This window comes from Herbaspirillum sp. AP02 (assembly GCF_015767275.1).
In the GTDB taxonomy this organism is placed as follows: Bacteria; Pseudomonadota; Gammaproteobacteria; order Burkholderiales; family Burkholderiaceae_D; genus Herbaspirillum.
This window is the reverse complement of sequence record NZ_JADWMY010000009.1, coordinates 229,624-277,638: the sequence shown is the minus strand read 5'-3', so window position 1 is coordinate 277,638 and position 48,015 is coordinate 229,624. Positions and strand designations below refer to the sequence as shown.

At 64.6% G+C, this 48,015-nt stretch carries 42 protein-coding genes (1 of these 42 only partly in view); 11 read left to right on the top strand and 31 right to left on the bottom strand.

The genetic code is table 11. The features are described from left to right. Nucleotides 1-175: 175 nt before the first annotated feature. Together I5R65_RS18645 and I5R65_RS18640 are read right to left on the bottom strand one after the other, a co-directional pair. Nucleotides 176-418: a hypothetical protein gene (locus tag I5R65_RS18645; RefSeq protein WP_180666728.1), complete on the bottom strand. Its 243-nt coding sequence runs from the start codon at nt 416-418 to the stop codon at nt 176-178. A 378-nt stretch (nt 419-796) separates the two neighbouring features. After that, the gene (locus I5R65_RS18640) at nt 797-1,390 is read right to left on the bottom strand and encodes a TetR/AcrR family transcriptional regulator (RefSeq protein WP_077235543.1); all 594 of its coding nucleotides are present in this window, start codon (nt 1,388-1,390) and stop codon (nt 797-799) included. A 173-nt stretch (nt 1,391-1,563) separates the two neighbouring features. Between I5R65_RS18640 and I5R65_RS18635 the strand changes: the two genes are divergently transcribed. After that, complete coding sequence (locus I5R65_RS18635; protein WP_180666726.1) at nt 1,564-2,832, top strand: YbfB/YjiJ family MFS transporter; 1,269 nt, start codon at nt 1,564-1,566, stop codon at nt 2,830-2,832. 21 nt (nt 2,833-2,853) lie between these two features. On the opposite strand, the gene I5R65_RS18630 is transcribed toward I5R65_RS18635, so the two are convergent. The 3 genes from I5R65_RS18630 to I5R65_RS18620 form a co-directional block, all read right to left on the bottom strand. Beyond that, nucleotides 2,854-3,360 (bottom strand): helix-turn-helix domain-containing protein, encoded by a 507-nt coding sequence (locus I5R65_RS18630; RefSeq protein ID WP_077235542.1) that lies wholly within the window; start codon nt 3,358-3,360, stop codon nt 2,854-2,856. A gap of 113 nt (nt 3,361-3,473) precedes the next feature. Further along, nucleotides 3,474-5,066, bottom strand: a complete 1,593-nt coding sequence (locus I5R65_RS18625) for a DHA2 family efflux MFS transporter permease subunit (RefSeq protein WP_180666724.1) — start codon at nt 5,064-5,066, stop codon at nt 3,474-3,476. Further along, entirely contained in the window at nt 5,063-6,151 is a 1,089-nt protein-coding gene (locus I5R65_RS18620) for an HlyD family secretion protein (protein WP_180666722.1), read from the bottom strand. The genes I5R65_RS18625 and I5R65_RS18620 overlap by 4 nt, the downstream gene beginning before the upstream one ends. 189 nt (nt 6,152-6,340) lie before the next feature. On the opposite strand from I5R65_RS18620, the gene I5R65_RS18615 reads away from it, so the two are divergent. Next, nucleotides 6,341-7,810, top strand: a complete 1,470-nt coding sequence (locus I5R65_RS18615) for an efflux transporter outer membrane subunit (RefSeq protein WP_180666720.1) — start codon at nt 6,341-6,343, stop codon at nt 7,808-7,810. Nucleotides 7,811-7,855: 45 nt separating this feature from the next. On the opposite strand, the gene I5R65_RS18610 is transcribed toward I5R65_RS18615, so the two are convergent. The 9 genes from I5R65_RS18610 to andAc all read right to left on the bottom strand — a co-directional run bounded on the left by I5R65_RS18610 (nt 7,856) and on the right by andAc (nt 16,295). Beyond that, on the bottom strand, nt 7,856-8,719 hold the full coding sequence (locus I5R65_RS18610) for an alpha/beta hydrolase (RefSeq protein WP_180666718.1): 864 nt from the start codon (nt 8,717-8,719) through the stop codon (nt 7,856-7,858). Between the two features lie 41 nt (nt 8,720-8,760). Next, complete coding sequence (locus tag I5R65_RS18605) at nt 8,761-9,471, bottom strand: ABC transporter ATP-binding protein (protein ID WP_077235538.1); 711 nt, start codon at nt 9,469-9,471, stop codon at nt 8,761-8,763. Then, entirely contained in the window at nt 9,468-10,247 is a 780-nt protein-coding gene (locus I5R65_RS18600; RefSeq protein WP_180666716.1) for an ABC transporter ATP-binding protein, read from the bottom strand. Before I5R65_RS18600 ends, I5R65_RS18605 begins: the two co-directional genes overlap by 4 nt. After that, complete coding sequence (locus I5R65_RS18595; protein WP_180666713.1) at nt 10,237-11,190, bottom strand: branched-chain amino acid ABC transporter permease; 954 nt, start codon at nt 11,188-11,190, stop codon at nt 10,237-10,239. The genes I5R65_RS18600 and I5R65_RS18595 overlap by 11 nt, the downstream gene beginning before the upstream one ends. An 8-nt stretch (nt 11,191-11,198) precedes the next feature. Beyond that, nucleotides 11,199-12,113, bottom strand: coding sequence for a branched-chain amino acid ABC transporter permease (locus I5R65_RS18590; RefSeq protein WP_180666711.1), 915 nt, complete (start codon nt 12,111-12,113; stop codon nt 11,199-11,201). A 12-nt stretch (nt 12,114-12,125) separates the two neighbouring features. After that, on the bottom strand, nt 12,126-13,304 hold the full coding sequence (locus I5R65_RS18585) for an ABC transporter substrate-binding protein (protein ID WP_180666709.1): 1,179 nt from the start codon (nt 13,302-13,304) through the stop codon (nt 12,126-12,128). Between the two features lie 120 nt (nt 13,305-13,424). Further along, nucleotides 13,425-14,510, bottom strand: coding sequence for an anthranilate 1,2-dioxygenase ferredoxin subunit AndAb (gene andAb, locus I5R65_RS18580; protein ID WP_180666707.1), 1,086 nt, complete (start codon nt 14,508-14,510; stop codon nt 13,425-13,427). Nucleotides 14,511-14,517: 7 nt separating this feature from the next. Beyond that, complete coding sequence (andAd, locus tag I5R65_RS18575; protein ID WP_102662280.1) at nt 14,518-15,018, bottom strand: anthranilate 1,2-dioxygenase small subunit AndAd; 501 nt, start codon at nt 15,016-15,018, stop codon at nt 14,518-14,520. Beyond that, nucleotides 15,015-16,295 (bottom strand): anthranilate 1,2-dioxygenase large subunit AndAc, encoded by a 1,281-nt coding sequence (gene andAc, locus I5R65_RS18570; RefSeq protein ID WP_180666705.1) that lies wholly within the window; start codon nt 16,293-16,295, stop codon nt 15,015-15,017. Before andAc ends, andAd begins: the two co-directional genes overlap by 4 nt. Nucleotides 16,296-16,548: 253 nt before the next feature. On the opposite strand from andAc, the gene I5R65_RS18565 reads away from it, so the two are divergent. Beyond that, nucleotides 16,549-17,709: a muconate/chloromuconate family cycloisomerase gene (locus I5R65_RS18565; protein ID WP_305037727.1), complete on the top strand. Its 1,161-nt coding sequence runs from the start codon at nt 16,549-16,551 to the stop codon at nt 17,707-17,709. A 63-nt stretch (nt 17,710-17,772) separates the two neighbouring features. Continuing rightward, the gene (catA, locus tag I5R65_RS18560; RefSeq protein WP_180666703.1) at nt 17,773-18,684 is read left to right on the top strand and encodes a catechol 1,2-dioxygenase; all 912 of its coding nucleotides are present in this window, start codon (nt 17,773-17,775) and stop codon (nt 18,682-18,684) included. 66 nt (nt 18,685-18,750) lie between these two features. Here the strand turns inward: catA and I5R65_RS18555 are convergent, their stop codons facing one another. Next, nucleotides 18,751-19,653, bottom strand: coding sequence for a LysR family transcriptional regulator (locus I5R65_RS18555; RefSeq protein ID WP_180666701.1), 903 nt, complete (start codon nt 19,651-19,653; stop codon nt 18,751-18,753). Between the two features lie 443 nt (nt 19,654-20,096). Here I5R65_RS18555 and I5R65_RS18550 point away from each other — a divergent pair, with 443 nt between their 5' ends. Together I5R65_RS18550 and I5R65_RS18545 are read left to right on the top strand one after the other, a co-directional pair. Beyond that, complete coding sequence (locus tag I5R65_RS18550) at nt 20,097-21,116, top strand: AraC family transcriptional regulator (RefSeq protein WP_180666699.1); 1,020 nt, start codon at nt 20,097-20,099, stop codon at nt 21,114-21,116. A 321-nt stretch (nt 21,117-21,437) separates the two neighbouring features. After that, the gene (locus I5R65_RS18545) at nt 21,438-22,529 is read left to right on the top strand and encodes a porin (protein WP_180666697.1); all 1,092 of its coding nucleotides are present in this window, start codon (nt 21,438-21,440) and stop codon (nt 22,527-22,529) included. A gap of 9 nt (nt 22,530-22,538) precedes the next feature. Here the strand turns inward: I5R65_RS18545 and I5R65_RS18540 are convergent, their stop codons facing one another. The 7 genes from I5R65_RS18540 to I5R65_RS18510 form a co-directional block, all read right to left on the bottom strand. After that, entirely contained in the window at nt 22,539-25,805 is a 3,267-nt protein-coding gene (locus I5R65_RS18540; RefSeq protein WP_180666694.1) for an ATP-binding protein, read from the bottom strand. Nucleotides 25,806-25,834: 29 nt separating this feature from the next. Then, a complete protein-coding gene (locus tag I5R65_RS18535; protein WP_231395235.1) occupies nt 25,835-26,494 on the bottom strand; it encodes a response regulator transcription factor in 660 nt (219 codons plus the stop codon). Further along, nucleotides 26,482-27,366 (bottom strand): EAL domain-containing protein, encoded by an 885-nt coding sequence (locus I5R65_RS18530; RefSeq protein WP_180666692.1) that lies wholly within the window; start codon nt 27,364-27,366, stop codon nt 26,482-26,484. Before I5R65_RS18530 ends, I5R65_RS18535 begins: the two co-directional genes overlap by 13 nt. A gap of 11 nt (nt 27,367-27,377) precedes the next feature. Beyond that, nucleotides 27,378-28,145, bottom strand: a complete 768-nt coding sequence (locus tag I5R65_RS18525) for a molecular chaperone (RefSeq protein ID WP_180666690.1) — start codon at nt 28,143-28,145, stop codon at nt 27,378-27,380. After that, nucleotides 28,142-30,757 carry a fimbria/pilus outer membrane usher protein gene (locus I5R65_RS18520; RefSeq protein WP_180666688.1) on the bottom strand — a complete coding sequence of 872 codons (2,616 nt, stop codon included), beginning with the start codon at nt 30,755-30,757 and terminating at the stop codon, nt 28,142-28,144. The genes I5R65_RS18525 and I5R65_RS18520 overlap by 4 nt, the downstream gene beginning before the upstream one ends. Before the next feature lie 11 nt (nt 30,758-30,768). Beyond that, nucleotides 30,769-31,497, bottom strand: coding sequence for a molecular chaperone (locus tag I5R65_RS18515; protein ID WP_231395234.1), 729 nt, complete (start codon nt 31,495-31,497; stop codon nt 30,769-30,771). Between the two features lie 196 nt (nt 31,498-31,693). Beyond that, complete coding sequence (locus I5R65_RS18510) at nt 31,694-32,221, bottom strand: fimbrial protein (protein ID WP_231395233.1); 528 nt, start codon at nt 32,219-32,221, stop codon at nt 31,694-31,696. Between the two features lie 280 nt (nt 32,222-32,501). Between I5R65_RS18510 and I5R65_RS18505 the strand changes: the two genes are divergently transcribed. Together I5R65_RS18505 and I5R65_RS18500 are read left to right on the top strand one after the other, a co-directional pair. Further along, nucleotides 32,502-33,965: a fimbrial protein gene (locus tag I5R65_RS18505; RefSeq protein WP_231395232.1), complete on the top strand. Its 1,464-nt coding sequence runs from the start codon at nt 32,502-32,504 to the stop codon at nt 33,963-33,965. Between the two features lie 145 nt (nt 33,966-34,110). Continuing rightward, nucleotides 34,111-35,400 carry an O-acetylhomoserine aminocarboxypropyltransferase/cysteine synthase family protein gene (locus I5R65_RS18500; protein ID WP_180666684.1) on the top strand — a complete coding sequence of 430 codons (1,290 nt, stop codon included), beginning with the start codon at nt 34,111-34,113 and terminating at the stop codon, nt 35,398-35,400. Between the two features lie 75 nt (nt 35,401-35,475). On the opposite strand, the gene I5R65_RS18495 is transcribed toward I5R65_RS18500, so the two are convergent. From I5R65_RS18495 to I5R65_RS18475, 5 genes are all read right to left on the bottom strand, one after another. Then, entirely contained in the window at nt 35,476-36,588 is a 1,113-nt protein-coding gene (locus I5R65_RS18495; RefSeq protein ID WP_180666682.1) for an LLM class flavin-dependent oxidoreductase, read from the bottom strand. A gap of 20 nt (nt 36,589-36,608) precedes the next feature. Further along, entirely contained in the window at nt 36,609-37,616 is a 1,008-nt protein-coding gene (locus I5R65_RS18490; RefSeq protein ID WP_180666680.1) for an NrtA/SsuA/CpmA family ABC transporter substrate-binding protein, read from the bottom strand. 48 nt (nt 37,617-37,664) lie between these two features. Next, nucleotides 37,665-38,414, bottom strand: coding sequence for an ABC transporter ATP-binding protein (locus tag I5R65_RS18485; RefSeq protein ID WP_180666678.1), 750 nt, complete (start codon nt 38,412-38,414; stop codon nt 37,665-37,667). Further along, nucleotides 38,414-39,295, bottom strand: a complete 882-nt coding sequence (locus I5R65_RS18480; RefSeq protein WP_180666676.1) for an ABC transporter permease subunit — start codon at nt 39,293-39,295, stop codon at nt 38,414-38,416. Before I5R65_RS18480 ends, I5R65_RS18485 begins: the two co-directional genes overlap by 1 nt. A gap of 150 nt (nt 39,296-39,445) precedes the next feature. Further along, nucleotides 39,446-40,465, bottom strand: coding sequence for a DUF4105 domain-containing protein (locus I5R65_RS18475; protein WP_180666673.1), 1,020 nt, complete (start codon nt 40,463-40,465; stop codon nt 39,446-39,448). 246 nt (nt 40,466-40,711) lie between these two features. Here I5R65_RS18475 and I5R65_RS18470 point away from each other — a divergent pair, with 246 nt between their 5' ends. After that, nucleotides 40,712-42,052 carry an LLM class flavin-dependent oxidoreductase gene (locus I5R65_RS18470; protein ID WP_180666671.1) on the top strand — a complete coding sequence of 447 codons (1,341 nt, stop codon included), beginning with the start codon at nt 40,712-40,714 and terminating at the stop codon, nt 42,050-42,052. A gap of 93 nt (nt 42,053-42,145) precedes the next feature. On the opposite strand, the gene I5R65_RS18465 is transcribed toward I5R65_RS18470, so the two are convergent. Then, nucleotides 42,146-43,000 carry a MetQ/NlpA family ABC transporter substrate-binding protein gene (locus I5R65_RS18465; protein ID WP_180666669.1) on the bottom strand — a complete coding sequence of 285 codons (855 nt, stop codon included), beginning with the start codon at nt 42,998-43,000 and terminating at the stop codon, nt 42,146-42,148. Nucleotides 43,001-43,188: 188 nt separating this feature from the next. After that, a complete protein-coding gene (locus I5R65_RS18460; RefSeq protein WP_180666667.1) occupies nt 43,189-44,091 on the bottom strand; it encodes a LysR substrate-binding domain-containing protein in 903 nt (300 codons plus the stop codon). A gap of 159 nt (nt 44,092-44,250) precedes the next feature. Between I5R65_RS18460 and I5R65_RS18455 the strand changes: the two genes are divergently transcribed. Both I5R65_RS18455 and I5R65_RS18450 read left to right on the top strand, forming a co-directional pair. Beyond that, on the top strand, nt 44,251-44,730 hold the full coding sequence (locus I5R65_RS18455) for a heme-binding protein (protein ID WP_180666665.1): 480 nt from the start codon (nt 44,251-44,253) through the stop codon (nt 44,728-44,730). A 29-nt stretch (nt 44,731-44,759) separates the two neighbouring features. Beyond that, nucleotides 44,760-46,334, top strand: coding sequence for an MFS transporter (locus I5R65_RS18450; RefSeq protein WP_180666663.1), 1,575 nt, complete (start codon nt 44,760-44,762; stop codon nt 46,332-46,334). On the opposite strand, the gene I5R65_RS18445 is transcribed toward I5R65_RS18450, so the two are convergent. Beyond that, the gene (locus tag I5R65_RS18445) at nt 46,261-47,193 is read right to left on the bottom strand and encodes an NAD-dependent protein deacetylase (protein ID WP_231395231.1); all 933 of its coding nucleotides are present in this window, start codon (nt 47,191-47,193) and stop codon (nt 46,261-46,263) included. The genes I5R65_RS18450 and I5R65_RS18445 overlap by 74 nt on opposite strands. A 77-nt stretch (nt 47,194-47,270) precedes the next feature. Next, nucleotides 47,271-48,015, bottom strand: partial view of a bifunctional diguanylate cyclase/phosphodiesterase gene (locus tag I5R65_RS18440; protein ID WP_180666661.1) — the final stretch only. It continues 968 nt past the right edge of the window; only the last 745 of its 1,713 coding nucleotides appear in the window; the start codon falls outside the window, past its right edge; the stop codon is at nt 47,271-47,273.

The window sequence follows — 48,015 nt, the reverse complement described above, 5'->3', positions numbered from 1 at the left end:
AAGTAGGGCCACGTTTATCACTCCGTTCTCCCGCTCGCTGTCTTGAGCAGGATTGTGGTCTAAACATGGGTCAACTTAGGATGCAAATTTCTGGCTTAAGTGGGTCAGTTTTCGATGCAATTCAACACACTTATGTTTTTGTACTGTTTCACACTTAGAAAGTACTCTTTGATCATTACAAAGCACCGTAGAAAATACCCGCACTAAGCGGGCATTTTGGGAAAAATAGTGGCGGATGCTTCCGAAGTGAATCCCAAAGTACCAACGCGGCGGAAATTGTCTTGAGCGGTCCAAACTCGCTGCCGATCAGATTTTCAGAAAAATCACTGACTGCTGGATCCGAGAGTTCTTCATTTGCGCCATGGTTTGGCTTGGCTACCCATCCAGAGATAGTCTGGTCTCCACGTTTATAAATCATTGCCAGTCCTTTCTTTGGGCAGGCGAACGCGCTCCTCCAGAGGACTGGATAAGGCGACGAACGCCACGTTGATGACGAGGGAATTTGATGCAAAGACGGTGCTGCTACAGGCCGCTCTAGAATATGATCGGCGCGATCCATTCCAAACAATTACACAATGAGATGGCGGTGCCGAAAGAGCGGCGATTTCTTAGCCGATCTCAAGTCATCTCATAAAAGCTCATCGTTTTGACGGTATTTTCGACGGTAAAAATATGTCGAAAAAATTAAAAATCATTAAAACCAATTACTTACAAAGATCAACACATACTTGCTCGGTATGTGGCGCGGATGCTCTCCAGCGGCAAGGCCTGAGTTTCCGGCTTCTGTCCGAAGCCTTTATTTCCTGCTGCCCTCCCCGGGCAGCAGCGTCCCAATCAATATCTCCGCCATTTCCTTGAGCCGTTTCTCGTCCTGATAGACGCGCTCCAGCACCACCAGTCCCCGTGTCATGCAGACCACCATGCGGGCCGCTTCACGCGGGGTCATGCTCAACTGGCTGCGGGTGTCCGGCCGGTCGAAGCGCTCCAGCAGGACCGCTTCCATGTCATCCAGCAAACCCCGGATCACGGCGCGGATCTGTTCTTCCTTGCCTTCCTCGCTCAGGGCCGTCTTGGTGCTCAGGCAGCCCCGCGAAGGCTTGCCGGTGCGCATGGAGCGGAAGATGTAATGCAGGAACTGGCGCAGGGCCAGGCGTGGGTCTTCCTGCGCCAGCGCCTGGCGCAACTGCGCCAGGTAACTGTCGCGGTAACGTCCGAAGACGTGCAGGAACAAGGTTTCCTTGTCGCCATAGGCGTTATATAAGGAACCGCGCTGCACGCCGGTAGCCGCCGCCAGGTCCTGCATGGTGGTGGCGGCATAGCCCTTCTGCCAGAACACGGCCAGCGCTTCCTCGAATACCTCGTCCTCGTCAAACTGCCTTACGCCCGCCATCCCGATCTCCTGTTGTTGTCGATACGATGCACACATTAAACCCATTCTTGACGCTCATGTCAATTTTGACTAGAGTGTCAATATTGACGTTAATGTCAAACATAGCACCCGACCACGGTGCCCATCGATCAACTTGCAATCCACGTTGAATCTACTTGAACAGGCAGGCCATCATGCGTTCGCAAAACCCTGTGGGTGACCTTACCCACACCACTGAGACCACCCACGCCCCTCACGCGCCCTCCGCTACCCGCGCCGAGGTCTGGCGCTATATCTTCGCCGGGCTGTCCGCCAGCCTGGTCAGCATCGGGCTGGCCAGGTTCGGCTTTACGCCGCTCATTCCCGAGCTGATCCATCAGCACTGGTTTTCCACCTCCAGCGTGATCTACCTGGGTGCTGCCAATCTGGCCGGCTATCTGATCGGCGCGCTCATCGCCCGTCCCATCGGCGGGCGGATCGGCAACCAGCGCGCGCTGCGGATGATGATGCTGCTCATCACGCTGACCTTCCTGGCCTGTGCCTTTCCCTTGTCGCTGGCCTGGTATTTCGTCTGGCGCCTGCTCTCGGGGGTGGCCGGCGGGGTGGTGATGGTGCTGGTGGCCGGGACCATCCTGCCGCACGTGCCGCCGGCCAGCCGGGGTCGCGCCAGCGGTGCGATCTTCCTCGGGCTGGGGCTGGGCATCGCCGCGACCGGTACGCTCATTCCGCTGCTGCTGGGCATGGGGCTGCGCGTCACCTGGATCGGGCTGGCAGTGCTGTCGACCGTGCTGAGCGCGGCGAGCTGGTTTGCCTGGCCGCCGGTACAGTCTCACAAGAATGCCGCTGGCACGGCCCACCCTGCGCCACGACACGTGACCACGGCCAACTGGCGCATCAAGCTGCTGTTCGGGCAATACGCGTTGATGGCGGCCTCGGCGGTAGCACCGATGGTGTTCCTGGTGGATTACATCTCACGCGGGCTGGGCATGGGGACTGAATACGGCGCGCTGTTCTGGGTCCTGTACGGTGTCGGCGCCATCGTCGGTCCGCCGCTGTATGGCTGGGTGGCGGACAAGGCCGGTGCGCAGAACGGCATGGCCCTGTTCAGCGTGGTGCAGGTGGCGATGCTGGTGGGCGTGTACCAGAGCGACAATCACTTGCTGCTGGGCCTGTACACGCTGGTGATCGGGATGTTTGCGCCGGGTATGGTGCCGCTGGCAGTGGCCCGGGTGCATGAGCTGCTGCCGCACCATCCGGTGCAGCAGAATCTGGTGTGGAGCCGCGCCACGGTGTTTTCGGCGGCCCTGATGGCGCTGGCGGCCTATGGTTTCTCGGCGCTCTTCAACCTGGTGCATGGCCAGCATCGCCTGATGTTCCTGGGCGCGGCGGTCATGGTGGTCATCGCGCTGTTGGCCGAGTTGGGCCGGCTGGCCGATCCTGCCGGCACCCGCCAGGCGGCCTAGCCGGCACCAACATCGCGCCGCTCAGGAAGCAGCGGCGGCGCGTCGTTCCAGCAGCTCGGCAATGCTGCGCTTGACCTTGTCGCTGGCCGCCGGGCCTTCGGCGATGATGTGGGTCTTGGGGGTGATGGGCTTGCCGGTGTTGGCATCCACCATCATGGGAATGGCCTGTTTGCCGGTCTCGATATCAGTCAGGATCACGGCCGCACCTTCCGGGGCGAAATGGGTATTACCCCATTGCAGCAGGGCCAGCAGCACCGGGCGGAAATCGCGTCCACGCGGGGTCAGGTGGTATTCGTAGCGCGGTGGGCGTTCGGAATACTGCACCTTCTCCAGCAGACCCTGCTCCACCAGCCCGGCCAGGCGGCGGGTCAGGATGTTGGGGGCGATCTCCAGGTGCTTCTGGAATTCATCGAAGCGCGACAGACCATAGAAGGCATCGCGCAGGATCAGGATGCTCCACCACTCACCCACGCGGTCCAGCGAACGGGCGATCGGGCATTGCATGTCATCAAAGCGCTTGCGCTGCATGTGGGGTTCTCCAGCTGTACTCAGGTTTTCAAGTTCTCAGGGTGGCCGCAGCAGGGCATTACTGCGTGCGACCCGCATTGTGCCGCATTGTGACACGCCGGGCCGCCCTGCCCTCAATGCGCATCTGCCGACGGCGCCTTGGGCGGTATCACCTTGCGCATCAGCGGCACCATCAGGGTGGCGATGATGAAGCACACCATCACGGCCAGGAAGGCGTCCGAGAAGGTCATCGTCTGCGCCTCGCGATAGGTCAGTTGCCACAGCTGGCGCAAGGCGGCGGCCTGCCCTGCCAGCGCGTCGCCCAGTTGCGTGCTCAGGGCATCACTCACTGCCCCCTGCCACTGCAGCATGGATTCGCTGGCGCCGTTGAGGTGCTCGGCCAGGCGCATGAAGTGCAGGTTGGTGCGGTCGTTGAGGATGGTGGCGCATAGCGCAATGCCGATGGCGCCGCCCAGGTTTCGCATCAGGTTGAACAAGCCCGAGGCGAACTTCAGTCGTGCCGGTGCCAGGCCGCCGAGAGTCAGCGTCACCGTCGGCGGCACCGCCAGTTGCTGGGCCACGCCGCGCAGTGCCTGCGGCAACAGCAGTTGCGCCCAGCCCCAGTCATGCGTGATCGGCACGAACTGCCACATCGACAGCGCAAACAGACCCAGCCCGAGCATCATGATCCAGCGCAGGTCCATGCGTTTGGTCAGCCAGGCATACAGCGGGATGGACATGATCTGGAACACCCCGGTGGAAAATACCGCCAGCCCGATCTGCAAGGCGCTGAAACCGCGCACCCGGCCCAGGAACAGCGGGGTCAGGTAGATCGTGGCGAAGATGCCGATGCCGGTGACGAAGGAAAAGAAACAGCCCAGCGCGAAATTGCGATCCTTCAGCGCCCGCAGGTCCACCACCGGTTCGGCGGCCGTCAGGCTGCGCCAGACGAAGAGCACGCCGGCAATGCCCGCCACCCAGGCGGTGGTGGCGATGACCGGGTCGCCCATCCAGTCCCAGCGCGGGCCTTCTTCCAGAGTGTATTCGAGACAGCCGAGGAACAGCGACATCAGGATGATCCCCGGATAGTCGGCCCGCCGCAGCAGTGACCAGTCCGGCAGGTCGATGCGCACCAGGCGCGGCACGGTCAGGGTGATGAAGATACCCGGCAAGAGGTTGATGAAGAACAGCCAGTGCCAGCTGTAGTGATCGGTGATCCAGCCACCCACCGTGGGGCCCAGCGTGGGCGCCAGCGAGGCAATGGCGCCGATGGTGGAGGCGGCGATGACGCGCTGCTTGTTGTCGAAGAAGGCGAAGGCGGTGGTGAAGACGGTGGGGATCATCGACCCGCCCAGGAAACCCTGCATGGCGCGGAACACGATCATGCTCTGGATGTTCCAGGCCAGCCCGCACAGCAGGCTGGTCAGGGTGAAGCCGGCGGCCGAGAAGGCGAACAGCCAGCGCGTGGACATGGTGCGCGTGAGCCAGCCCGAGAGCGGAATGACGATGATCTCGGCGATCAGGTAGCTGGTCTGTACCCAGGTGGTTTCATCATTGCCGGCCGACAGGCCGCCGCCGATGTCGCGCAGCGAGGCCGAGACGATCTGGATATCCAGCAAGGCCACGAACATGCCGACGCACATCACGCCAAAGGCGAAGACCTTGGCGGAAGTCGTCATCTGCGACGGCTGGATCAGTTGCCCCGCCGCAGCCGCGCTGGCACTCATGATCCCTGGCTCCGGTGGTCGACCCGGGCCACCACCGACAGACCGGGGCGCAGCGCATCCAGCGTCGCATCGGCCTGGTCGAGGACGATGCGCACCGGTACCCGCTGCACGATCTTGGTGAAGTTGCCGGTGGCGTTCTCCGCCGGCAGCACGCTGAACTGGGCGCCGGTAGCCGGCGCCACACTGGCCACCCGGCCATGGAAGACCCGCCCCGGCACCGCATCGGCCTCGATGGTCGCGGGGTCACCGGGCTGGATGCCGGCCAGTTGGCTTTCCTTGAAATTGGCGTCGACCCACAGGCCGTGGGCCGGCACGATCACCATCAGCTGGCTGGCCGTGGCGGCGTAGGCGCCGGCGCGGGCGCGGCGGTTGCCGACCACGCCGTCGATGGGAGCACGCAATTCGGTATAGCCCAGGTTGAGACTGGCTGCTTCGCGCTCGGCCATGGCCTGGGCCAGACCGGCTGCCGCCTGCTGCTGCTGGGTATCGATCACGGCCAGTTGGCGCGTGGCCACGGCCAGCCCGGCCTGGGCCTTCTGGCCATTGGCGGCGGCTTGGCGGTAATCGGCCGCGGCCTTCTGGGCCGCCTGCACCGACACCGCCGCCTTGTCCACCAGCCGCTCGAAGCGGCGGTCATCGTCCTGGCTGCGCACGATCTCGGCCTGGCTGGCGTCCACTGTGGCCTTGGCCTGGGCGATCAGCGCCGCCTGTACCGCACGGGTGGCCTCCAGGTTGGCGAGTTCAGCCTTGCGGGCTGCCACGGCGCCATCGGCGCGGGCCAGCGCGGCGCGGTAGTCGCGGTCATCCAGCCTGGCCAGCAGGTCGCCGGCATGCACCACCTGGTTGTCGCCCACCGCCACGGTAGCGATGTAGCCCGGCACCTTGGCACTGATGACGGTGATGTCGCCACCGACGTAGGCATCGTCCGTGTCCTGCTGGTAACGCCCGTGCTGCCACCAGTGCCAGCCATAGAAGGCCAGCGCCAGCGCGGCCACGCCAGCCACCGCCAGTCCCAGGTGGGCCTTGCCCGTCATCCGTTTGCGTACAGCCGGTGGATTGCCGTCGGGTGAGAGGGGATGGGCCATGGAACAACTCCTTGCAAGGATCGGTGAATGGAAAAAGGAAAAGAGGAAACGAAACTTGTGCAACCGATGAAAGACAGGCCCGGCATCGCCACATCGGAAATAAATCGGTTGCTTTCACAATGAAAGTGACTTTACACTAGCAACTATCAATTTGCAAGTAACCAATCGAACCCCACGAAAGGCCAGCGCATGCAACACCGCCCCCGCTCCCTCCCCCTGAGCCTGCTCGCTCTCCTGGTCGCCACTACCTTGAGCGCCTGCGCCGTCGGCCCCGATTACGCCAGCGGCGATGCCCCGGGTGCGGTGCTGCCGGCCCGCTATGCCCATGCCGGCGCGGCGGCGCAGGCCGATCCGCAGGCCTCCACCAATCAGCAGGCCTCCAGCGAGGCGCTGCGCCAGTGGTGGTCCGGTTTCCACGACCCGGTGCTGGATCGCATCATCGACCGCGTGCTGGCCCAGAATCTGGATCTGCAGGCGGCGCTGTCCCGCGTCGAGCAGGCCCGTGCGGTGGCACAACTGGCCGATGCCGCCCTGCTGCCCAGCGCCAGCGCCAACCTGCAGGTGCAGCAGCAGCGGCAGTCGCTGCGCAGTCCACTGGGCCAGATTGCCAGCAACTTCCCGGGTTACGAGCGCAACCACACACAATACGACCTGGGCCTCGGCGCCAGCTGGGAAATCGATCTCTTCGGTGGCCTGCATCGCCAGCGCGAAGCCGATCTCGCCAGCGCCGAGGCGGCCGCCGCCGATGGCCTGGGCGTGCGGATATCGCTGGCCGCCGAAGCGGCCGATGCCTATTTCCGGCTGCGTGGGGCGCAAGCGCGGCGCCAGGTGCTGGAACAGCAGATCGCCGCCGAGCGCCAGTTGAGTGAACTGGTGGCGCTGCGGCTGCAGGATGGGTTTTCCAATCGTCGCGAACTGGCCCAGGCGCAGGCCCGCCTGGCCGGCGCGCGCGCCGCGGTCACGCCGGTGCGCGCCGAAATCGAAATCCAGCGCAATCGGCTCGATGTCCTGATGGGAGCGGCACCCGGCAGCCTGGCGACCCAGTGGACCAGCGATGCGCCGACCATGGCCGCCGCACCCTCCCTGGACGCCCTGCCGGCACCGGCGCAACTGCTGCGCCGCCGTCCCGACGTGATGGCTGCCGAGCGCCGACTGGCGGCATCGAACGCCCGCATCGGCGTGGCCATGTCGGAGTACTACCCCAAGCTATCCTTATCGGGCTTGCTGGGTTTCGAGAGCCTGTCGCGCTTCGAACTCTCCGAGCGCACCCTGCAACCCACGGCGGTAGCGGGCCTGCGCTGGCGCCTGTTCGATTTCGGTCGGGTGGATGCGGAAGTGGCGGCGGCCAAAGGCGCCCATGCGGAAGACCTGTCGCGCTTCCGCCAGGCCATGCTGAAGGCCACCGAGGATGTGGAAAATGCGCTGGTCAACGAAAGCGAACTGGAGCAGCGGCGCCTGGCCCTGCAACAGCAGAAGGCGGCCAGCGAGGAAGCCTTGAGAGCGGTCACCGAGGCCTTCGACCATGGTGCCGAGAGTCGCGTGGAAGTGTTGGAGCAGACGCGCCAGCTGCTGGCCGCACAGGACCAACTGATCGTGGCCGAGGCAGACTCGGCACGCGCCAGCGTGGGCCTGTATCGGGCCCTGGGCGGTGGTTGGTAGCGTGACGAGCGTTGGGTCGCAGTCAGTGACGGGGAGCCGTCGGCCTCAGCCGAGCATCTCCCTGATCACCGCCTGGCACACCGGACTGGCCGCATCGGCCAGCGGGAACAGCACCGTGTAGTGATGGGTCTGCGGTACCACGTGATGGGCCACCACCTGCGGCCAGCAATTGGCCATCACCGCCGCCTGCAGATGGAATTGCACCGTCTCCTGCTCACCGATGATGGTGTGCACGCGGGTACTGACCGGGCCACCCTGCAGCACCGGGCTCAATGCGTCGGCACGGGCGACATCCAGCATCAGGGCGCGGTTCAGCGAAGTGGGGATCAGCGGTACCAGATCGAACACGCCACTGATCGCAAACACCGCCTGCACCGCTTGTGCGCCAGACTGTTCCGCCAGTTGCGCCGCCACGAAGGCCGCCAGATGCCCGCCGGCCGAATGACCCATCAGCGAGATGCGCGCCGGATCAATCTGCAGCTTGTGCCCCATGCCCCTGATCGACGCCAGGCAGGCATGCACCTCGTCCACCATGTCCTCGATGCGCGCCTGCGGGGCCAGCGAATAGTTGATCACCGCCACGCTGATGCCGGCCTGCACATAGGGCGCGGCGATGAAGCCGATGTCCTGCTTGTCGCCACCCTGCCAGTAGCCACCGTGGATGAACACCAGCAAGGGACGCTCGCCACCATCGGCGCGGTAGAAATCGAAACGCTGCAGCGGCCCGCTGCCATAGGCGATATCGGCCTCGCTCAGCAACGTGCCGGCAATGGCGGCGGTGGCTTGCTGCCATTGCTGCAGGACCTGCGGAAAGTCCGGGAAGGCCGCCTTGAGGTTGTAACCTGCTTCGCAGTCGGCTTCAGGGCAGAGGACGCGGCGGGTGGTGGTCAACGATTGGGGCGCGGGCATTATCTTTTCCTTAAGGCAGTTCAGAAGACCATTCAATGCGCTTAAACGCTCAGATACTGGTCCCACAGTTCGGTCTGCACCGACAGTTGCGCAGAATCGCCCTGCCAGACCACCTTGCCCTTTTCCAGGATGGTGTGCTGGTCGGCAAAGCCGATCAGGCGCTTGATGTACTTGTCGATGACGATGATGGTCAGGCCGTATTCGCGCAGGGCTTTCAGGCAGGACCAGATTTCCTCGCGCACCAGCGGCGCCAGGCCTTCGGTGGCTTCATCCAGGATCAGCAGATGCGGATTGGTCATCAGCGCGCGGCCGATGGCCAGCATCTGCTGTTCGCCGCCCGAGAGCTGGCCGCCACCGTTGCCGCGACGCTCCTTCAGCCGCGGGAACTGCTGGTAGATCTTCTCCAGCGTCCACGGGTTGTCGCGTCCGTTGCGACGGGCGGCGAAGGCGGACAGGTTTTCTTCCACGCTCAGGTTCTTGAAGATCTGCCGCCCCTCGGGAACGATGGCGATCCCGCGTCGCGCAATGGCGTCGGCGCTGGCGGCATGGATGGCTTCGCCACGGAAACGCACCTGGCCGCCGGTGGGCCGGTTCAGGCCCAGGATGGTGCGCAGCGTGGTGGTCTTGCCCATGCCATTGCGGCCCAGCAGGGTGACCACTTCGCCTTCGTTGACGCGCAGGTCGATCCCGAACAGCACCTGGCTGGCCCCGTAACCGCCGGTGAGGCCTTCCACCTCCAGCAATGCACTCATTGTGTTTCCTCCTCGCCGAGATAAGCCAGCTTGACCTCGGCATTGGCGCGAATCTCGTCCACGCTGCCGGTGGCCAGCACCGCGCCCTGTACCAGCACGGTGATGCGGTCGGCCAGGGCGAAGACGGCGTCCATGTCATGCTCGACCAGCACCACGGTGAGTTCCTGCTTGAGCGACTGGATCAGGGCGATCATGTCACCCGATTCCTCATGGCCCATGCCGGCCATGGGTTCATCCATCAACAGCACGCGCGGCCGGCAGGCAATGGCCAGGCCGACGTCCAGACGCCGTCGCGCCGCGTGCGACAACTGCGACGACAACTGGTGCGCCACCTTCTCCAGCCCAACCCGGCGCGCCACCTCCAGCGCGGCTTCCCGTGCCAGGCGGTCGCTGGCGCTGGCGTGGAAGAAGCCATAGCTGCGATGCTGGCCGCGCTGTACGGCCACCTGCAGATTTTCCAGCACGCTCAGTTCATCGAAGACGCTGGTGATCTGGAAGGAGCGCACCAGCCCGGCCGCCACCCTGGCTTGCTCGGCATGGCCGTGCATGGCCTGGCCGAACAGGTAGATCTCGCCGGCATCGGCCGCCAGCGCGCCCGAGAGCAGCGACAGCAGCGTGGTCTTGCCGGCACCGTTGGGGCCGATGATGGCGTGCACCTGGCCGGCCGCGATCTCCAGATGGACATCCCGCGTGGCCGCCAGTCCGCCATAGTTCTTCTTCAGGCCCCGGACCGACAGCGCCTGCGCGCCCGATGCGGCGGCGTGCTCATGCGCCATGTTGCTCTCCCTGCTTCAAGGTCTTGCCGAGGGTGGCCAGCGAACTCACGCCGCGTGGCGCCACCATCACCACCAGCAACAGGATCAGGCCGACATAGATCTGCCAGTATTCGAAATGGGTCGACAGCACTTCTTCCAGCAGCAGGAAGGCCGCCGCCCCCAGCAGGCCGCCGTAGAAATATCCCACCCCGCCCAGGGCCACCATCACCAGCAGGATGCCGGACTGCGACCAGTGCAGGAGCTTGGGGCTGGCGAACAGATTGCTCATCCCGATCAGGCTGCCGGCGATGCCAGCGATGACGGCCGCAATCACGAAGGCGGCCAGCTTGTAGCGCATGGCCGGGTAGCCGATGGCCTGGGCGCGCCGCTCGTTCTGGCGGATTGCATTGAGGGCCAGGCCGAAACGCGAAGCCAGCAGGCGCCCCAGCAGCAGGTAGGATAGCGCCAGCCAGGCCAGCACCACCCAGTAGAAACCATTGTCGCCACTGATATCCAGACCCAGGCCCAGCACCGGACGGGCATTGACCTGCAGGCCGTCATCGCCGCCGTAGAAGCGCAGACCGACGAAGAAGTAGTAGAACAGCTGCGCCAGCGCCATGGTGATCATGATGAAATAGACCGCCCGCGTACGCAGCGCGATGGCACCGATGCCCAGGCCGACCAGCGCCGTCACCAAAGCCGCCAGCAACCAGATCAGCCAGGCGCTGGTGACGCCATGGAAACTGGCGATGGCGGTCACGTAGGCGCCCAGGCCGAAGAACACCGCATGGCCGAAGCTGACCATGCCGCCATAGCCGAGGATGAAGTTCAGGCTGGCCGCCACCATCGAAAAGATCAGGATGCGCGTGACCACGCCGATGTAGTACTCCATCCCGGTGGCCTGCGCCAGTATCGGCAGCAGCACTGCCAGGACCAGCAGCAGGAGAACGAACAGACGTTGCATGAGACTCCTCAGGTACGTGCCGGGAACAGACCGCTGGGGCGCCAGAACAGCACCGCGATCATCACCAGGTAGATCATCATCGAGCCCAGCGCCGGACCCACCGAAGCGGCGGCGTCGGCGCTCAGGAACAGCGCGAACAGGGACGGCAGCAGGCCGCGCCCCAGGGTATCGACCACACCCACGATGAGCGCGCCGACGGCCGCGCCCGGCACCGAGCCGATGCCGCCGATGACCACCACCACGAAGGCCAGGATCAGCACATCGTCCCCCATGCCGGCCTGCACCGCCACCAGCGGTCCCAGCATGATGCCGGCCAGTGCCGCCAGCAACAGGCCGAAGCTGAACACCAGCCGGAACAGCAGGCGGATGTTGATGCCCATGGCCGTGACCATCTCCAGGTTGTTGGCCCCGGCGCGCACCCACATGCCGATGCGGGTACGGTTGATCAGGAAGTACAGGCCGATGGCCACCGCCACGCCCACCGCCATCACCAGCAGGCGATAGCTGGAGTAAGGCAGGCCCAGCAGATTGACCGGTCCGGCGAAGGCGGCCGGCATGTTCAGCGGCAGCGGTTGCGGCCCCCAGATCATGCGCACGCCATCGTTGAAGATCAGGATGAAGGCGAAGGTGGCCAGCACGTGCACCATGTGGTCCTTCTTGTAGAGCCGGCGAAACACCAGCCACTCCAGCAGGAAGCCCAGCGCAGCGGTGACCGGCAGGGCCACCAGCAGGCCCAGCCAGAACGATCCGCTGGCGCCGGCCACCACCGCCGCCACATAGGCGCCGATCATGAAGAAGCTGCCGTGCGCCAGGTTCACGAAGTTCATCACACCGAAGATCAGCGTCAATCCCGAAGCGATCAGGAACAGCATGACGCCGAACTGCAGGCTGTTGAGCACCTGCTCGAAGATCAGATTACCCAAGATGATCCGTCCTTATTGCATCTTGCATTCGCCGACGTAGGCGTCGACGTGATCGGTCAACAGCGTCTGCGTCATGTTGTTGACGTACTTGCCGTCGGCACCCTTGGTCACCACCCGCGCATACTGGTTCTGGATCGGGAAGTGGTTGGCCGCGAACTTGAAGCCACCGCGCACCGACTTGAAATTGGCAGCCTTCATGGCGGCGATCAGGGCCTCACGGTTGTCCACCTTGCCGCCGACGGCCTTGACGGCGCTGTCGATGAGCATGGCCGCGTCATAGGCCTGGGAGGCATACATCGAGGGCTGGCGACCGTATTCCTTGACGTAGGCGGCGACGAAGGCGCGGTTCTGCTCATTGGGCAGGTCGGCCGACCACTGGCCGGTATTGGCCACGCCGGCGATCAGGTCGCCATTGGACAGCATCTGCTGGTCAGCGTCATAGGCCGGCATCACGCGCACGATCTTGGGGTCCATGCCGGCGGCGGCATATTGCTTGACGAAGTTCACGCCCATGCCGCCCGGCAGGAAGAAGTACACCGCGTCGATATTGGCGGCGCGCAGCTGGGCGATCTCGGTGGCGAAATCAAGCTGGCCCAGCTTGGGGAACAGCTCCACCGCCGGTTCCTTCTTCAGGAAGCGCTTGAAGCCGGCCGAGGCATCCTTGCCGGCCGGGTAGTTGGGGGCGATGATGGCCACGCGCTGATAGCCCTTGTCGGCCATCAGCTTGCCGGCGGCTTCGTGGGTCGCATCGTTCTGGTAGCTGGCGCTGAAGAAATAGGGATTACAGCCGGCACCGGCCAACTGGGCCGGACCGGCATTGGCGCTGACCACCACGGTCTTGCTGGCGAAGGCGGCCGGCGCCACCGCCAGCAGGATGTTGGAATAGACGAAGCCGCTCAGGATGTCGACCTTCTCGCGCTTGATCAGGCGGTCCGCGCCCTGCTTGGCGGCATCCGGGCTGAACTGGTCATCCACCACGATGACTTCGGCGCGCACGCCGCCGAGCTTGTTGCCCAGGGTCTTCAGGGCCAGCATGAAGCCTTCGCGCTCGTCCACGCCGGGTGCGCTGGCCGGACCACTCAGGGTGGTCAGGAAGCCGATCTTCACCACGTCGGCCGCCTGGGCCGACAGGCTCGCGCCTGCTGCCATTGCCATCATTACTGCACCTGCCACTTTAGTCAGTCGGTTCATGCCTGGATTCCCCTCTAGGTTCTTGATGGTTTGAAATCGTCGTGATGCTGCAATGCTCTGGAGACGGCAGGCCCGGCGCCGGTGAAAGCCAGGTTCAACACATGCGCTGGCCTGCCATCCCTAGGTCCGCAGGTCGGCCTTCGAAAGGAAGGAGTCCGCGAAAAAGGCTGTCTCGGGCAGGCCGCAGGCGGCCGTGAAATCGCGCCGCGCTGACTCTACCACGACCGGTGCGCCGCAGGCATAGACCTGGTATTGCTGCATCGCAGGAACATCCTGCATCACGGCCTGGTGGACGAAGCCGGTGCGTCCCTGCCAGACGGAACCACCATCGACTTCCACCTCCGACAGTACCGGCACATACTCGAACCACGGCAGCGTCGCCGCCCAGTCGCGGCACAGCGCATCCAGGTAGAGATCGGCGGTGCGACGGCCACCCCAGTACAGGCGCATGGGCCGGGTATTGCCGACGGCGATCGCCTCTTCCACCAGTGCCTTGACCGGAGCAAATCCTGTGCCACTGGCCAGCAGGATCACCGGCTGCGCGCCGTCACGCAGATAGAAGCTGCCGGTCGGCCCTTCCAGCGTGAGCGCCTGGCCCGGCTGCATGCCGCCGAAGACGCGGTCGGTGAACACGCCACCGGGCAGGTGACGCACATGCAGCTCCAGCAGATCGCTGCCGGCACCGGCATGGGTGGCCATGGAATAGCTGCGGCGCTGGCCGTCTTCCAGCAGCAGGTCGATGTATTGTCCGGCACGCCAGGACAGGGGCGCGCCGCAACGCAGACGCAGGATCGCTACGTCCGGTGCTGCGCGCTCCATGCTTTCCAAGCTGGCCTGTACCAGCTGCGGTGCGGCGTCCTGAGCGGCTGCCGCGTCGTCTCCGGTCTGCGCGGCATCGCCGACGCCGACCTCGACCCGCCCCGCCACCACCCGTACCGGGAAGCTGCGTACGGCCTCGGTCACCGGCGCACAACGCGGTGCACCGCTACGGATATCGAACAGGCCCTGGTGCAGCGGACATTCGACGCAGCCATCCTCGACATAGCCATCGGAGAGCTTGGCATTGCCGTGGGTACACAGGTCCTTGAGCGCAAAAATCTCTTCGCCCAGGCGGAACATCGCCACTGCCTGGCTACCCGCCCTGGCCGCAGCGACCTCACCTTCGGCGAAATCATCGGCATGGCCGACATCGAACCACTCGCTCATACCGACCTCAGATGGGAGTGGCCAACAACGTCGCCACGCGCAGCGTGTCGTAGATCACACGGCGACGGGCATAGCGCCAGCCGGCGTCGGTCTTGACCACGCGGTCTTCGTAACGACCGGCCTGGTAGACGAAGGACTCGCCGTTCTGCAGAGTCTGTACCACCACATAGCTGGACTGCGCATCGACCGAGCCATCGGCGTTCTGGGTGAATACCAGACCGGACGTCATGTGCCGATAGGTGTGCGCCTCGTAGATGTTGGCATGGCGCAGCGAGAGCACGCGGTCATGCAGCATCTTCTTGCTGTCGCAGTAGATGATGCCGATGGGCAGGCCGGCATCGGCGTTTTCACGCGGGATGATCTCGTAGAGGCAGTCATCGGTGAAGAATTCGGGCCACTCTTCCAGGCGGTCGTTGTCGAGGGCGTGGACGTAACGCTCCTGCAATTGGTGCAGGGCGAACCACAATGTCATCTGTTCCATGTTTTCCATCTGCTGTGCCTCGCTCATGCCTTTTCGATGGACGGGAAGCCCATCAGTTTCTGGTAGCCCATCCAGAACTTGCGGATCAGGCTTTCGGTGATCAGGGTGTCTTCCTGGTCCGGGTTGTCGCGCGCCATGTCGATCACCGAGCAGTGATCCGGGTCACGCGCGGTGCCACGCTGCACCAGTTCGGTAGCCTCGGTGTCTTCCATCGAGATGTAGCCGGCCGGCCCCACCAGGTTGGCCTGCTTGATGCGCAGGGCGCGCAGTTCCGGGGTGTCGTCCTCGTAACCGAAGAAATGGAAGATCAGCTCGAAGTTGTTGGGCCCCTTGGGCAGCAACTGCCGCGCCACCAGGGTGTTGTGGATCTGTTGCACCACCAGCTGCGGGAAGATGGGCTGGATGTGGTTGGTGGTCAGTTCCTCGTATTCCTTGATCTGGCCCAGCACCGACGGGTCCTGCAGCGAGAACCCCTCGTCGAAGGAACGGATCTCCTGTTGCTTGTAGGCATCAGCGGTCTCGACCTCGTTCTTGGTGGCGGTGATGATGCTGTGCAGGCCATGATGCTTGTCGGCCAGCGAACGCGCCTTCATGCCCACGCGGAAGATGTTGAAGGTGGTGTGGAACAAATGCAGCAGGCTGGCGTGGTACGGGTCCTTGACGTTTTCCAGGTAGAGCTTCCAGTTCGACTTGGAGTACTGGCGGGTACAGCCCAGGTAGACGATGGGCTTGTGGAAGATGCGGTCGATCCAGGGGCGCATCTCGGCACCGATATAGTCCGGCAGCGATTCCACGGTCTGGCTGAAGGTGGCGAAGACCAGGCCCTTGTAGCTGTCCACGCGCAACTGGCGCAGGCCATGGCACTTGGGATCGAAGTCCTTGGCCATGCCGGCCGCGCCCTTCTGGCCGCGACGGAACGGCACGCCCAGCAGGTTGCCACGCGCATCGAAGCTCCACTGATGGTAAGCACAGCTGTGGGAACTGGCATTGCCACGCGGGGTGCGGCAGACCACGGCGCCACGGTGCGAACACTTGTTGACCCAGGCGGCCAGGCTGCCATCTTCGGTGCGGGTCACCACCACCGGGGTATCGCCGACGAACGTGCTCTTGAAGTCGCCATTGTTGGGAATCTCCGCTTCCAGGGCCAGGAAACTCCAGGTCTCGCCGCGATAGATGCGTTCCTGCTCCAGGTCGTAGACCTCCTTGGAGCTGAATACCTTGTAGGGGGTACGGGCGCCATCGGCGCGGGGAAACTGCACCAGCGGTGCATAGCCTTGCTGGTCCGGCTGGGTGGATGTGTTCATGCGGCGTGTCCTCATCGTTAGACACCAGGTCTGGCCCGGTATAGAGCGCATCTTAGGCAGTGCCTGCCGCCCCGGATATCCACCATTTGCAATCTTGCCGGCCTGGCTTATCCGTTTTTTGCACGGCAAGGACGTTATACCCAAAAGGTATGCAGCCTGCCCGAAACGGTCTTGGACACCCGGCGCGCTTTTTTCCTATGATGCGGCAAGTCATCGCTTGACAGCACCTATCACCACTTACCCGGATTTCATCTTGAGCTCATCCTTGCCTGCCACCTCCATCGAGACCGTCGAGGTCCTGCTGCTGGACGTTCCCACCATCCGCCCGCATCGCCTGTCGATGACCACCATGCATCGCCAGACCCTGGTCCTGGTACGCATCACCGGCAACGACGGCGTCGCCGGCTGGGGCGAAGCCACCACCATCGGCGGACTGGCCTATGGCGAAGAAAGCCCGGAAAGCATCAAGGTCAACATCGAGACCTACATGACGCCACTGCTGCTCGGCGCCGACGCCAACCAGGTCGCCGCACGCATGCACCTGCTGGACGAGCACGTGCAGGGCAACCGCTTCGCCAAGTGCGCCATCGAGACTGCGCTGTGCGATGCACTGGCGCGCCGCCTGGGCGTGCCCTTGTCCACCCTCTTCGGCGGCCGCGTACGTGACAGCCTCCCTATCGCCTGGACCCTGGCCAGCGGCGACACCGCCCGCGACATCGAGGAAGCCGAGAAGATGCTGGCCCAGCGCCGACACAACATCTTCAAGCTCAAGATCGGCGCCCGTACCGTGCAGCAGGATTGCGCCCACGTGGCGGCGATCAAGCGCGCCATCGGCGAGCGCGGCAGCGTGCGAGTGGACGTCAACCAGGCCTGGACCGAGACCGATGCCATGCTGGGCATGCAGTTGCTGGCCGATGCCGGGGTCGATCTGGTGGAGCAGCCCATTGCCGCCAGCAACCACGATGGACTGTGCCGCCTGCGCCAGAAGAACCGCATCGCCATCATGGCCGATGAAAGCCTGCACGGACCGCAGGACGCCTACCAGCTGGCACGGGTGGGCGCGGCCGACGTGTTTGCCGTAAAGATCAACCAGTCCGGCGGCCTGGCCGGCGCCCAGCAGGTCGCTGCCATCGCCGGTGCGGCACAGGTCGATCTGTACGGCGGCACCATGCTGGAAGGTGCCATCGGCACCATGGCCTCGGCCCAGTTGTTTGCCACCTTCGGTGCCCTGGCCTGGGGCACCGAACTGTTCGGCCCGCTGCTGCTGACCGAAGAAATCCTCGCCACGCCGCTGCGCTATCGCGACTTCGCCCTCGAACTGCCCACCGGCCCCGGCCTGGGCATCGAACTCGACGAAGATCGCGTCAACGCACTGCGCCGCGACCGCAAGACCCCGCTGGTGTCGCTGGCCTGACATTCACCGACCAGCGACACCAGAGCAAGCCAACCACATCCAACCAGAGACAGGAGAGACAACGTGGACAAGAAAGCCATCGACGCGGTATTGCAGAAAATCGAGAGCACCGAGCTCGCGGAAGGGAACCAGCGTGTCAAGACCATCGTCAACCGCATCGTGCGCGACATGTTTTATACGATTGAAGACCTGGATGTGCAGCCGGAAGAATTTTGGGCTGCCGTGGATTATCTGACCTCGGCCGGCAAGTCCGGCGAATATGGCCTGATCGCCGCCGGCCTGGGCCTCGAGCACTTCCTCGACTTGCGCATGGACGAAGCCGAAGCGCGTCGTGGCGTGCAGGGCGGCACCCCGCGCACCATCGAAGGTCCGCTGTACGTCTCGGGCGCGCCCGAACAGAAGGGCTTTGCGCGCATGGACAAGGACGAGCAGCCGGGCGATACCCTCTTCATGCAAGGCCAGGTCTGCGACGAGCACGGCAAGCCGCTGGCCAATGCGCTGGTGGAAGTCTGGCACGCCAACCACCTGGGACGTTATTCCTTCTTCGATCCGGACCAGACCCCGTTCAACCTGCGCTGCTCCATCCGCACCGACGAGCAGGGCCGTTATCACTTCCGCAGCCGCGTGCCGGTCGGCTACAGCGTGCCCCCGGGCGGCGCCACCGACCGCCTGCTCAACAAGCTGGGCCGCCATGGCAGCCGTCCTGCGCACATCCACTTCTTCGTCACCGTGCCGGGCTACCGCAAGCTGACCACGCAGATCAACATCGCCGGCGATCCGTACCTGTGGGATGACTTCGCCTTCGCCACCCGCGAGGGCCTGGTGCCGGAGATGAAGCATGTGACCGACCCGGCCGAACTGCGCAAGCACGAAGTCGATGCGCCCTTCTATGCCATCGAGTTCAACTTCAGCCTGCTGCCGGAACAGGGCAACCTGCCCAAGGCCGACATCAACCGTCCGCGCCTGGCCGCCTGAGCAGGCAGCGCGTCATGATGGGACGGGCCATGCCTTGCGCATGGCCCGTTGTCTTTCCGGGCGGACTCAGGGGTATTCCTGCGCATGCGTCCGTACGATTTCGGCAGCGGTGCCGCGCAATTTCTCCAGCAGGACGGAACGGTCATTGGCCCGGAAATTCATGATCACCGGCGAATGCACGCCCTTGTTGGACAAAGCCCGATAGACCACGTCCGACCGGTGCAGACCCTGCACCGAACGCGGCACCAGGGTCACGCCGACCCCGGCCGCGACCAGGCCGATGGCGGTCTGCATTTCGTTGGCTTCCTTGACGATGGTGGGCCGCAGACCGCGACTGGAAAAGATTTCCAGCACCTGGTCCGCATAGCTGGGACGCGGACGCGCCGGATAGAGGATGAAGCGCTCCTCGGCCAGTTGCGCCAGCGTCACCTTGTTGCGCGCCAGCAGCGCATGACCCAGCGGGAACACCGCCACCAGCGACTCTTCCACGATGGTCTCGCAGACGATGTCCGGATCGCTGATGGGCAGCCGGCCGAAGCCGACGTCGATGCGGCCGGACTTGAGTGCCTCGATCTGTTCCATGGTGACGATCTCGGAAAAGCCGATCTCGATGTCCGGCAGTTCGGTCCGGAAACGCTTGATCATTTCCGGCAGCAGACCATACAGCGCCGACGGCACGAAGCCGATGTTGAACCAGTGCTGCTGTCCCTTGGCGATGAGACGGGTGCCCTCCTCGATCTGCTCCAGCCGGGCCAATACCTGCAGGGTCTGCTCGTAGAAGAACTTGCCGGCCATGGTCAGCGCGATGGGGCGCGAGGCACGGTCGATCAGCTCGGCCCCCAGCAGATCTTCCAGCTGGCGGATCTGCCGGCTCAGGGGTGGCTGGGCGATGTGCAGCAATTCGGCCGCACGGCTGAAGCTGAGGGTGCTGGCGACAGCGTTGAAATACTTGAGATGGCGAAGTTCCACTATACCTCCAGGGCATACCATGATGCTGATTTGATATTGTACGTTCTCCCGCCCTGGGCATAGAATCCAAGGCCAGCGGCCGCAGAGCCGAGCGCACGACGCGTTCCACGCGTGCCATGCGCACCACCACAGCGAGGCCAGCGCCCACGCCAGCGCAGGCCCGACCAGAAGACCGTAGAGGAGACCGACATGAACCGCAGCACCCTGCCCCATCTTTGCCCCTGCCCGCCCTCCTGGCGGGCATGAAACTTGCAACCTCATTGCATTGACCACGAGGCTCGCTGACTGAAGGGAAAGCAGACAGCGCGCCTCCCGGTCCTGCAATCCATGAAGGTGCGGCGCACTTCCGGCCATCGGCCGGTGCGCCCGTGCTGCATCACCACCCGGTACCAACGTCTCCCCCGCAACCGGCACTGCGCGGGCGGGACCGTTAAGAGGTTAACATGCTCAACACTGTCCATGCGCTCAGTCTGGAGCCGCTGTATCGTCGTCGCGTGTTCCAGTCCACCCGCAAGGTCGACTGCCACGCCCAGGTCGCCAACGAACTGTCGGAACACGATCTGTTCTGGAAGGGTGACGACGTCGATACCGTGCTCTTCAAGGCCGCCATCCAGCAGTTGCAGATCTTCATGCTGAAGTACGGCGCCGAAGTCATCGTGCGGCCACGCCTGTTCAATGGCTTCGCCCTGGTCCACATGACGCTCTCCGGCACGGCCGAGATCGAATCGGACGGCCAGAAAGTGTGCATCCCGCAGGGCAAGACCGCGCTGATCGCACCAAAACGGAATCTGCGCCTGTGGTGGCAGGCCGGCTCCGAGCAACTGATCCTGAAGGTACCGCTGGCGCTGTTCGAGGAATTGAGCGCACTGGGCCAGCCCGGACCGGCCAAGATGCCCTCGCTGTTCCTGCTGCCGCAACAGGCCGCGCCGCACTGGGACCTGCTGATCCAGTCGCTGCTGCGCGTGCTGGCCCTGCCAGGGCAGAGCGAGGGGCATGGCGAGTGGATCCGCCATTTCGAACGCAGTGCCGCGCAATTCCTGCTGTCGCAACTGACCAGCACGGTGCAGCCAGTGCTGGGCGTTTCCGGCAGCGCGCAGCTCGCGGCCAGTGAATCCGGCGACAGCCTGGTGGGCGCCGGCAAGCTGCAACGGCTGGACATGCTGGAGCGCTACATCCGCACCCGCCTGTGCGCCCCGTTGGCGCTGGCCGACCTGGCCAGTGCCGCCGGCGTGAGCGTACGCGCGCTCAATGCGCTGTGCCACCAGCAATATGGCGTGGCGCCGATGGACCTGCTGCGCAACATCCGCCTGGACGCGGTACGCGAACGCCTGTTGACCCATCCCGGTGCCAACATCACCGACACCGCCTTCGAATTCGGCTTCGGCCATCTGGGACGTTTCTCTGCTTACTATCGCGAGCGGTTTGGGGAACTGCCCAAGCAGACGCGGGGCGGGATGCGTTAGTCTGCGCTCACGCCACTGTCGGCAAGGCAGGAAAAAAATGGCATCGTCACGGTGCCATTTTTTTCGTCCATGCACCACGAAACATCATGTCCTTCCGCATCTCGCACCCTGATGCAGCGCGCCGCCAACCCGCGTAAAAAGTGGATAGTCGCGCGCCCGCAAGATGCAAGCGCCGGATATTTTTCATCGTTCCGATTCCCTATGATCGCCGCAGCAAGCGATGAGGTCGCGCGTCCACGCGCACGGCGTCACGGTAGGTCGGCCTGCGCGCTTGCCACCTCCACATCCGGTCCACTCAATTCAATCAACATGGGGAAGAGCATGAAAAAACTGGTCGCAGGCGCCATGGCGCTCACGGCAATGACTTGTGCACAGCAGGTGCTGGCGCAGAGCCAGGTCAGCATCTACGGCATCATCGATACCGGCGTGGTCTATACCACCCACGCCAACGCCGCCGGCAACTCGGCCCTGAAGATGCCATCTCTGACAGCCTCGTTCCCGTCACGCCTGGGCTTCAAGGGCAGCGAAGATCTCGGTGGCGGGCTGCAGGCCATGTTCGTGCTGGAGTCCGGCTTTGCCGTCGATACCGGTGCCATGGGCCAGGGCAATCGCCTGTTCGGTCGCCAGTCCTATGTCGGCCTGAAGAATGGCTGGGGCAGCCTGATGCTGGGCCGCCAGGTCAACATGACCTACCTGGTCACGGCCAAGTCGGACGTGATGGGTCCCAACATCTTTTCCATCAGCAGCATCGATTCATACATCCCCAACGCCCGCAGCGACAATGCCATCGGCTACCTGGGCAGCTTCAACGGCCTGACCGTCGGCGCCACCTACAGCTTCGGCCGCGATACCTCCAGCGCAGGCGGGGCCAGCGCCACCAACTGTGCGGGCGAAGTGGCCGGCAATGCCAAGGCCTGTCGCCAGATCACCGGCATGCTGGCCTATGACGGCAGCAGCTACGGCATCTCCAGTTCCTACGACATCCTGTACGGCAATACGGGCGCAGCCAATGGCCTCACCAGCAGCAACAATCACGATCAGCGCGTGACCCTGAATGGCTACGTGATGCTGGGCCAGAGCAAGATCGGCGGCGGCGTGATTGATCGCAAGACCCGCGCGGCCACCGCCAATACCGATTCGGACCTGTACTACCTCGGCTTCTCCACACCGCTATCGGTCGCGCTGGTGCTGGATGCGCAGGTGGCACGACTCAAGATCAAGGGCACGTCCAACAACTCCACCCTGTCGGTGGCGCGCCTGACCTACAACCTCTCCAAGCGCACCGCACTGTATAGCTCGGTGGGATACATGAAGAACGGTGGCAGCGCCGCGATCCCGCTGGACGTGGGTGGGACGGTCGGTGTGGGCATGAACCAGTTCGGCGTGATGACGGGCGTACGTCATACTTTCTGAGCTGATCCCTCAGGTCTCGGCCTTGACCGCGGCGATCCATTGCAGGATGGCCTGCCGAGCATCCGGTTCACCGTCGGCCAAGGCCGTCTGTAGCATCTGGCTACGCGCAGCCAGACGCTCGCATCCCATGGCCTGCAAGCCGCCCTGCAGGCGATGCAGGATGCGCGCGGCGCGCTCTCCATCGCCTGACTGCAGAGCCTGCTCCAGCTTGGATCGCTCCTGCGGCCAACTGCTCCGGAAGGCCTCCAGCAATACGCGCTGCAGCGGATCACTCTGGTCTTGCGCTGGCGCTACGGGACGACCGAAGCGGGAGAGTAATTCCTGCATCTGCTGTAGTGATCCGGGCTTGTGGAGCACAGCATCGAACAGTCCGCTCGGCAAGTGCGTCAGACTGTCCGGGCCGGCCGCAGTAGTGGCGATGATGCATGCCTGCGCATGTTGCTGACGGACCCGTCGGGCCAGCGTGACGCCATCCAGGCCCGGCATGCCCAGGTCGGTGATGAGCAGGTCGGCGCGCTGCGCCTGCCATTGCGCCAGGCCGTCCTGGCCGTCGCGTGCCAGCCGCAGGCGCTGACAGCCTAGCGCCTGCAGCTGCTGCTGGATCAGGGTCAGGTTCACGTAGTCGTCCTCGACCACCAGTACGTCCAGCATATCCAGCGCGGTGGCCACATCCGAAGCATGCAGCGGGCCGCGCAATGGCGGTACGGCAGTTCCTTCCTGTTCGCTCAGGGCCATCCGCCAGGCATGACGGTCGAAGGCACTGACCTGGCGCCAGCGCGTCATACTGCTGCTGTGGCGAACCACGTCCGGGCGGATCAGCACGGCTGCCATCGATGCACTCATGGGTCCAGCCACGAAGGCCTCCAGGCTATCCGGCGCCACCAGATGAATCGCCGTCAGGCCTGCCAACTCCGGCTCGACCGGCTCGGCGCCCCAGTACTTCAAGTATTCGCGCAGCATGGCTGCCGTGCTCGCCTCGCGGGCATGCAGCGCCACCTGCCGTCCCTGCAGCGGGGTGGCATGCTGCAAATCCACCTGCGGCAGTGTTTCCAGCACAATCTCGGCGCCAAACACGCTACCTTTCCCGACTTCACTGGCGAGAGTGATGTCGCCCCCCATCAACTCGGCAAGGCGCCGGCACAGCGACAGCCCCAGTCCGGTACCGCCGAAGCGCTGGCTGATGCTGTCGTCGGCCTGTTGCAGGGACTTGAAGATGCGCTGGCGCGCCCCGGAAGAAACGCCGATTCCAGTATCGGCCACCTCGAAACGCACCACGCTCACGTCCTCGGCGCTGCGCAGCAGTCGCGTGGACAGCGTGATGCCGCCGCTGCTGGTGAACTTGACGGCATTGCCCACCAGGTTCTGGAGGATCTGCATCACACGGCGTGGATCGCCACGTAACGGCCGCTCCAGCGCCACATCCGGCAGACAGCGGAACTGCAATCCCTTGTCCAGCGCCAGCGGCGCGAAAAGCTGGGCACATTCTTCGAGCAGCTCATTGACCTGCAGCGGCTCGGAAGCCAGCGTAATGCTCTGCGACTCGATCTTGGTGATATCAAGAATGTCATTGACCAGACTCATGAGCATGTCGAAGGCATGCCGGATCAGTTCGATGCGCTGGCGCTGCGGCGCCGACAGGTCTTCACCCGCCAGCAATTCCAGATGGCCGATGGCTCCATGCAAGGGCGTGCGAATCTCGTGGCTGACCTGGGCCAGGAACATGGACTTGGCCTGGTTGGCGCGGTCGGCCATGCTCTTGGCTTCGCGCATCAGGGTCTCGTGCGCCTTCTGCATGTTGAGATCGATCATGCCCAGCAGCAGCACATCCTGTCCGGAAAAGCGGGTGCGCGACCACACCGCGCCCAGATGGCTCACACCACCATCACGCAGGGGCAGCTCGGCTTCGATCATGGCCTGGCGCAGATCGTCGCCCACACGTACTGCCGTAAGTATCTGGGCATAGAAGCCGGCGCTGGGCAGGGCCGACTGCTCCAGCATCTGCGCCGCCACCGCGTTGCGCAGCACCACCTCCCCGGAGCCGGGGGCGTAGACGGCGATGCCCACCGGCAGCGTGTCGATGATGGTCTGGCTGAACTGGCGGCTTTCCACCATGGCCAGCGCTTTTTTCTGCAGCGGTCCGATCACGCAACGGTCGAAGTACAGCGTGGCGGCCCAGACGAAGAGCAAGGAGAACAGGCCCCAGAAGGCGCCGGTGGTGAAGTTTCCCTGCAGGCCGGCCAGCACGTCGCGCCAGGTGAAGGTATAGACCACCACCCACTCCGGACCCTCGATGGTCTGGGAGATGAAGAAGCTGCCGTCGTCATGGAAATGGCCGGCATGATCATGCGGGTCCATCTCGCGCCGCACGTGCTCCTGGATATGCTGCATCATGGCCGGATCGATCGTGCTGTCGGGCCGGCTCAACAGCTGCGCACTGCCCTGGCCCTCGAAGACGAACAGGCCGGGCGTATCCTCGTTCTTCATGAAGAACTGGCGGAACTGGCTGGCCGGGACCGAGAAGACGGCGGTGGCCTCATCGCCCTTGTCGAGGTAGATGCGCACTGCCAGCCGGGTCACGGCGGCCCGCACCAGTGGCGCGCTCAGGGCCGGGCTCATCCACAACACGCGCTGCCCGCTGCTGCCCTGGGCGCGCGCAGCGCGTTCGCGCTCGGCGGCAAAGGCGGCATTGACCGGCGCCCCCATGGCGCTGATGAAGCGCGATACCCCTTGTTGCCGCACCAACGCGACTTCCTCGCCCTCCAGGGGCGGCGAGACCGCCAGGAAACCGGCATCGCCGGTGTAGATGAACCCATCCAGCGTCACCCCCGGCTCGGCCGGATTGAACATCGGCAGCGCCGAAGCCTGGCGCAGCAGGAGCAGCAGGCTGGCCAGGCGCATCCGGTCGGCGGCGGTGTCCCTGCGAACCAGCAGCGAAAACGGCACCACGGTCAGGTTCTCCGGGCTGCGGGTGATCTGCGCGGCGCCGACGCTGGCGGTATAGGCGTCCAGGGCCAGCAATTCCTTCTTGTAGAGATGCTGCAGGCGACCATACATTTCGGCGAACTGGATCACCCGCGCGGTGAGCCGGTCGACCTCGGATTTGATCTGCTCGCGCTTGCTGGTGAAGGTACCGATCTGGCGTTCGCGGAACTGGGAAAAGGCGCTGTAGCCCAGGAACAGAATAGCGCAGACGATGGCCACCGACAGCAGGCCGGCGCAGCTGTAGAGCAGGCGCCGGTAGTAGCGCTCGGAGAGGGCGAGGATCTGGCGTGGCATAGGGTCCGCTGGCTCGGTGGCCCGACGTTTCAGTCGCCCAGACTCTGGAAGACGCGACTCAGTTCGACGTCGTTGCTGACGCCCAGCTTCTTCATCGCCGCCACCTTCTGGTTGCTGATGGTCTTGGGACTGCGGTGCAGTCGTTCGGCGATGGCGGCGATGGACATTCCCTGGCAGATCATGCGCGCCACCACCAGCTCGCGCTCGGACAACTGGCCCAGTCCGCTCTGGCGCGGGTTGACGCTGAACAGACTGCCCAGCAGGGCCGATGACAAGGACTGCGGCAGATAGACCTGTCCGTCCCGCACACAGTAGATGGCCTGCGGCAGGTTGACGAAGTCGCTGCGGTTCTTGCCGATGAACCCGGCCGCGCCCAGTTCCAGGGCACTGGAAATGATCTGCGGCTGGGCATGGGCGCTGAGGAAGATGACCTTCATCGCCGGATGATGGCGGCGCAGGCGTTTGAGCAGGTCCAGGCCATCGGCCTGCGGATCGTCGTCGAAGGCATAGTCGCACAGCAGCACATCGACCGGCGTCTGCGCCAGCGCCGCCATGAGCTGGGCAATGCTCTCGGCGGAAAAGTGCAGCGTGATGTCGGGACAAGGCGCCAGGATGGCCTCGATCCCCCGCAGGACGACCGGAAAGTCATCGGCGATGCCGACCCGTATCATGGTCCCTATCGTCGCCATGGCGATACCCTCCTTTCTGATTCTGGGTCCAGCCCTGATGCTGGCATCTCGTGATTGCCGGCGTGACAGCGGGCGCGCTTCATGTGTGAGAAGAAGTCCGGCACCGCCAGCGGCCTGGCGAAATAATATCCCTGGAAGCGTCGCACCCCGATGCGGCGCAGGCCCTGCCACTGCGCCAGGGTCTCGACGCCTTCGGCAGTGACGGTGGCATCGAATACCTGGGCCAGGGCCACGATCTTTTCGATCAGCCGACTGTACAGGGAATTGCCGTGCATGGCAGCAACAAATGAGCGGTCGAGCTTGAGACAACTGATGCGGCCACAGGCGAGCTGGTGCAGGCGGGCGTCGCCGATACCGAAATCATCGAGGGCGATGGCGATGTCGGCGCGCTCGCACTGCGCGAACAGCTGGCGGCAATGCGCCGGTCCGAGATCACCGCCGCGTTCGGGCATCTCGATCATCAGGCGCAGTTGCGTCTCTTGCAAGTCTTGCAGCAGGGACTGGCATTGTGCCACCAGGGCATCGCCCCGCAACTGCTGTCCACAGGCGTTGAAGGAGAGAAAGAAGGGCTGGCGCAGCCGCACCTGCGCCCGCTTCCACGCCACCGGTATCTGCCGTAGCATCTGCCGCGTGGCGGCCGCCAGCAATCCCTCTTCTTCCAGCCGGGAGAGAAAACTGCCCGGCGCCAGCACGCCGGCTTGCGGATGTTGCCAGCGCATCAGTATCTCGGCACCCTGCCAATGCCCCTCCGCACCGACGATGGGTTGCAGGAACGGCAAGAACTGGCGTCGGCGCAGGGCCTCCAGCAACTGCGCGCGCGTCATCGCGGGCAGCCTGTCCCGCTGGTCGGCGTGGTGAGTGAAGTCGAACATGGGAACTCCGATCAGGGTAAGGGGGGCGACTTCAGCGCAATGTCATGGTCGCTGACGCGACCGTCGTCGTCGATCATCTGGTAGCGCAGGCGCGGTGCATGCCAGACGCTTGGCATACCGGCCCCGGCCGTCTCCGCTTGCAACAGATAGCGCTGCTCGCCGAAGGGCGGGACCATCTGGTCGGGGGCCAGGCGCGGGGAAAATTCTTGCGTACCGTCGCTGAGCTGCAGGCTGGCAAAGGAGACGAAATAGGGGCTGTCGTTATGACACACCAACACCCATTGCCGCTCGTCCCATCGCAGCTGGAAGTGCAGTGCGTCCTGCCACTGCGGCCCCGGGTCGGGCAGGCCCGGCGGACGATAGAACACCTTCATCTGCGTATTGAGCCCCAGCAGCAGCCGTGAGGCGTCTTGCTGCGGGGCCGTGGCCGGCAGCAACGCAATTTCGTAGAGGTTGAGCCAGAACACCGATTCCCGTCCGCCGGGCAGGGGATCGCCCGTGTAAAGCACCCGGACCTGGCTGATGGCGCGCGGCTGCAGCCGCAGCACCGCCGGCATCACGAACATCGAGGACAGCACCGTATCCGGTGCCTGGCTGCCTTCGCCCTGGTCGACCCAGCTCTGCACCATCACCGGATAGTCATTGGTATTGGCCAGGCGCAGGCTGATCTCACCGACACCCTGGCTGAAGACCAGGCGGGTGCGCTCCGGCATGACGCCGGCCTCGACCCGGGCACACACCGCCAGGGCCAGCCACAGGAAAACGGAAAAGCGCCTCATTGCGGACCTCCGCCGGCTGCAGCGCGTCCGGCATCGGCCGGCAGGAATTCTTCACGTCGGGGCGCAGCGGTGCAGGCGGCCTCCAGGCGTAACAGGGGAGCGTTCAGGTCCTGGCCCTGCAGGTCATAGCGGACCGCACAGCGCTCCTGCTGGCCATCGCCCCAGCGCACCAGCAGGCTGCCGCGTAACTGCTCGCTGCGCAGGTAGGCCTGGCTGCCCTGCCCCACCATGCCCACGACATCACCCTGCTGGTCCAGCACGTCCGCCCCCATCGGCAGGGGCTGGCCGTCGTCGCGCTGCAGGCGGATCAGCAGGGCATGGCCGGTGCGCGTCCTGAAACTGAGCTTGAGGGTGGCGCCGGCATAGGGGATCACGGTGCGCTGATTCTCCAGGATCTCCCCCTTGCTGCTCATGCCTGCGGCCGCCAGTTCCACCACATTGCGGTGGTAGGGCGACAAGGATGGCAGCAACGCAAATCCGTTGCCGTCGATCACCGCGCCCTGGCCATTGAAAAGCCGTGCCCCCTCTGCGCCCTTGGCCTCGACCAGGGCAAAGGTATCGCCCAGGTAGGGGCCGAAGGTGATGCCGCCGCCATGCAGCGCCAGCGCGCCACGGGCATTGGCGGCGGCCTGCCAGTAGTCGCGACCGCGCGTCAGGCTGAGGTTGAGATTGGCCTTGGGCAGGCGCGCCCCCAGGTTGCCATTGATGCTGTCCTGCTGTCCGCCCGGTGCGTGGCTGGCGCCCACGCTGTAGCTGAAGTGGCGCTCGCCGGGCAGGATGGCGGAGAGTTGCGACTGGTAGAGATCCTGCCCGGCCGCCTTGACCACCGAGGTACTCAATATCGGCCGGTCGCCCCCCGGTCGGCCCAATGGAATGGACAGCGACAGCATGACCGAGGACCCCGGCCGGGTGCTCTGCGGCAGCTGACCGTCCAGGGCCTGCTGCGTGGCGGATGCGGCGCTGACCTGCTGCCGCTGGAAAGCCAGGTTGATGCTCATGCCATTGCTCCACATGGTTGAATAACCGAACTGCAACTGGGTGATGCGGCTGCGGTCGTGATAGAAGGTCTGCGTCAACCCCGAGAGGTAGAGCGAACCGGCACTGCCCAGTTGCTGACTGAGCGCAACGTCGAAACGCGAATGCTGCTGGTAGCTGCTGGAATTGCCCGGCGACCACTGAGCGCCGCGCCAGGCACGCCGTTCACTGAGCACATCGGCCAGTTCACGGTAGCCGGCCGTCGAATAGCGATAGCTGGCGATGGAAAAATTGGTGCCGGTGGTTTCGAAGGCGCGCGAGTACGACAGGCCCAGCATCCAGCCGCCGCGTGCGCCATGCCCGGTATCGGCGTGCGAGTAGTTCAGAGTTAGCCCGACCGATCCTGCCTGGCCGGCCAACGTACTTCCGATCACCACCGAACGGTAAGCCGGGGCCAGGCGCAGTCCCAGGTTGCCGGTCAGGGCATTGCTCAGGCCGCGTTGAACCAGCGCGTCCACGAACAGCGTCCGGGTATCAGTGTCCCGGGTCCGGCCCACGGTCAGGCTGTAGCGCGAGCGTCCGGGCCGCATCGATTCCGGCAGGGCGGAGAACGGCACGCTGAAGCTGGAGCGCGTCCCGTCGGCCTCGATCACGGTGACGTCGAGGTCGCCGTTGTAGCTGGTCGGATACAGGTCGTCGATGACAAAGCTGCCCGGTGCCACCGTGGTGCGATAGATCTCGCGTCCCTTCTGGCTGACGATGACCTGGGCATTGCTGCGGGTGCTACCGCGGATGACCGGCGCATAGCCGCGCAGGGAGTCGGGTAGCATGCGCTCATCCGAACTGAGTTCCAGCCCCTGGTAGGCCAGGCCGGAGAGCAGCTTGCCGGAGGTGAAGCTTTCTCCCACCGTCATTTCACTGGCCCAGACCGGCAAGGCGCGCTTGGCATAGGTGCGTACCGGGTTCCAGGCCAGTCCGCTGCGGCTGTCATAGCCCAGGCTGCCCTGCTGACGCAAGCGCCACAGGCCGAGATTGACACCGCTGTCGGTAAAACCATAGGTCGCACTGTTGCTGAGCTGGGCCGTGCGGGCGTAGTACTGGCTGATGCTGTAGTTGATGAAGCCGATGCTTTCTCCGGCGTCATAGTGTTCGGGGTCGACGTAGCCACGCGCCACATGCTTGAGCTGCGACTGCGGCAGAGTGACGTTCAGACGCAGGTTGGCAAGATCGAACACGGCCTGTGCACCCGGTGCCAGCACCTCGATACGGGCACATTCACGCTGGCCCAGCTGCGCCAGCAAGTCCGGGCGCAGGTTCAGCAGGGCCGCATCCTGGGCCTTGAAGCAGGCCGCCACGCCCTGCCCTTCGAACAGGTCGAAGCGCAGCGAACGCCGATGGCTGAAGCTGCCGTTGACAAAGACGTCCACGCTGTAGGTGCCGGGCTCGACATTCCCGATCCGATTGAAGCGCGACAGGCTGCCCTTGTTGACAGGCGAAGCCATCTCCAGCGCTTCCAGGAAACGATAGGACTGCTCCGGCTGGCCAGCCGCCACCGTCGGCGCCAGCAACAGCAGGCCGGCGCCGAGCGACAACGCGCTCCAGGCCGGCCCGGGCAGGGTCGATGTGGCTTGTCTCACCGCAGGCCTCGTCAGCGCAGCGGATAGTCATGCAAGACTTCCACCCCGACATCGTTGACCACGCGCAGCTGCACGCGCAGGCTGGACACGTCCGCCGGTACCCGTGCCAGCGGCCAGCGCAGTTGCTGGAACGGGCTGATCACCGTGGCCCGGGTCAACACCTGCTCTTGTCCGGCCACCAGCAGTGCTGCCTGCTGCACCACCACGTGGTATGGACTGGCGTTATGCACGACCACGCTGGCAGCCGTGTCCGTACTCTCTATGAAAAAAGCCAGCGCATCCGGCGCGCGCGCGGCATCGGCCTCGCTGGCCAGCGAGGCCGGGCGATAGAACAGCTTCATGCGGCTGCGTACGGTAAGCACCAACTGGTTGTCGCCCACGGAATCCGCCTTCAAGGCCGGCACCTGCAGGAAATTCAGGAAGAACAGGGACTCGCGGTCCTGCGGCAACGCCGTCCCCACATAGGACAATCGCACCACCTGACCGCCACGAGGCTCTACCCGAAACACCGGCGGCACGACCAGGAAAGGCGAAGGCAAGGCATCGGTATCGGCGGCACCGGCACGGCCATCATCGATCCACACCTGGACCAGGTTGGGATGGTCGTCCGGATTGCTGAAGCGCAGCGCCTGTTCACCGGCATCGGCCGGATAGATGACACGCGTGCCCAGCATCGTCACGCTGGCATGGGCGCCTGCGCTTGCAATGAATACCAACACCATGATGAGCCCTGCGAGCAAGCTTGTTCTTTTCATGTCGAAAACGGGAGCAGCACCGCCGGGGCGACCCGGCAGCGAAGAAGGGGATGCGAAAGGGAATTGACGGCCGCGACCCGCCACGACAAGACACCGCCAGGGTGATGCCATGCGGGTTGAAGGCCCTGGCGGGCGAAGACAGCGTGCCAGGACTGTTCTGAAGAGCAGTCCGGCTAGCGCATCAGAGGTAATCCAGCGCGTACTGCACAGAGCCGATCACCGACCCGGGTTCTGCCGAGCCGGCCTCGGAGACATAGCGCACGGCAAAGGTATGCGAAGCGCTGGTGGCGCCGGCGGCGATCTGCAGGCCATCCACCGAGACGGCGCTACCGCCGACCAGCTTGATGGCATCACCACCGACGCCGGTGCGCAATTGCAGCGCCACGTTCTTGGCGCTGCCAAGGTTGGGAATGTTGTTGCCGCTGGTGGCCGCACTGGCCAGGAATTGGGTCTTGATCTTCAGCGAATCCGACGCCGATGCGGTACAACCGCTGACGCTGACCACGAAGGGTGTCTCGCCGGCGGTACTGCCGGCGGCCGTCAGGTCACCCGAGGCCACCGTCGGCAACAGCACCACTGGATTGGCGGCGCCATCGACCATCACCTGGCAGGTCTGCTTGCTGACCTGGCCGCGGAAATTGATCGTGTTGCCGGCCGCCAGCACCAGCGACGGCGAGACCAACATCAGGATTGCGAGATGCTTTTTCATATTTACCCCCAAAAGATTTCGGCTGAGCGGAAAGGAGAATGCGGACACCAACCGAAGCGCCTGCACCAAATGCATCATAGGCAAGACAGCGCCGCACGAGGATCGGCGCCCGCCCATCCGGGGGCTGGCGAAGTCTGAATCCGGCATAGGCGAAATCCCAGAGGCGCACGCCCCGGCGATTGGGCATCGGCCCATGACCATTAAGGGAGGGACCCATTCACCGGCACGCCTTCGATGACCGATGATGGCTGGCTTTCCCATCCCCGCCGGAGGCTCTCTGATGTCCATCTGTCAGCCACTCCATGGCCAGTTGCCTGCTCGCCAGCCCCATCCGCACCGCCATCACAACCAGCCTCACGCGCGCAAGGTCCTGTGCCTGCTGTTGACGCTCGCCCTGTGGCTGCTGATGGCAACGACGGCAGAAGCGGTGTGCAAGCGCAACAACCGCTCCGATTATCCGTTCACGCCGCTCAGTGACGGCGGCTCCGCCCAGTTCTGGCTGGGGCGCATCAACCTGGCCAGCACCGCGATCCAGCCGCCCGGCACCATGCTGGGCAGCGCCGTCGCCACTGCCGCCGAAGCTGCCGGCATCAACGGCGACACCCTGCTCTGGACCTGCGACCTGGCCGATGCCGACCAGATCTATGAAGTCTTTTCCACCAACGGTGATGACCGGGTCGGTGGCTATGCCGAGATCGGCACCCAGGATGGGCTCCAGGGTTTCTACCGTACCTGGTTTCCCGGGGTCGCCATCCGGCTCACACATCTGCGCTCCGGCAAGATCCTCTCGCGCTATTACCAGTCCAGCAAGCTCGATACCTATGACGTCGACCAGGCTGGCAAGAAGATCCTGATCCGTGCCAGGCACCTCAGCCCGATCAAGGCCGAGGTCGCGCGGGTATCGGACCTGACGCCGGGCACCGGCACCAGCAACTGGTGCAGCGGCGCGCCGGACAACACACGCTGGGCGGCGGTCGCCTACCAATGCACCCAGCCCAATGGCTACCTGATGCTGCGCGGACCGGGATACAACCGCGCCAGTGGCGACATGGATGACGATGGCGAGGATCACGCCTACCGCTACCTGTTCTTCGGTGCCGCCAATGGCATTGCGTTCGGCATGCGCATGGCTGCCACGCTCAGCGTGCTGCCGTCCTGCGTGGTGCAGAACGTGACGCCGGAGGTGGTATTCCCCCCGATCTCGGAAACCGAGCTCAATCAGGGGCAGACGCGGCAAGTGGAATTCACGCTCTCGTTCCGCTGTGACGAAGGCATCGGCGGCAAGCCCCCGTTCGCCGCCGGCACCGATGACAACCAGACCGCCTTTGGCCTTCAGGTCTCGCCCGGGGCACTGGCCGCCGCCCGCTTGCTGGGGTACGTCAACCAGAGCCAGGGAGTGCGCTATCTGCTCTCGGACAACTACGGCACCGATCCGTCGCTGGCCAAGGGAGTCGGAATCGGCCTGAGTGATGCGGAGAATCGTCAGGATATGCAGTTCCTGAGTTCATCGGTAACGGGCCAGTGGCTGCAGCAGTCCTTCCCCTCGGGACGCAATGCGGGATGGTATCGCCTGGGTGCAGCCGATCAGGAGCGCTGCCCCCCACCCCCGTCCACATCTGCGGCATCGGTGGGGCAATTTACGGTGCACAAACGCCTGACCGCGACACTGCAAAAATTACCAGGCCAGACCGTCACGCCCGGAAGGGTGTTCTCGACGGCCTACGTCATCGTGAAAGTGCAGTGAGGTCGCGCTCCCAAGCCGACTTCATGCGCTCTGGACGCATATGCATATGACGAATCATTTCTTGGCGACCTGCCCGTCGTCGCGCTAGGGTCTGGGTCTAGCATCGCCTTCCTGCTTCCCCGTTCAACGACAAGAAAGAGACAACATGGCAGACAACCCGCAATGGAAATTCGAGACCGTATCGGTACACGGCGGCTATGACCCTGATCCGACCACGCGTGCCGTGGCCGTGCCGATCTACCAGACGGTTGCCTTTGCCTTCGATGACACCCAGCATGGCGCCGATCTGTTCGACCTCAAGGTCCAGGGCAATATCTACTCGCGCATCATGAACCCCACCCAGGACGTGCTGGAAAAGCGCCTGGCAGCACTGGAAGGCGGTATCGCCGCGCTGGCGCTGGCCTCCGGCCAGGCGGCCGTGACCTACGCGATCCAAACCATCGCCGAGGCGGGCGACAACATCGTCTCGGCCTCCACCCTCTACGGCGGCACCTACAACCTGTTCGCCCACACCCTGCCGCAGTTCGGTATCACCACGCGCTTCGCCGATCCGCGCCAGCCGGCGTCGTTCGAGCCGCTGATCGATGCTCGTACCAAGGCCATCTTCATCGAATCGATCGGCAATCCGTTGGGCAATGTCACCGACATCGCTGCGGTGGCCGAGATCGCACATCGCCATGGCATTCCACTGATCGTGGATAACACGGTGGCCACGCCCTACCTGCTGCGCCCCTTCGAACACGGCGCCGACATCGTGGTGCACTCGCTGACCAAATACCTGGGCGGCCACGGTACCACGCTGGGTGGCGCCATCGTGGATTCCGGCAAGTTCCCCTGGGCGCAGCACAAGGAACGTTTCAAGCGCCTCAACGAACCGGATGTCAGCTATCACGGCGTGGTCTATACCGAAGCCCTGGGGGCGGCCGCCTACATCGGTCGCGCACGCGTGGTGCCGCTGCGCAACACGGGAGCGGCACTATCGCCCTTCAATGCCTTCCAGATCCTGCAAGGTATCGAAACGCTGGCCCTGCGGCTGGATCGCATCACCGCCAACACCCTGGCGGTGGCGCAATACCTGAAACGCCACCCCAAGGTGCGCTGGGTCAACTACGCCGGGCTGGAAGGCCATCCCGATCATCAACTGGCGCAGAAATACTTCAAGGGTCGCGCCTCGGGCGTGCTGACCTTTGGCGTGGCCAACGGTCGTGACGGCGGTGCACGCTTCCAGGATGCGCTGCAGCTCTTCACGCGGCTGGTCAACATCGGCGACGCCAAGTCGCTGGCAACGCATCCGGCGTCCACCACGCACCGCCAGCTGGCGCCGGAGGAACTGGAAAAGGCCGGTGTGACCGTGGATACGGTGCGTCTGTCGATCGGCATCGAGCATATCGATGACCTGCTGGCCGATCTGGAACAGGCGTTGCAGTCGGCCTGACGTCAGGCATTTCATCTCCGAAAAAAACAGTGGCTCCGCAATGCGGAGCCACTGTCACGTTGCGGCCGGAAAAAGTCAGGCGGCCTGCTTCTGCTGTTTTTCCAGTTGTTGCTTCAGGCGCTGCGCCACCAGCTCCCGGGTGCGCGGGATCAGTTCACGACCGTAGTCGAGGGCATCTTCCAGCGGATCGAAGCCGCGGATCAGGAAAGTGGTCACGCCCAGGTCGTAGTAATCCAGCAGCGCCTCGGCCACTTGCTCGGGCGTACCGACCAGGGCCGTGGAATTGTAGCGGGCACCGGTTTCGCGGGCGATCGCGGTCCACAGACGACGGTCTACGCGGTCGCCCTTCTCGGCGGCGGCCAGCAGGCGACGCGCGCCCACGCTTTCTTGCGGCCCTGTCTGGGCCGGATGACGCGTACCATCGCCGGCGCGCAGGCGGCGCGTCTCGGCCAGGATGCGCTCGGCGCGCTCCCAGGCGGCATCTTCGGTCGCCGCCAGAATGGGACGGAAAGAGACCGAAAAACCGATTTCCCGTCCATGGCGTGCGGCCTCGGTACGTACGCGACCGGTCAGCTCGCGCACCTGCTCCAGCGATTCCCCCCACAGCGCATACACGTCAGCATGCCGCCCGGCGACCGGAATGGCAGCCTCGGAGGCACCGCCGAAAAAGATCGGGATGTGGGGCTGCTGCACCGGCTTGACCTCCGAGTAGGCCTGCTCGAAGCGGTAATGCACGCCACCATGATCGAAGGGCTGGGTGGCGGTCCATACGCGGCGCAGGATGTGCAGGTATTCATCGGTGCGGTCATAGCGCTGGTCATGGTCGAGGTAGTCACCATCGCGGCGCTGTTCGACGTCGGAGCCGCCGGAGATGATATGCACCCCCAATCGTCCGCCGCTGAACTGGTCGAGCGTGGCCAGTTGGCGTGCCGCCAGCGTGGGCGAGACAAAACCCGGGCGGTGTGCCAGCATCAACTTGATGTGTCGCGTGGCGGCAGCGACCTGGGCGATGGTGAGGATGGCGTCCGGTCCGTTGGAGTGATACGGCACCAGCACCCGGTCGAAACCGGCCTCCTCGTGCGCCCGCGCAAAGCGCAGCAGGTAATCGGTATCGATGGCCGGGCCGACGGCGGGATGGATCTCCGAATTCTTGTTGGTGGTGACCATGCCGATGAAGTTGACGCTCATGCTTCTCTCCTTGAAATGAATCAGACCTTAACGATGTAATCGCTCACCTGCACCTTCTGCGGCAGGATCTTGCGTGCGGCCAACCAATCGGCCGCACCCTGGAAGGTGGCGATGAACTTCGCGTCATCGGCGCCATGGAATTCCCAGCGCCGCGCCAGCTTGATGAGCGAATCGCGTACCGCGTCGGAATAACCGGCATCCTTTTGCACCAGGATCTCGGCCTCGCGCGGATTCCTGCTGATCCACTCGCCCTCGGCGCGATAGGCGGCATTGACGGCGCGCACGATGTCGGCGTTTTCCTGGGCGAACTTGCGATGGGTGACGTAGGAGTTGAAGTCAATCAGGAAATCCAGATCGCGGCCTTCGAAGAAGACGTTATGCGCCTTGTATTCGACCCGCGCAATGTCCACGCCCGGGCTCCACATCGACCAGGCATCGACCTTGCCCTGGGAAAAAGCCGGACCGGCATCCGGCGGATTGAGGTAGACGAACTGGACCTTGTCGCGGGCGATGCCGTGCTTTTCCAGCGCCGCCACCAGCAGGAACTCGCCTAGGCCGGAACGGTTCACCGCCACGGTCTTGCCGACCAGGTCGCTGACCTTGGTGATGCCGGAACCATCCTTGGCGATGATGGCGGTACTGCGTGGCTCGACCACGGCGAACTGGGTAAAGACCAGTGGCGAACCCGCAATCATGGCGGCCAGCGCGGGCGTGGTACTGCCGCCGAAGCCGAAGTCGGCACTACCACCGGTGACGGCCTGCAGCGAGGGGGCGTGGTTGGGGAAGGGGCCGATCCATTGCACCTTGATGCCGTCGCGGGCCAGTGTCTTCTCGAACTCGCCGCGGGTGCGGGCGATACCGGGCAGGCCCCCTTTGCCCCAGGCCAGTCGCACGGTATCGGTATTGCGCGCGGCAGCGGCGGCCAGCGCCATGGCGGGCGCGCCGGCGGCACCCAGCGCGGCGGCAGCGGTAGTGGCCTGCAACAGGAGGCGACGATGGTGGTTGACGGACTTGGCGTCTTGGGTCATGAGCGTTCAGTGATGGTGAAGGGAAATCGGATCGGCATTGAATCGGGATTAATGCAGCGCATCGGCAGCCGCCACGCCCAGCTCGGCCAGCAATTGCGTGCGCAGGGCCTCGGCCGCCGGGTGGGCACGGTGATGGGCAGCCTCGGGCGCGACGCGGTGATCGCTGGCGATGGCACCATCGCGCATGACCAGGATGCGGTCGGCCAGGACGATGGCTTCATCGACATCGTGCGTGACCAGCAACACACCGGGACGATGGCGCGCCAGCAGTTGGCGCACCAGGGCATGCATGCGGATGCGGGTCAGGGCATCCAGGGCGGCAAAGGGCTCGTCCAGCAGCAGCAGGCGCGGCTCGCGCACCAGGGCACGTGCCAGCGCCACGCGCTGGGCCTGGCCGCCGGAGAGATTGCGGGGCCAATCGTCGCTGCGGCCACCCAGGCCAACTTCTTCCAGCGCCGCCTGCGCGAGCGGCTTGCCGATCTTGTCGTCCAGCCCCAGGGCGACGTTGCGCCAGAGGGCGTCCCACGGGATCAGGCGCGGTTCCTGGAACACCACGGCCGGTTGCGCCGGACCATCGATGCGGCCACCATCGATAGCGTCCAGCCCCGCCAGGGCACGCAGCAAGGTAGTCTTGCCACATCCGCTCTCCCCCAGCAGCGCCACGAACTCGCCGCGATGGATGCGCAGGTCCAGTCCCTGGATGACGGTGCGCTGTCCATAGCGGCGCTTGAGACCGGCGACCTGTACGGCGATCTCATCGACGCCGGCCGGATGCATGGGTTGGGTGGTGGTGCTCATCATTTCCCCTTGGCAGCGTAGTTGGGATGCCAGGCCAGCAGGCGACGTTCCAGCAGGCGGGCAATGGCGTCCGAGACCACGCCGATGCCGGCGTAGATGACGATGGTCAGCACGATCACATCGGTCTGCAGGAATTCACGCGCATCCATGGCCAGCGAACCGATGCCGGTATTGGCAGCGATGGTCTCGGCGATCACCAGTGCCAGCCAGGCCACCGCCAATGCATAGCGCACCCCGGCCAGGATCGAGGGCAAGGCACCGGGCAGCACGATGCGACGGATCAGGGTCCAGTTGGAGAGGCCGGTCACGCGGCCCAGTTCGAGCAGCTTGGGATCGACCTGACGGATGCCTAGCACGGTATTGATATAGATCGGGAACAGCACCCCCAGGGAGACCAGGAACACCTTGCCGCCCTCGCCCACCCCGAACCACACGATCACCAGCGGCAACGCCGCCAGGAAGGGGACGGCGCGCACCATCTGCACGCTACGGTCGAACAGCGCCTCGGCCAGCCGCGAGAAGCCCACCAGCGTCCCCAACACGAAGCCGAGGCTGCCGCCGATGACGAAGCCGGCGGCGGCACGCAGCAGACTGGCGCCGAGGTCGGAGAGCAGGCGTCCCTGCTCGATCAGCCGCAGCGCGGTCTGCAGCACCTTGCTGGGTGCCGGCAACACTTGCGGCGAGAGCACGCCGGCACGGGCGAAGGCTTCCCACAGCAACAGCAGGAGCAGCGGCGCAGTCCAGGAGAGCAGGAACAGGCTGCGACTGCCCAGCTCATGCAAGAGACGCAAGGAACGCAATGAGCGCCGTGGGTGCGAGCGGCGCACCGGGGAGGACTCGGCGGCGGCCGGCAAGGGGAAATGATTCACCGCTTCGGACATGGGGATTTCCTTCTCTGACGATTCAGGATGCGCAGGGTGCGCAACCACGTTGGCGCAGGAAGGAAATGCTAATCAGCTTCGCGGTGGGCGAATACGAATGATTTTATGCTTGGATAGTTGGTAAACGGATTTGGACTTTGCCGCGCTGTTTCAGCGTAGCTCGTCTTCGCCCACACCCGGCACGCCAAGCCGGATCAGCTTGCTGTAGTCGTCGCCAGGAGCGCTCTGCAAGGCGCGTTCGGTGATGCGGCCTGCCTGGCGCAGTTGGTCGAAGCGGTAGCCGGGCGTCAATACCCCATGGTCGAACACGTAACCGGCGAAGTAGCCGGAAAGCAGCAGCCGATAGTCCAGCGGCAACGAGGGGGAAAGACGGCGCGCCAACTCGAAGACGATGGTGGTGCAGTTGCTGGTGAGGGTGTTGTAGAAGCGCGGCTTAGCGCGCAACTGCGCGGCGCGTTCCAGATATCCGAGGAAGACCTTGCGCAACTGGTCGGGGCGCAGTTGCAGGCGATACAGGTAGACATCCTCGCCACGGGCATTGGTACGGGTACGGACGATGTCGCGCTCGTCGGCGGCGACGATGACGGCCTCGAACTTGCGGAAGAAGCCGCCCAGGGCCGAAAAGGATTCGCCGCGTTCGCGCCGGATTTCCAGCGAAAACACCAGGCGCCGGCCATCGGCAAACCCGAAGGAAACCAGGGTGTGCGCAATCGCCGGCCCCATCCAGTAGGACAGCAGCAGGTCCGCCGAGACCAGTTGCGACAGATCGTAGTCACGCGACTCCCAGCGCACGTCGTAGTCGGTCTCGCTGCGCCATTCGAAGTTGCGGACATTGTCCAGCCTGACGCGATCACCATTGACCTGCGAGACCAGCATGCACGCCACATCGTCGGCCCAGACCCGATCATGGGAAGCACGGATGCCACGCCACCACCACAGCAACACCACCAGCGCCAGCACGAACGCCAGCGCCCATCCACCCGATGCGCCACCCGCACCGGCCAATGCAGCCAGTGTTGCCAGCGCAGGCAGACTCCATGCCGCCATCACCAGCAGACGCACCCAGCGCGGCCCCGGGCACTGATACCAGAGCGCAAACCCACCCCAGACCGCCAGCCCCAGCACCAGGCTGGCCAGCAAGATCAGTAATACGATAAAAAGAAGGCTCATTGACGTCACGCAAGCTTGTTATTGGTCTGGCGTCGGGGTCCCTCCCCTCGCTCCCGGGCATTGTAGCCGTCCCGGGTGCATAAGTTTATGCGGATATATTCGTGGCCGCTGCCCGGTTGGCCAGCACAGAATCGGTGGATTTCCCACCATCAGGAATGTCTCCATGGAGCGCGACCGGTCAGTTTCGCCTGCGTACGGCCTGACCCCGCGCGCGCGCCACGAGCCGTTCCCCTCCCCGGAGCCCCCATGAGCCAGCCCCCACGGCAGTTGCACCTGAACGTCAATATCCTGCATTCCGGCTTCATCCCTTCGGCGTGGCGCCTGCCGCATGCCGATCCGCTGGCCTTCATTGATGCTGCGCATTATGTCAAGGTGGCGCGCCTGGCCGAGGCGGCCAAATTCGATGCGGTGTTCCTGGCCGACAACGCGGCCATCATCGAACAGATCGACTTTCGTCCCATCACGGCACTGGAACCGACGATTCTGCTGGCCACGGTGGCGGCCGCGACCACCCATATCGGCGTCATCGGTACGGCCTCCACCAGTTACAACGAACCCTACAATATTGCACGCCGCTTCGCGACGCTGGACCATGTCAGCGGCGGTCGTGCCGGCTGGAACATCGTCACCACTGCCGATGTCGCATCGGCCCGCAATTTCGGCCTGGACAAGGTCCCCGACCATGCGGCGCGCTATGCGCGCGCGGACGAATTCACCCAGGTGGTCAAGTCGCTATGGAACAGCTGGGAAGACGAGGCGCTGGTGGCCGACAAGGTCAGCGGTCGTTTCATTGATGACAGCCGGGTGCATCCCATCGCCCATCGCGGCAGCCACTTCCAGGTGCACGGCCCGCTGAACCTGCCACGCACACCGCAAGGACAGCCGGTCCTGGTACAGGCCGGCGGATCGGGAGATGGCCAGGAGCTGGCCGCACGTCATGCGGAGGCGGTCTTCTCGGCGGCCCATACCGTGGAAGAATCGCTGGCCTACAGTCGCGCCATCAATACCCGCGCCGCACAACTCGGACGCGGTCCCCATGCGGTCAAGATCCTGCCGGGACTGGCCACCATCATCGGCGCCACCGAAGCCGAGGCACTGCGCCGACGCGACGAACTGATCGACAACATACCCTGGCGCTATAGCCTGAAGCGCCTGGCCGGCATCCTCGGGGTGCCGGTGGAAAGCCTGGACCTGGATCGGCCACTGCCGGACCAGCTGGCCCTGCCCGGTGGCGGCAATGGCAATCACACCTTCTTCCATGCCACGCTGTCGTTGGTGAAGGGGCGACCGCACACGGTGCGCGACGTCATCCGTGCCCTGTGCGGTGGCGGCGGTCACCGGGTACTGGTCGGCACGCCAGAACAGATTGCCGATGACATCGAACTGTGGTTCAAGTCGGGCGCCGCCGACGGTTTCAACCTGATGCCCGATGCCCTGCCGGATGGTCTGCAGCACTTCGTCGATGGCGTGGTGCCGTTGCTGCAACAACGCGGACTGTTCCGCCGCGACTACCAGGGCAAGACCCTGCGTTCCCATTTCGGACTCGTACATCCTGCCAGCACCGGTGGCCAGGCCAGAGCGGCCTGAGCATCCGGATCAAGCACGATAGACAAAAGGCTCGCCCCGGAACGACCGGGTGCGCGCCTTTTGCTTGACGGTGCCGTGGCGGCGATGAACCAATCAGTTCTTGCCCAGCTTGAGGTTCTTGTCGTCCTGGTCCTTGCTACTGAAGTAATCGGGCAGGGTGAAACCGTCATAGAAGCGGTCGCTGCGGATGGCCTTCTGGAAATAGTCGGAGCGGTAGGCCTGGGCGATATCGCGGGCATAGGTCTCGTCCTGGCGGGTCTTCTTGACGGCCACCACGTTGATGTAGGGCGGCTTCATGTCTTCCAGGATGAAGGCCTCGGACAGCTTGAGTTTGGCGAAGATGGCGAAGTTGCCCTGGACCGCCGCGAAATCGGCGTCGTCCAGCGCACGCGGGCCCTGGGCGTTCTCCAGCAGCACCAGTTTCAGGCCCACCTTGTTTTCCACCACGTCCAGTTCGGTGACGTCGACCGGCTTGTTCTCGCGAATGCGGATCCAGCCCAGCCTTTGCAGTATCCACAGGGCGCGCTGCAGATTGACCGGATCGTTGGGCACGGCGACGGTGAAGCCCTTCTTCAGGTTGTTCAAGTCCTTGTGCTTGCGCGAATACAGGCCCATGGGCGGCGTGGGCACCTGTACGATGCCCACCAGGTCGGTCTTGTTGCGCTCATTGTAGGAGGCCAGGAAAATCGAGTGCTGCATCACATTGGCATCGATATCGCCCTTGAAGACGGCGCTGTTGGCTTCCAGCCCGGTGGAAAATTCATAGTAGCGGATCTTGTAGCCCTTCTTCTGCAACTCGGGTTGCACGCCCAGCTTGAATTCATCGATGTAGGGGCCGGGGACGAAGCCGATCTTCAGTTCGCGTTCGGGCACGGCGGGTGGCGCGGCGTGGGCGCCGGCAATCACGGCAGCGCCGATGAACAAAAGGCCTGCAAGTTGTTTCAGCATGATGGACTTCCTTCAGTAGTCGCGGAAAGGACCGTCGCCAGGTTGCATGCCATTGGAGTGGAAACGCGGCGGGCGGGGTCTGCGGATGATTTCCTTGGGAGGAGAAACCGGCCAAGGATTATGTGGCCGCTGACCAGTCCGAATGAACGAAGGAAAACGGATAAGAATATGCAGAGCCAGTGTCCTGCCTAGGACCCTTGCTGACTGTGTACCTGCAGCGCCTTGCTGGTGCGGATCGCGGCGATCATGTTGCGCACCGCCGGCGCCCGCTCATGACGGCGGAATATGGCCGCCACTTCGGAGACGATAGGGGCGCCCGCCAGCGTCCGGTAGCAGACATTGGGCAGTTGCACCACCGTGGTCAGCACACCCGGCACCACCGCCACGCCCGCACCTACCGATACCTCGGCCAGTACTGCCAGCAGGCCACCCGGTCGGCTCATGCTGCGCGGCTCGAAACCGCCACGACGCCAGACCTCGCGACTGCCCAGCTCCTGCTCGGGCAGGATGAAGGATTCGCCGGCCAAGGCCCGTGAACGCACCGCAGCGCCCGCGCTTGCCAGTGCATGATCGGAGGGCAGGGCCAGGCAGAAACGGTCGCGCAACAGGACCTGCGACTGTAGTGTGCCGCCCAGCGGTACCGGCATGCGCAGGAAGGCAATATCGACCTTGCCTTCCTCCAGCGCGTCGGAGAGTTGCGCCATCGGCCACTCGCGGGCATGCACCGTGGCTTGCGGCCACCGACGGCGAAAGGCGCTGATCTGCTGCTGCAGGATGCCGCCGAATACCGCCGATCCCACGTAGCCGATCTCGACCCGGCCCAGCTCGCCGCGCCCGGCACGGCGACCCACATCGATGGCCTGCTCGAAGCGAGCCAGCACGGCGCGCGCCTGCCCGACGAAATCACGACCGGCCGAGGTCAGTGATACGGAGCGCTTGGTGCGGGCGAACAACTGGACCTGCAGTTGGCGTTCCAACTCCTGGATCTGGACCGACAGCGTGGGCGGGGCAATGCCCAGCAATTCGGCGGCGCGGGCGAAGTGCAGTTCTTCGGCGACGGTCAGGAAGTAACGCAGGTGTCGTAGGTCCACGGGCTTGCTCCGGCGTGAGGGATGATGGATGAGGGAGGGCGATGGCATTCTTGAATTAGTTTAAAACTAATTAAGTTGCGGTTGATGATTATTGAAGTGAATTATAGAGACTGTTTCAATGAACCCTCTCCCCTCCCCGTATTTCAGAAAAGGAATTCCATGATCATCAAGAAGCGATTGTTCACCCTGGCCCTCTCCGGCCTGTTGGTTGCCAATGTGGCGGGTGCCGCCACCCTGCCGACCCAGCCGGTGCTGACGCTGGCCGCTGCGCAACAGGTCCTGCAGGCCGCACAGGCCAAGGCGCAGGCGGAAAACTGGCCCTGCGTGATCTCGGTGGTGGATGCCGCCGGTCTGCCGCTGGCGCTGGTGCGCATGGACAACGCGGCCGTCCCGGCCGGTGTCGAGATCGCGCCGGGCAAGGCGCGTACGGCGGCACTGTTCCGCCGTCCGAGCGGGGCGCTGGAAGATGCGATCAATGGCAATCGCCCGGCAGCTGCCACGGCACGCGGCTTTGTCCTGATGCGCGGCGGCCTGCCACTGGTGGCCGACGGTCAGGTGGTGGGTGCCATCGGCGTGTCGGCCGATACGCCCCAGCACGATGAAGAAATCGCCAAGGCCGGCGTGGCGGCGTTGAAGTAAGACCCTCTTGCCCTCTCGCCCTCGCTGCCATGCATTCGCCCTTTTCCTCCGCCGCCGGTCGCATCCTGCTGACCGGTTCGCTGGGGTGCGCCATGACGGTGCTGGACACCAACGTGGTCGGCATCATCCTGCCCACGGTGGCGCGTGAGCTGCACGCTTCCTTCAGCGATGTGGAATGGGTGGTCAGCAGTTATGTACTGTGCTTTGCCGCCCTGCTGCTGCCGGCCGGTGCCATGGCCGATCGCTATGGCCGCAAGCGCGTGTTGCGGGGTGGGCTGGCGCTGTTCGCGCTGGCCTCGCTGCTTTGTGCACTGGCCCCCACGGCGCAGACCCTGTATGCGGCCCGTGCGCTGCAGGGCGTGGGGGCGGCTTTCCTGCTGGCGCCTTCGCTGGCGGTGATCGGCCACGCCTTCCATGACGAGAGCGAACGCGCTCGCGCCTGGGCAGTGTGGGGCGCCATCATGGGCCTGACCATGGTGCTGGCGCCGCTGATCGGAGCCGTCATCAATACCCTGCTGGGCTGGCGCTGGGCGTTCGCGATCAACCTGCCGGCCTGCCTGTTGCTGGACATGGCGGTAGGACGGCAGGTACCGGAGTCGCGCAATCCGCTGCCGCGTCCGCTGGACCCACTGGGCATCCTGTCTTTCTCCAGCGCGGTCTTCCTGCTGACCTGGGCCCTGATCACGGGTCCGGAACAGGGGTGGACCAGCGTTGTTTGCGTCGCCCGTGGTCTGGGCGGCGCATTTTTATTCCTGCTCTTCATCGCCTGGCAGCGCCGTTGCGCGCATCCGATGCTGGAGCTGTCGCTATTTCGCCATGCCGGTTTCGTGGCGGCGGTGGCGGCCATGTTTGCCTATGCGGCCTCGGCCCAGGTGATGGCGTCGCTGCTGCCGCTGTTCCTGCAGAACGCGCGGGGCCTGAACGCGCTGCAGACCGGCCTGGGCATGCTGCCCTTTGCACTGGCGATGCTGCTGTTGCCGCAGCTGGGTCGACGATTGGGGCATTACCTGTCCTCGGCGCAGGTGCTGGCGCTGGGACTGGGCGTGACGGCACTGGGCAACCTGCTGATGATGTGGGCGGCCGGGTCGGGATCGCAGATGCTGGTGATCCTCGGCATGGCGGTGCTGGGTAGCGGCGGTGGACTGCTCAATGGCGAGACGCAAAAGGCCATCATGGGCAATGTGCCACGCGAGCGTGCCGGCATGGCCTCGGGCATCAGTACCACCTCGCGCTTCACGGGTGTGCTGGCCGGCTTTGCGGGCCTGGGCGCGGTGCTGGCGGAGTCGGCCCGTGGCCGCATGCTGAGCGGGATGTCGACTCTGGCTGGCATCGAGGAGGCGCCTGACCGTGCAGCCCAGTTCGCGGCGCGGGCGATGGCCGGCGACATGGTACAGGCAGCGCAGGCTTATGGAGATCGGCAGGCAGCGGTGCTGGCGATGGCGCGAGATGCCTATGCCCAGGGCTTTGCGCATGCCTTTGCCGCGGCCGCGCTGCTGGCGCTGATGGCGGCAGCCATCGTGCTGTGGTCGATCAGGCGGGTTGCTGTGACTGCAGCCGTGTCGCCAGACGCGGCAACACCGACTCGGCATCCTCCTGCAACTTGAAGGCCAGCAGTTCGTCGGCCCGGGTGCGGCCGCGATTGATGGCCACCACCGGTTTGCCGCCAGCGGCCACCATGCGCGCAAAGCGGAAACCCGATAGCACCATCAGCGAAGACCCGACCACCAGCATCGCATCGCAGTCCCGGGTGAGCGCTTCGGCCTGGACGCTGCGCGCAGCCGGCACGCCATCGCCGAAGAACACCACGTCCGGTTGCAGCATGCCGCCACAGGCAGTACAGGCGGGGACATGAAAGGCGGCGTCGGCATCGGGCTCCAGCTGGGCGTCGCCATCAGGCAAGACTTCTGCCTGCAGTTGGGCAAAGGCGGGGTTGCTGCGTTCCAGCTGCGCCTGGATCCCCGCACGACCATAGGGAGTGCCACAGGCCAGACAGCGGACCGCATGGATGCTGCCGTGCAGTTCCAGCACATCGTGGCTACCGGCCTGCTGATGCAGGCCATCGACGTTCTGCGTCAGGATCGCACCCACGTGGCCGGCCGCCTGCAATTGCGCCAGGGCCTGATGGGCCGCATTGGGAACGGCCTGGGCCAGGCGTGGCCAGCCGAGCATGCTGCGTGCCCAATAGCGCTTGCGGGCGGCCTCCGACTGGCGGAATTCGCTGCCCTGGATGGGCAACCGGCCACGTCGCACGCCTGCGTCATCGCGATAGTCGGGAATGCCGGAGGCAGTGCTGATGCCGGCGCCGGTCAGCACCAATACATTGCGATGGGACAGCAGTAACTGCGCCAGCGCCGACAAGGCGTCGCCCTGGGGCGAAAGCGCGGGTCGGGAGGGGGCATGGGAAGCGACGGCAGCGGTGACGGTGGACGCCCCGTCCCCGGGCAGGCTCAGACTCTGGCTCATGGAAAACTCGCTGGACAATGACAACTGGCAGCGTACGCGAAATCGGTCCGGCGCGCCGGCCGCCGGAGCATTTTCACTCAGGCCCGACGCGGCACCTCATGGGGTGGCACCGCCTGCGCCAGCTCACCCAGGGCGCTCAGCAGCGCCGGCCGGCCGAACAGATAACCCTGCCCTTCCTGGCAACCCTCCTGCTCCAGGATGGCGCGCTGGGCTTCGGTTTCCACGCCTTCGGCCAGCACCGCTACGTTCAGGCTATGGCCCAGCGCCAGGATGGCGCGCACGAAGGCCTTGGCCTGCAGGCTGGTTTCCAGCTCGCTGATGAAGCTGCGGTCCAGCTTGATCTTGTCGAAGGGGAAAGACCGCAGCGTCTCCAGCGAGGAATACCCGCTGCCGAAATCGTCCATGGCAATGGTCACGCCCATGGCCTTGAGTTGCTGCAGCAGGTAGAGGGCGCGTTCGCGGTCGACGATGATGGCGGTTTCGGTAACCTCCAGTTCCAGCCGCTGCGGTGGCAGACCGGTGGCGGCCAGTACCGAGCGCACCTTCTCCACCAGGCTGACATTGGACAATTGCAGGGCCGACAGGTTGACGGCGATGCGTGGTTGGAGATTCCATTGCGCCGCCTCGCGACAGGCGTGCTCCAGCACCCAGTCGCCAATGGCGCCGATGGCGCCGCATTCCTCGGCCACCGGGATGAACAGGGCCGGCGGGATCAGACCCTGCACCGGATGCCGCCAGCGCAGCAGGACTTCATAGCCGGTGATCTCATCGCTGCTGACGGCGCGCTGTATCTGGTAGTTCAGGAAGAATTCCCCGCGCTCG

Bases quoted from the DNA above. Each gene is read 5' to 3' on its own strand.
- I5R65_RS18645 (WP_180666728.1), bottom strand. From the start codon at position 418: ATGATTTATAAACGTGGAGACCAGACTATCTCTGGATGGGTAGCCAAG.
- I5R65_RS18640 (WP_077235543.1), bottom strand. From the start codon at position 1,390: ATGGCGGGCGTAAGGCAGTTTGACGAGGACGAGGTATTCGAGGAAGCG.
- I5R65_RS18635 (WP_180666726.1), top strand. From the start codon at position 1,564: ATGCGTTCGCAAAACCCTGTGGGTGACCTTACCCACACCACTGAGACC.
- I5R65_RS18630 (WP_077235542.1), bottom strand. From the start codon at position 3,360: ATGCAGCGCAAGCGCTTTGATGACATGCAATGCCCGATCGCCCGTTCG.
- I5R65_RS18625 (WP_180666724.1), bottom strand. From the start codon at position 5,066: ATGAGTGCCAGCGCGGCTGCGGCGGGGCAACTGATCCAGCCGTCGCAG.
- I5R65_RS18620 (WP_180666722.1), bottom strand. From the start codon at position 6,151: ATGGCCCATCCCCTCTCACCCGACGGCAATCCACCGGCTGTACGCAAA.
- I5R65_RS18615 (WP_180666720.1), top strand. From the start codon at position 6,341: ATGCAACACCGCCCCCGCTCCCTCCCCCTGAGCCTGCTCGCTCTCCTG.
- I5R65_RS18610 (WP_180666718.1), bottom strand. From the start codon at position 8,719: ATGCCCGCGCCCCAATCGTTGACCACCACCCGCCGCGTCCTCTGCCCT.
- I5R65_RS18605 (WP_077235538.1), bottom strand. From the start codon at position 9,471: ATGAGTGCATTGCTGGAGGTGGAAGGCCTCACCGGCGGTTACGGGGCC.
- I5R65_RS18600 (WP_180666716.1), bottom strand. From the start codon at position 10,247: ATGGCGCATGAGCACGCCGCCGCATCGGGCGCGCAGGCGCTGTCGGTC.
- I5R65_RS18595 (WP_180666713.1), bottom strand. From the start codon at position 11,190: ATGCAACGTCTGTTCGTTCTCCTGCTGCTGGTCCTGGCAGTGCTGCTG.
- I5R65_RS18585 (WP_180666709.1), bottom strand. From the start codon at position 13,304: ATGAACCGACTGACTAAAGTGGCAGGTGCAGTAATGATGGCAATGGCA.
- andAb (WP_180666707.1), bottom strand. From the start codon at position 14,510: ATGAGCGAGTGGTTCGATGTCGGCCATGCCGATGATTTCGCCGAAGGT.
- andAd (WP_102662280.1), bottom strand. From the start codon at position 15,018: ATGAGCGAGGCACAGCAGATGGAAAACATGGAACAGATGACATTGTGG.
- andAc (WP_180666705.1), bottom strand. From the start codon at position 16,295: ATGAACACATCCACCCAGCCGGACCAGCAAGGCTATGCACCGCTGGTG.
- I5R65_RS18550 (WP_180666699.1), top strand. From the start codon at position 20,097: ATGCTCAACACTGTCCATGCGCTCAGTCTGGAGCCGCTGTATCGTCGT.
- I5R65_RS18545 (WP_180666697.1), top strand. From the start codon at position 21,438: ATGAAAAAACTGGTCGCAGGCGCCATGGCGCTCACGGCAATGACTTGT.
- I5R65_RS18540 (WP_180666694.1), bottom strand. From the start codon at position 25,805: ATGCCACGCCAGATCCTCGCCCTCTCCGAGCGCTACTACCGGCGCCTG.
- I5R65_RS18535 (WP_231395235.1), bottom strand. From the start codon at position 26,494: ATGGCGACGATAGGGACCATGATACGGGTCGGCATCGCCGATGACTTT.
- I5R65_RS18530 (WP_180666692.1), bottom strand. From the start codon at position 27,366: ATGTTCGACTTCACTCACCACGCCGACCAGCGGGACAGGCTGCCCGCG.
- I5R65_RS18525 (WP_180666690.1), bottom strand. From the start codon at position 28,145: ATGAGGCGCTTTTCCGTTTTCCTGTGGCTGGCCCTGGCGGTGTGTGCC.
- I5R65_RS18510 (WP_231395233.1), bottom strand. From the start codon at position 32,221: ATGAAAAAGCATCTCGCAATCCTGATGTTGGTCTCGCCGTCGCTGGTG.
- I5R65_RS18505 (WP_231395232.1), top strand. From the start codon at position 32,502: ATGTCCATCTGTCAGCCACTCCATGGCCAGTTGCCTGCTCGCCAGCCC.
- I5R65_RS18500 (WP_180666684.1), top strand. From the start codon at position 34,111: ATGGCAGACAACCCGCAATGGAAATTCGAGACCGTATCGGTACACGGC.
- I5R65_RS18495 (WP_180666682.1), bottom strand. From the start codon at position 36,588: ATGAGCGTCAACTTCATCGGCATGGTCACCACCAACAAGAATTCGGAG.
- I5R65_RS18490 (WP_180666680.1), bottom strand. From the start codon at position 37,616: ATGACCCAAGACGCCAAGTCCGTCAACCACCATCGTCGCCTCCTGTTG.
- I5R65_RS18485 (WP_180666678.1), bottom strand. From the start codon at position 38,414: ATGAGCACCACCACCCAACCCATGCATCCGGCCGGCGTCGATGAGATC.
- I5R65_RS18480 (WP_180666676.1), bottom strand. From the start codon at position 39,295: ATGTCCGAAGCGGTGAATCATTTCCCCTTGCCGGCCGCCGCCGAGTCC.
- I5R65_RS18475 (WP_180666673.1), bottom strand. From the start codon at position 40,465: ATGAGCCTTCTTTTTATCGTATTACTGATCTTGCTGGCCAGCCTGGTG.
- I5R65_RS18470 (WP_180666671.1), top strand. From the start codon at position 40,712: ATGAGCCAGCCCCCACGGCAGTTGCACCTGAACGTCAATATCCTGCAT.
- I5R65_RS18465 (WP_180666669.1), bottom strand. From the start codon at position 43,000: ATGCTGAAACAACTTGCAGGCCTTTTGTTCATCGGCGCTGCCGTGATT.
- I5R65_RS18455 (WP_180666665.1), top strand. From the start codon at position 44,251: ATGATCATCAAGAAGCGATTGTTCACCCTGGCCCTCTCCGGCCTGTTG.
- I5R65_RS18450 (WP_180666663.1), top strand. From the start codon at position 44,760: ATGCATTCGCCCTTTTCCTCCGCCGCCGGTCGCATCCTGCTGACCGGT.
- I5R65_RS18445 (WP_231395231.1), bottom strand. From the start codon at position 47,193: ATGAGCCAGAGTCTGAGCCTGCCCGGGGACGGGGCGTCCACCGTCACC.